This is a genomic window from Bacillus sp. FSL K6-2865, from assembly GCF_040311405.1.
GTDB lineage: Bacteria > Bacillota > Bacilli > Bacillales > Bacillaceae > Bacillus > Bacillus velezensis.
On the sequence record NZ_CP152036.1, the window covers coordinates 679820 to 737490 of the forward strand.

General features: G+C 46.2%; 53 protein-coding genes and 4 pseudogenes (2 of these 57 running past the window's edge). 40 read left to right on the forward strand and 17 right to left on the reverse strand.

Annotation, left to right across the window (positions count from 1 at the left end; genetic code table 11):
* The 3 genes in view from purN to purD are tightly spaced (at most 15 nt apart) and all read left to right on the forward strand, a layout consistent with a single transcriptional unit that may run on beyond the window.
* Positions 1–302, forward strand: partial view of a phosphoribosylglycinamide formyltransferase gene (purN, locus tag NYE42_RS03390; protein ID WP_012116999.1) — the 3' portion only. 286 nt of this gene lie to the left of the window's left edge; 302 of the gene's 588 nt are visible here — the last part of the coding sequence; its start codon lies off the left edge, out of view; the stop codon is at positions 300–302.
* Complete coding sequence (gene purH, locus NYE42_RS03395; RefSeq protein WP_032871757.1) at positions 299–1837, forward strand: bifunctional phosphoribosylaminoimidazolecarboxamide formyltransferase/IMP cyclohydrolase; 1539 nt, start codon at positions 299–301, stop codon at positions 1835–1837. The genes purN and purH overlap by 4 nt, the downstream gene beginning before the upstream one ends.
* A 15-nt stretch (positions 1838–1852) precedes the next feature.
* Positions 1853–3121, forward strand: coding sequence for a phosphoribosylamine--glycine ligase (gene purD, locus NYE42_RS03400; RefSeq protein WP_032871756.1), 1269 nt, complete (start codon positions 1853–1855; stop codon positions 3119–3121).
* A 16-nt stretch (positions 3122–3137) separates the two neighbouring features.
* On the opposite strand, the pseudogene NYE42_RS03405 reads toward purD, so the two are convergent.
* A pseudogene (locus tag NYE42_RS03405) lies at positions 3138–3263 on the reverse strand (Lrp/AsnC family transcriptional regulator); the annotation flags it as partial.
* 27 nt (positions 3264–3290) lie between these two features.
* Positions 3291–3521: a DUF2892 domain-containing protein gene (locus tag NYE42_RS03410; protein ID WP_017419030.1), complete on the reverse strand. Its 231-nt coding sequence runs from the start codon at positions 3519–3521 to the stop codon at positions 3291–3293.
* Between the two features lie 121 nt (positions 3522–3642).
* On the opposite strand from NYE42_RS03410, the gene NYE42_RS03415 reads away from it, so the two are divergent.
* Genes NYE42_RS03415 through NYE42_RS03425 form a run of 3 tightly spaced genes read left to right on the forward strand, consistent with a single transcriptional unit; the run spans position 3643 to position 6719 of the window.
* Complete coding sequence (locus tag NYE42_RS03415) at positions 3643–5385, forward strand: adenine deaminase (RefSeq protein WP_327943856.1); 1743 nt, start codon at positions 3643–3645, stop codon at positions 5383–5385.
* Positions 5386–5409: 24 nt separating this feature from the next.
* Entirely contained in the window at positions 5410–6405 is a 996-nt protein-coding gene (locus tag NYE42_RS03420; protein ID WP_017419031.1) for a DUF3048 domain-containing protein, read from the forward strand.
* A 2-nt stretch (positions 6406–6407) separates the two neighbouring features.
* Positions 6408–6719, forward strand: a complete 312-nt coding sequence (locus NYE42_RS03425) for a YerC/YecD family TrpR-related protein (protein ID WP_003155745.1) — start codon at positions 6408–6410, stop codon at positions 6717–6719.
* A 34-nt stretch (positions 6720–6753) separates the two neighbouring features.
* Here NYE42_RS03425 and NYE42_RS03430 read toward each other — a convergent pair whose 3' ends face one another.
* Entirely contained in the window at positions 6754–8328 is a 1575-nt protein-coding gene (locus NYE42_RS03430; RefSeq protein ID WP_015239320.1) for an FMN-binding glutamate synthase family protein, read from the reverse strand.
* A 195-nt stretch (positions 8329–8523) separates the two neighbouring features.
* Here NYE42_RS03430 and NYE42_RS03435 point away from each other — a divergent pair, with 195 nt between their 5' ends.
* The 5 genes from NYE42_RS03435 to NYE42_RS03455 all read left to right on the forward strand — a co-directional run bounded on the left by NYE42_RS03435 (position 8524) and on the right by NYE42_RS03455 (position 15966).
* Positions 8524–9213 carry a heptaprenylglyceryl phosphate synthase gene (locus NYE42_RS03435; protein WP_003155740.1) on the forward strand — a complete coding sequence of 230 codons (690 nt, stop codon included), beginning with the start codon at positions 8524–8526 and terminating at the stop codon, positions 9211–9213.
* Between the two features lie 57 nt (positions 9214–9270).
* Positions 9271–11490, forward strand: coding sequence for a DNA helicase PcrA (gene pcrA, locus NYE42_RS03440; RefSeq protein ID WP_020955453.1), 2220 nt, complete (start codon positions 9271–9273; stop codon positions 11488–11490).
* Between the two features lie 24 nt (positions 11491–11514).
* Complete coding sequence (ligA, locus tag NYE42_RS03445; protein ID WP_144664922.1) at positions 11515–13521, forward strand: NAD-dependent DNA ligase LigA; 2007 nt, start codon at positions 11515–11517, stop codon at positions 13519–13521.
* Between the two features lie 15 nt (positions 13522–13536).
* Positions 13537–14733 carry a CamS family sex pheromone protein gene (locus NYE42_RS03450; protein WP_015416980.1) on the forward strand — a complete coding sequence of 399 codons (1197 nt, stop codon included), beginning with the start codon at positions 13537–13539 and terminating at the stop codon, positions 14731–14733.
* Between the two features lie 237 nt (positions 14734–14970).
* On the forward strand, positions 14971–15966 hold the full coding sequence (locus NYE42_RS03455; protein ID WP_342497238.1) for a phosphotransferase enzyme family protein: 996 nt from the start codon (positions 14971–14973) through the stop codon (positions 15964–15966).
* A gap of 39 nt (positions 15967–16005) precedes the next feature.
* Here the strand turns inward: NYE42_RS03455 and NYE42_RS03460 are convergent, their stop codons facing one another.
* Both NYE42_RS03460 and putP read right to left on the reverse strand, forming a co-directional pair.
* Complete coding sequence (locus tag NYE42_RS03460) at positions 16006–16698, reverse strand: MgtC/SapB family protein (protein WP_059366735.1); 693 nt, start codon at positions 16696–16698, stop codon at positions 16006–16008.
* Between the two features lie 120 nt (positions 16699–16818).
* Entirely contained in the window at positions 16819–18297 is a 1479-nt protein-coding gene (putP, locus tag NYE42_RS03465; RefSeq protein WP_003155733.1) for a sodium/proline symporter PutP, read from the reverse strand.
* Positions 18298–18718: 421 nt separating this feature from the next.
* Between putP and gatC the strand changes: the two genes are divergently transcribed.
* Genes gatC through gatB form a run of 3 tightly spaced genes read left to right on the forward strand, consistent with a single transcriptional unit; the run spans position 18719 to position 21925 of the window.
* The gene (gene gatC / locus NYE42_RS03470; protein WP_003155732.1) at positions 18719–19009 is read left to right on the forward strand and encodes an Asp-tRNA(Asn)/Glu-tRNA(Gln) amidotransferase subunit GatC; all 291 of its coding nucleotides are present in this window, start codon (positions 18719–18721) and stop codon (positions 19007–19009) included.
* 14 nt (positions 19010–19023) lie between these two features.
* Positions 19024–20481: an Asp-tRNA(Asn)/Glu-tRNA(Gln) amidotransferase subunit GatA gene (gene gatA / locus NYE42_RS03475; protein WP_007408915.1), complete on the forward strand. Its 1458-nt coding sequence runs from the start codon at positions 19024–19026 to the stop codon at positions 20479–20481.
* 13 nt (positions 20482–20494) lie between these two features.
* Positions 20495–21925, forward strand: a complete 1431-nt coding sequence (gene gatB, locus NYE42_RS03480; protein ID WP_003155730.1) for an Asp-tRNA(Asn)/Glu-tRNA(Gln) amidotransferase subunit GatB — start codon at positions 20495–20497, stop codon at positions 21923–21925.
* Positions 21926–21989: 64 nt separating this feature from the next.
* On the opposite strand, the gene NYE42_RS03485 is transcribed toward gatB, so the two are convergent.
* A complete protein-coding gene (locus NYE42_RS03485) occupies positions 21990–22838 on the reverse strand; it encodes a TetR/AcrR family transcriptional regulator (protein WP_007408916.1) in 849 nt (282 codons plus the stop codon).
* A 128-nt stretch (positions 22839–22966) separates the two neighbouring features.
* On the opposite strand from NYE42_RS03485, the gene NYE42_RS03490 reads away from it, so the two are divergent.
* The 3 genes from NYE42_RS03490 to rlmD all read left to right on the forward strand — a co-directional run bounded on the left by NYE42_RS03490 (position 22967) and on the right by rlmD (position 28707).
* Positions 22967–26110 carry an efflux RND transporter permease subunit gene (locus NYE42_RS03490; protein ID WP_326244815.1) on the forward strand — a complete coding sequence of 1048 codons (3144 nt, stop codon included), beginning with the start codon at positions 22967–22969 and terminating at the stop codon, positions 26108–26110.
* A gap of 152 nt (positions 26111–26262) precedes the next feature.
* Positions 26263–27174 carry a diacylglycerol kinase gene (locus NYE42_RS03495; protein WP_032867571.1) on the forward strand — a complete coding sequence of 304 codons (912 nt, stop codon included), beginning with the start codon at positions 26263–26265 and terminating at the stop codon, positions 27172–27174.
* A 147-nt stretch (positions 27175–27321) separates the two neighbouring features.
* Positions 27322–28707, forward strand: a complete 1386-nt coding sequence (gene rlmD / locus NYE42_RS03500; RefSeq protein WP_047935417.1) for a 23S rRNA (uracil(1939)-C(5))-methyltransferase RlmD — start codon at positions 27322–27324, stop codon at positions 28705–28707.
* A gap of 189 nt (positions 28708–28896) precedes the next feature.
* On the opposite strand, the gene NYE42_RS03505 is transcribed toward rlmD, so the two are convergent.
* Entirely contained in the window at positions 28897–29364 is a 468-nt protein-coding gene (locus NYE42_RS03505) for a hypothetical protein (RefSeq protein ID WP_042634937.1), read from the reverse strand.
* A gap of 338 nt (positions 29365–29702) precedes the next feature.
* Between NYE42_RS03505 and NYE42_RS03510 the strand changes: the two genes are divergently transcribed.
* The gene (locus NYE42_RS03510; RefSeq protein WP_352426761.1) at positions 29703–30656 is read left to right on the forward strand and encodes an ATP-binding cassette domain-containing protein; all 954 of its coding nucleotides are present in this window, start codon (positions 29703–29705) and stop codon (positions 30654–30656) included.
* Positions 30657–31532, forward strand: a complete 876-nt coding sequence (locus NYE42_RS03515) for an ABC transporter permease (protein WP_222835728.1) — start codon at positions 30657–30659, stop codon at positions 31530–31532.
* Positions 31533–31619: 87 nt separating this feature from the next.
* Here NYE42_RS03515 and NYE42_RS03520 read toward each other — a convergent pair.
* The 6 genes and pseudogenes from NYE42_RS03520 to NYE42_RS03545 all read right to left on the reverse strand — a co-directional run.
* Positions 31620–31768: pseudogene (locus NYE42_RS03520) on the reverse strand (TIGR01741 family protein); the annotation flags it as partial.
* A 91-nt stretch (positions 31769–31859) separates the two neighbouring features.
* On the reverse strand, positions 31860–32330 hold the full coding sequence (locus NYE42_RS03525; protein ID WP_352426762.1) for an antitoxin YezG family protein: 471 nt from the start codon (positions 32328–32330) through the stop codon (positions 31860–31862).
* A gap of 44 nt (positions 32331–32374) precedes the next feature.
* A pseudogene (locus tag NYE42_RS03530) lies at positions 32375–32843 on the reverse strand (immunity protein YezG family protein).
* The gene (locus NYE42_RS03535; protein WP_032871739.1) at positions 32833–33306 is read right to left on the reverse strand and encodes an antitoxin YezG family protein; all 474 of its coding nucleotides are present in this window, start codon (positions 33304–33306) and stop codon (positions 32833–32835) included. Before NYE42_RS03535 ends, NYE42_RS03530 begins: the two are co-directional and overlap by 11 nt.
* A gap of 3 nt (positions 33307–33309) precedes the next feature.
* On the reverse strand, positions 33310–35316 hold the full coding sequence (locus NYE42_RS03540) for a T7SS effector LXG polymorphic toxin (protein WP_352426763.1): 2007 nt from the start codon (positions 35314–35316) through the stop codon (positions 33310–33312).
* Between the two features lie 102 nt (positions 35317–35418).
* A complete protein-coding gene (locus NYE42_RS03545; RefSeq protein WP_015416989.1) occupies positions 35419–35718 on the reverse strand; it encodes a contact-dependent growth inhibition system immunity protein in 300 nt (99 codons plus the stop codon).
* A 331-nt stretch (positions 35719–36049) separates the two neighbouring features.
* On the opposite strand from NYE42_RS03545, the gene NYE42_RS03550 reads away from it, so the two are divergent.
* The 8 genes and pseudogenes from NYE42_RS03550 (at position 36050) to NYE42_RS03585 (ending at position 40226) form a co-directional block, all read left to right on the forward strand.
* Positions 36050–36769, forward strand: coding sequence for a YebC/PmpR family DNA-binding transcriptional regulator (locus NYE42_RS03550; protein WP_003155709.1), 720 nt, complete (start codon positions 36050–36052; stop codon positions 36767–36769).
* A 361-nt stretch (positions 36770–37130) separates the two neighbouring features.
* Positions 37131–37220: pseudogene (locus tag NYE42_RS03555) on the forward strand (hypothetical protein); the annotation flags it as partial.
* Between the two features lie 192 nt (positions 37221–37412).
* Entirely contained in the window at positions 37413–37661 is a 249-nt protein-coding gene (gene cotJA, locus NYE42_RS03560; protein WP_144664914.1) for a spore coat-associated protein CotJA, read from the forward strand.
* Positions 37645–37908: a spore coat protein CotJB gene (cotJB, locus tag NYE42_RS03565; protein WP_007408934.1), complete on the forward strand. Its 264-nt coding sequence runs from the start codon at positions 37645–37647 to the stop codon at positions 37906–37908. Before cotJA ends, cotJB begins: the two co-directional genes overlap by 17 nt.
* Positions 37909–37922: 14 nt before the next feature.
* Positions 37923–38492 carry a spore coat protein CotJC gene (gene cotJC, locus NYE42_RS03570; RefSeq protein WP_003155700.1) on the forward strand — a complete coding sequence of 190 codons (570 nt, stop codon included), beginning with the start codon at positions 37923–37925 and terminating at the stop codon, positions 38490–38492.
* Between the two features lie 88 nt (positions 38493–38580).
* Positions 38581–39114, forward strand: a complete 534-nt coding sequence (locus tag NYE42_RS03575) for a GNAT family N-acetyltransferase (protein ID WP_007408935.1) — start codon at positions 38581–38583, stop codon at positions 39112–39114.
* Between the two features lie 30 nt (positions 39115–39144).
* The gene (locus NYE42_RS03580) at positions 39145–39423 is read left to right on the forward strand and encodes a YesK-like family protein (protein WP_007408936.1); all 279 of its coding nucleotides are present in this window, start codon (positions 39145–39147) and stop codon (positions 39421–39423) included.
* 113 nt (positions 39424–39536) lie between these two features.
* Positions 39537–40226: a DUF421 domain-containing protein gene (locus NYE42_RS03585; protein WP_015416992.1), complete on the forward strand. Its 690-nt coding sequence runs from the start codon at positions 39537–39539 to the stop codon at positions 40224–40226.
* A 32-nt stretch (positions 40227–40258) separates the two neighbouring features.
* Here NYE42_RS03585 and hmoA read toward each other — a convergent pair whose 3' ends face one another.
* A complete protein-coding gene (hmoA, locus tag NYE42_RS03590) occupies positions 40259–40585 on the reverse strand; it encodes a heme-degrading oxygenase HmoA (protein ID WP_003155696.1) in 327 nt (108 codons plus the stop codon).
* 84 nt (positions 40586–40669) lie between these two features.
* Positions 40670–41032 carry a VOC family protein gene (locus NYE42_RS03595; protein WP_007408938.1) on the reverse strand — a complete coding sequence of 121 codons (363 nt, stop codon included), beginning with the start codon at positions 41030–41032 and terminating at the stop codon, positions 40670–40672.
* Positions 41033–41192: 160 nt separating this feature from the next.
* Between NYE42_RS03595 and NYE42_RS03600 the strand changes: the two genes are divergently transcribed.
* From NYE42_RS03600 to NYE42_RS03615, 4 genes are all read left to right on the forward strand, one after another.
* Complete coding sequence (locus NYE42_RS03600) at positions 41193–42059, forward strand: STAS domain-containing protein (protein ID WP_199022406.1); 867 nt, start codon at positions 41193–41195, stop codon at positions 42057–42059.
* Between the two features lie 315 nt (positions 42060–42374).
* Complete coding sequence (locus NYE42_RS03605) at positions 42375–42548, forward strand: YezD family protein (protein ID WP_003155693.1); 174 nt, start codon at positions 42375–42377, stop codon at positions 42546–42548.
* 29 nt (positions 42549–42577) lie between these two features.
* Positions 42578–42880, forward strand: coding sequence for a hypothetical protein (locus NYE42_RS03610; protein WP_015416995.1), 303 nt, complete (start codon positions 42578–42580; stop codon positions 42878–42880).
* Between the two features lie 91 nt (positions 42881–42971).
* Positions 42972–43616, forward strand: a complete 645-nt coding sequence (locus NYE42_RS03615; RefSeq protein ID WP_012117028.1) for a Bax inhibitor-1/YccA family protein — start codon at positions 42972–42974, stop codon at positions 43614–43616.
* Positions 43617–43654: 38 nt separating this feature from the next.
* Here the strand turns inward: NYE42_RS03615 and NYE42_RS03620 are convergent, their stop codons facing one another.
* Positions 43655–44167 (reverse strand): MarR family transcriptional regulator, encoded by a 513-nt coding sequence (locus NYE42_RS03620; RefSeq protein WP_144664915.1) that lies wholly within the window; start codon positions 44165–44167, stop codon positions 43655–43657.
* Between the two features lie 150 nt (positions 44168–44317).
* Here NYE42_RS03620 and NYE42_RS03625 point away from each other — a divergent pair, with 150 nt between their 5' ends.
* Together NYE42_RS03625 and NYE42_RS03630 are read left to right on the forward strand one after the other, a co-directional pair.
* Positions 44318–45439, forward strand: a complete 1122-nt coding sequence (locus NYE42_RS03625) for an FAD-dependent oxidoreductase (protein WP_352427004.1) — start codon at positions 44318–44320, stop codon at positions 45437–45439.
* 115 nt (positions 45440–45554) lie between these two features.
* Positions 45555–46705, forward strand: a protein-coding gene (locus NYE42_RS03630; RefSeq protein ID WP_095352997.1) for an IS3 family transposase whose coding sequence is annotated in 2 segments (ribosomal slippage) — positions 45555–45828 and positions 45828–46705 — 1152 coding nt in all. Because the reading frame shifts where the segments join, the coding sequence is not laid out codon by codon here.
* A 59-nt stretch (positions 46706–46764) separates the two neighbouring features.
* Here NYE42_RS03630 and NYE42_RS03635 read toward each other — a convergent pair.
* Positions 46765–47835, reverse strand: coding sequence for a DUF3900 domain-containing protein (locus NYE42_RS03635; RefSeq protein ID WP_007609950.1), 1071 nt, complete (start codon positions 47833–47835; stop codon positions 46765–46767).
* Positions 47836–47999: 164 nt separating this feature from the next.
* Between NYE42_RS03635 and NYE42_RS03640 the strand changes: the two genes are divergently transcribed.
* From NYE42_RS03640 to NYE42_RS03670, 7 genes are all read left to right on the forward strand, one after another.
* Positions 48000–51182 carry a bifunctional cytochrome P450/NADPH--P450 reductase gene (locus tag NYE42_RS03640; RefSeq protein WP_352426764.1) on the forward strand — a complete coding sequence of 1061 codons (3183 nt, stop codon included), beginning with the start codon at positions 48000–48002 and terminating at the stop codon, positions 51180–51182.
* 292 nt (positions 51183–51474) lie between these two features.
* Positions 51475–52068 (forward strand): hypothetical protein, encoded by a 594-nt coding sequence (locus NYE42_RS03645; RefSeq protein ID WP_064108224.1) that lies wholly within the window; start codon positions 51475–51477, stop codon positions 52066–52068.
* A complete protein-coding gene (locus NYE42_RS03650) occupies positions 52061–52372 on the forward strand; it encodes a transcriptional regulator (RefSeq protein WP_014417146.1) in 312 nt (103 codons plus the stop codon). Before NYE42_RS03645 ends, NYE42_RS03650 begins: the two co-directional genes overlap by 8 nt.
* The gene (locus NYE42_RS03655) at positions 52373–53263 is read left to right on the forward strand and encodes an ABC transporter ATP-binding protein (protein WP_015239351.1); all 891 of its coding nucleotides are present in this window, start codon (positions 52373–52375) and stop codon (positions 53261–53263) included.
* A gap of 14 nt (positions 53264–53277) precedes the next feature.
* On the forward strand, positions 53278–54018 hold the full coding sequence (locus tag NYE42_RS03660) for an ABC transporter permease (protein WP_064108223.1): 741 nt from the start codon (positions 53278–53280) through the stop codon (positions 54016–54018).
* A 775-nt stretch (positions 54019–54793) separates the two neighbouring features.
* Positions 54794–56722 carry an LTA synthase family protein gene (locus NYE42_RS03665; protein WP_003155677.1) on the forward strand — a complete coding sequence of 643 codons (1929 nt, stop codon included), beginning with the start codon at positions 54794–54796 and terminating at the stop codon, positions 56720–56722.
* 216 nt (positions 56723–56938) lie between these two features.
* Positions 56939–57671 carry the 5' portion of a glucose-1-phosphate cytidylyltransferase gene (locus NYE42_RS03670; RefSeq protein WP_015417001.1) on the forward strand. 32 nt of this gene lie beyond the right edge of the window, so 733 of the gene's 765 nt are visible here — the first part of the coding sequence; it begins with the start codon at positions 56939–56941; the stop codon falls past the right edge of the window.

Consider the following 57671-nt stretch of genomic DNA (forward strand, 5'->3'; position numbering starts at 1 on the left):
CGCTGCTTGAAGCATACGGGGGCCGCATTATTAATATACATCCCTCGCTTCTTCCGGCATTCCCCGGGATTGACGCTGTCGGACAGGCGTATCGGGCCGGTGTGAAAGTGGCGGGCATTACCGTTCATTACGTCGACGAAGGCATGGACACCGGACCGATTATCGCGCAAAAAGCATTCGAAATACAGGAAAACGATACGCTTGAAAACATAGAGCATACAATACACGAGCTTGAGCACAAATGGTATCCGAGCGTTGTGAAACAGCTGCTGGGACTAAATAACAGAGGTGAAAAGGCATGACAATCAAACGCGCACTAATCAGTGTTTCTGATAAAACAAATCTCGTACCTTTCGTAAAGGAACTGACAGAGCTCGGCGTCGAAGTCATTTCGACCGGAGGAACAAAAAAACTTCTTCAGGAAAACGGTGTGGATGTCATCGGCATTTCAGAAGTGACCGGATTTCCTGAAATTATGGACGGACGGTTAAAAACGCTCCATCCTAATATTCACGGCGGACTGCTTGCCGTAAGAGACAATGAAGAGCATATGGCGCAGATCAATGAGCATGGCATTGCCCCCATTGACCTTGTGGTCGTCAACCTTTACCCGTTTAAAGAAACGATTTCGAAAGAAGACGTAACATACGATGAAGCGATAGAAAACATTGATATCGGCGGTCCCGGCATGCTGCGCGCCGCATCGAAAAACCATCAGGATGTGACGGTCATCACAGATCCGGCCGATTACAGCTCCGTGCTCAATGAGATTAAAGAACACGGCGGCGTTTCGCTTAAAAGAAAACGCGAGCTTGCGGCCAAAGTATTCCGCCATACCGCGGCATACGACGCATTAATCGCTGATTACTTAACACGCGAGGCCGGTGAGAAAGACCCTGAGCAATTCACCGTTACATTTGAGAAAAAACAATCGCTCCGCTATGGTGAAAACCCTCACCAAGAGGCTGTTTTCTATCAAAGCGCACTTCCCGTCTCCGGTTCCATCGCGGCGGCAAAACAGCTTCACGGCAAAGAGCTTTCTTACAACAATATTAAGGACGCAGATGCGGCCGTTCAAATCGTCCGGGAATTTACAGAACCCGCAGCTGTTGCCGTTAAACATATGAACCCGTGCGGAGTCGGTACGGGAGCTTCAATTGAGGAAGCATTCAATAAAGCGTATGAAGCTGATAAAACCTCCATTTTCGGCGGCATCATCGCGCTGAACCGTGAAGTTGATCAGGCAACGGCTGAAGCCCTTCACGGCATCTTTTTAGAAATCATTATCGCCCCTTCTTTCAGTGAAGAAGCGCTGAACGTACTGACGGCGAAGAAAAACCTTCGTCTGCTCACGCTTGACGTGTCCGCATCAGGGAAGAAAGAAAAACAGCTGACATCCGTACAGGGCGGCCTTTTGATTCAAGATTTAGACGTCCATGGATTTGATGACGCCGACATCAGCATTCCGACAAAAAGAGAGCCGAGCGAGCAGGAATGGGAAGATCTGAAGCTGGCCTGGAAAGTCGTCAAACACGTGAAATCCAACGCGATCGTTCTTGCAAAAGACCATATGACGGTCGGTGTGGGAGCGGGGCAGATGAATCGCGTCGGTTCAGCGAAAATCGCCATTGAGCAGGCCGGAGAAAAAGCAAAAGGCAGCGCGCTCGGATCAGACGCGTTTTTCCCGATGCCGGATACAGTCGAAGAAGCAGCAAAAGCCGGTGTCACGGCGATTATCCAGCCCGGCGGATCGGTCCGCGATGAAGATTCGATTAAAAAAGCGGATGAATACGGGATCGCCATGGTATTCACCGGCATCAGACATTTCAAACATTAAGAGGGGGAACGAAGCGTGAATGTATTGATTATCGGAAAAGGCGGCAGAGAGCATACATTGGCTTGGAAAGCGGCGCAAAGCCCGCTTGTTGACACGGTGTACGCCGCGCCCGGAAATGACGGTATGGCAGACTGCGCGACGCTGGTCAACATTGAAGAAAGCGATCATGCCGCACTCATTGCGTTTGCGAAAGAACATCATGTCGGGCTGACGATTATCGGCCCCGAAGTTCCTCTGATTGAAGGGATAGCGGACGAGTTTGAAAAAGCCGGACTGCTTGTTTTCGGACCGTCTGAAAAAGCGGCTATCATTGAAGGAAGCAAACAGTTTGCCAAGGATTTAATGAAAAAATACGGCATTCCGACGGCGGAGTATGAGACGTTTACTTCATTTGAAGAGGCGAAAGCATATGTGCAGCAAAAAGGTGCGCCGATTGTCATTAAAGCGGACGGGCTTGCCGCCGGAAAAGGTGTCACGGTCGCGATGACGGAAGAAGAAGCGATTGAATGCCTGCATGATTTTCTTGAGGATGAGAAATTCGGGGAGGCGAGCGCATCTGTGGTCATTGAAGAGTTCCTCGCCGGCGAAGAATTTTCTTTAATGGCGTTTGTAAAAGGGGAGACCGTCTATCCGATGGTAATCGCTCAAGATCATAAACGCGCCTTCGATGGGGATAAAGGGCCGAATACGGGCGGAATGGGAGCCTACTCACCAGTGCCGCACATTTCCGATGATATCGTCAGAAGCGCAGTCGAAACGATTGTGAAGCCGGCGGCAAAAGCAATGGTCAAAGAGGGGCGTTCCTTCACGGGCGTGCTGTACGCGGGGCTGATTCTGACGGAAAACGGATCAAAAGTCATTGAATTCAACGCGCGCTTCGGAGATCCGGAAACACAGGTCGTCGTGCCGAGAATGGAATCTGACCTCATTCAGGTGCTCTTAGATCTTCTGCATGAGAAGGATGTTGACCTAAGGTGGAAGGATACGGCCGCCGTCAGCGTTGTGCTGGCTTCTGAAGGCTATCCGGAAGGCTATGCGAAAGGGACGCCGATCGGCAGTTTGACGTCCGCTGAAGACGGGATCGCCGTTTTTCATGCCGGAACGAAAAAAGACGGCGGACAATTTGTTACAAACGGCGGCCGGGTCGCCAATGTCACGGCATTTGCTGAGACATTTGAAGCGGCAAGAGATAAAGTGTACAGCGCCGTTTCAGGGCTGACAAAACCCGGACTGTTTTACAGAAGCGACATCGGCGCCCGTGCGCTGAAAGCATCGCAGCGATAAAGAGGAAAACCCCGCGTTATATAAGATGCGGGTTTTCTTCTGAAAAGACGACTAAGACTGTCGGCTTGCCGTGTGACACGCAGTCATCGATGAAGTCCTCCGGCGTATAGACGGATTCTTCTCAGACTCGCGGGACAGGAGAAATTAAATAACAAGCCGAAACGGCTTGTTATTTTTCTTGCTGATGGCTGTCATCCTGATTCATTCCGGTTTGGAACATATATGTCACCGGACAGAAGCGGAGGATGCCGGACGCCGCTTTCATCGCGCCCATCATCATACAGAAGAGATGCATCTTGCACCAAGGTTTTCTCGTGTATTTCGCTGAAGCAGCAGACAAAATGGTGAGGCCGCAAGTGATGCGCATAACGGCATTTAATAAACTGATATTCGGTTTCATCATTTCAGCTCCCTTAGAAAAAGTTTTTTATTCATCTTCAATAATTTGTAACGTTTTAGCCGTGCGATAATTGTGCGGATGTGATACGATGGGTCTAATATAAGCGAAGGAGAGTATGTGAATGTCCGAACGTACCTTTAACTGGAAAAATAAAGACATCAGATCACAGGCGGATGTTGTAGACTCAAAGCTGCTTCCAACGCTACTTTTACGGGATGCTCTCGTATTAAATCCTTTTTTAAAACAATGGCTGAAAAAGAATGTCTGGATTTATGGAGACCGAATTGTATATGTTGGTCATGAGCTTCCTGATGCAGCAGAGCACATTCATACCATAAATTGTGAAGGAAAATACATTGTGCCAGGTTACATTGAACCGCATACACATCCTTTTCAAATATATAATCCCCAAACGCTCGCCGAATATGTGTCTCAATTCGGAACAACGACGTTTGTTAATGATAACTTGTTTTTTCTTTTGCACAGCGGTAAAAAGAAAGCGCTTACTATATTGGAGGAACTGAAAAAACAGCCGGTGCAATACTTCTGGTGGTCCAGATATGATCTGCAGACTGAAGTGCTGAATGAGGATCAGCTTCTTTCTTTTGATGTCCGCAAGCAATGGATGGAGCACCCGGATGTCATTCAAGGCGGAGAATTGACCGGATGGCCGCGCCTCATGGACGGCGATGACCTGATGCTTCATTGCATGCAGGCGACAAAGAAACTGCGCAAGCGGATAGAAGGGCATTTTCCCGGAGCCTCTGAAAAAACATTGACGAAGATGAAACTGTTCGGGGCTGATTCTGACCACGAGGCGATGAATGGCGGCGAGGTGATGAGACGGCTTGAATTGGGCTACTATGTTTCGCTCAGACATTCATCCATCCGCCCTGATTTGAGAACGATTTTGCAGGATCTCCATCAAAAAGGCTTCCGGCATTATGATCATTTCTTCTACACGACGGATGGAGCGACGCCGCATTTTTATAAAGGCGGCATGACGAATGAATTAATCAAAATCGCTTTGGAGGAAGGAGTTCCGGCGATCGATGCCTATAATATGGCCTCCTTTAATATCGCGAAGTATTATCAGATGGACGACTTTCTCGGTGTGGTCGGTCCGGGACGGCTTGCTTCATTGAACATTCTCGATGACCCGATGAATCCGGACCCGGTCACGGTGATCTCCAAAGGAATCCTGCTGAGGGAAGACGGCCGAAATATGAATGCGTTTACAGAAACGGATTGGAAAAAGGGCGGTCTTGTCCCTCTTGAGCTTTCATATGATATGACGATGGATGATTTACAGTTTTCAATGCCGATGGGTGTGACCATGCGCAACGCGGTCATTATGGAGCCGTATATGATTGCAATTGATAATTCTGTTGACCAGCTTTCTTTTGATCATGATGAATGCTATCTCACGCTTCTCGATAAGCATGGAAAATGGCGGGTCAATACAATGCTGAAAGGTTTTGCCGATCGGGTGCAGGGCTTTGTCAGTTCCTACACGACAACCGGAGATATTATCGCTGCCGGAAAAAATAAAGAAGATATCCTGCTCGCTTTCTCACGGATGAAAGAAATCGGCGGCGGAATCGTGCTTGCCGAAAACGGGAAGATTCTGCATGAGATTCCCCTCGCCTTAAACGGTTCTGCATCTGCGGAGAAGTATGAAGAAGTGCTTGAGAAAGAACAAAAACTGAGGATGTTGCTGGAGGAGCGGGGCTACCGATTCTGCGATCCGATCTATACGCTGCTCTTTTTGCAGAGCACACACCTGCCTTATATCCGCATTACGCCGAGAGGAATATTTGACGTGATGAAAAAAACTGTACTCTTTCCATCGATAATGCGTTAAAATATAAAAGCAGGGAGCCGACATATGAAAAGATGGAAAACCGTTTGTATGCTTTGTTTTGCGTTTTTGCTGCTTGCCGCCTGCCGGCAGAACAATGCCGATCAGGTGCAGCCGAAAGAAGCGGAAGCTCCTTTAACGGGGCTGAAAACTGAGCAGAAGCTTGCAGAACGCCGTCCGATTGCAGTCGCAGTGAACAATCATCCGAAGGCGAGGCCCCAATCCGGGCTGTCAAAGGCGGACGTTGTCATCGAAGCGCTCGCGGAGGGCCGGATTACGCGGTTTCTCGCGATTTTTCAAAGTGAGATGCCGGAAACGGTCGGGCCTGTGCGGAGCGCGAGGGAATATTTTGTCACGCTCAGCAGCGGGTTTAACAGCATATTTGTCCATCATGGCTGGAGTCCCGGCGCAAAAAAGCAGCTGGAGTCCGGAGCTTACGATTATATAAACGGTTTGGATTTTGACGGAAGCCTGTTTTGGAGAGCCGATTTCAGCAAGCCGCCCCACAATTCCTACACGTCGTATGACAATATCAGGAAGGCGGCGGAACAAAAAGGATACAAGCTGAACGGAAAAACAGAACCGCTCCCATTTCAGACATCAGATGCAAAACCAGGAAATGAAACCTACAATATTCGGATAGATTATGGAACACAAAACATTACAAATCTTGTCGAATACGATTATGATAAAAAAGCTGATGCTTATACAAGAAGCTCTGATGGTGTGAAAGCGACAGACCGGGAGACCGGAAAGCCTTTAGCCATGCACAACATTTTTATTGTTGAAGCCGGCCATCGCATGACAGACAAAGATGGAAGGCGGGCCATCGATATTCAGTCAGGGGGGAAGGGCCTCCTGCTTCAGCACGGCGATGTTATGGAGTCAGACTGGGAATATAAAGACGGCCGTATTCTGCCCGTAAAAGGCGGTGAGATTCTTCCGTTTGTGCCAGGAAAGACATGGATTAATATCGTGCCTGATCTCGATGCAGCTTCCATTAGTAAAGGAGAAGGTGTTTGACGATGCAAATCGATAAATTACGCGGAAAAGAACTGGACCAGTTATTTTTATCTATTTTATCGCTGAAAGATCTGGAGGAATGCTATCGTTTCTTTGACGATCTTTGTACGATTAATGAAATCCAATCGCTGGCGCAGCGTTTGGAAGTGGCGAGAATGCTCCGCGAAGGAAATACGTATCACAAAATAGAAAGCGAAACGGGTGCTTCCACAGCGACGATTTCCCGGGTGAAGAGATGCTTAAATTACGGTAACGACGCCTATGAAATGGCGCTTGACCGCGTAAACAAAGGAGAATCCTCCTCAGCTACGTAAAAAACCGCTCTGCCGATGACGGCAGGCGGTTTTTTTATGCGTGCTGATTCAAAAGGCCGGGAAGTTCCCTCAGGCTTCCGTCTTCCTCCCTGTATACGATGTGTTCAGCTGAGAAATGAATCGGCGAGCTGATGCCCGCCGCCGCGGCAAGGTGAAACAGCCCTTCACGCAACGAGAGCACGTAGTTGCAGACGCGGTGCTGTTTATCTTCGATACTGAGCGCGCGCTGAAGTTTTGGATCGGTTGTCGCCACTCCGACAGGACAATGATTGGTGTGGCATACTTGAGCGCGGATACAGCCGACTGAAAACATCATTCCCCGGGCAATATTGACAAAATCCGCGCCTAACGCGAGGGCAACGGCAATCTTATCCGGAGTGAGCAGCTTTCCGGATGCGAAAATTTTCAGCTTATCTCTTATCCCGTATGTCTTCAAAAGGCCGTCAACAAGGGGAAGGCCGGTCAGAATCGGCAGGCCGACGGAATCCGCCAGCTCATGGAAAGAAGCTCCCGTTCCCCCTTCACTGCCGTCAATCGTAATAAAGTCGGGAAGTTTGCCTGATGAACTCATACAGGAAATAAGGTCTTCAAGGTCTTTGCGGCTGCCCGGGACAATTTTGATGCCGACCGGTTTTTCACCGACAGTCCTTAATTTCTCAATGAAATCAAGCATGTCCGGAACATTTGAGAACTCGTTGAAGCGGTTTGGGCTGTCAATGGATTGTCCGGGCTGCACATTTCTGATGGCGGCAATTTCTTCGGTCACCTTTGAACCGTCAATATGCCCGCCTCTTGCTTTTGCCCCTTGCGCAAGCTTTAATTCAAAGGCTTTAATCTGCTCGAGGCGGCTTTTTTTCTTAAATTCTTCCCATGAAAATTCTCCATCTTCAGTGCGCACGCCGAACAGCCCGGGGCCGATTTGGCAGATAATATCCGCGCCGCCTTTCAAGTGATACTCAGACAGGCCGCCTTCGCCTGTATTCATCCATGTGCCGCCGGCCTGGTGCAGCCCTTTTGACAGGGCGGTGATTGCACGGTCGCCAAGTGAGCCGTAGCTCATCGCTGATTGTCCGATTAACCCTTTCACATAAAACGGCTTCTTGCATGTGTCGCGGCCGATCACTTGCACATCGTCCGGATGCAGGTAATAAGGGTCCGCTTTTGCTTTTTCGCGGTGTTCGCTGCGTTTCAGCAGGTTGTCTTTGTCAATCTTGTATACCATCGTGTCGATCTTCGGCGTCTGATCTGCGCGCAGCTCCTCCCTTTGTTTCGGGAAGAGGGCGTTACGGATATAATAGCCCGGCTGATCGAAATCCCGTTCTGAGCCGAAGCCCATCATTCTGCTCTTATACTTTCCGGACATGACCGTCTGTTCATATTCTCTCCGGGAAAACGGCTGTTCTTCGTTATCATTGCTGAATAAATACTGCCGCAGCTCAGGTCCGATTTTTTCAAATATATAGCGCAGTTTTCCCGCTACGGGATAATTGCGCAGCACTGAATGTTCTTCCTGCTTTTCGTCTCTTATGTATATCCAGAGAAACAATGCGGCGGGAACTAAAATAATAAAAATCAATATACAAATCAGTACGATAATGGCTTGTTCCATTGAGATCAGACTCCTTGTCTTTTTTCTCTTTGACATTCCACATATTGTCTGTTTTCAAACATAGCCGTTTCCCGTCCGGCGGAGCGCAATCTTTTTTTGTGAATCAGGTGAATGACGTCTTTTTCCGTTTTTCCGGGCCAAACGAATTTGTTATAATGTTTAAATGGCAAGAAACGAATGGAGGAACGAAAACGCATGTACGATGTTAACGAGTGGAAGCATGTTTTTAAACTCGATCCGAATAAAGATTTACCGGATGAACAGCTGGAACGGCTTTGTGAATCAGGGACTGACGCCATTGTGATCGGAGGAAGCGACAATATCACCGAGGACAATGTGCTGAGACTGATGTCAAAGGTGCGGCGGTTTTTAGTGCCGTGCGTACTTGAGGTGTCGACGATTGATTCCATTGTGCCCGGGTTTGATCTTTATTTCATTCCGAGTGTGCTCAACAGCAAAAAGGCGGACTGGATTGTCGGCATGCATCATCAGGCGATGAAAGAATACGGAGAGCTCATGTCAATGGAGGAAATCGTGACGGAGGGCTACTGCATCGTCAACCCTGATTGTAAGGCGGCCGCTTTGACGGAGGCGGATACACATATAGAAACAGAAGATATTCTCGCCTATGCGCGGGTCGCGGAACATTTGCTTCATCTCCCGATTTTTTATCTGGAATACAGCGGGATGCTGGCGGACATAGAAACGGTGGAGAAAACGAAGGCTGTGCTGGACAAGTCCGTCCTGTTTTACGGAGGCGGCATTAAAGACGCGGAAACGGCGGAACGGTTCGGCCGTCATGCCGATGTCATCGTTGTCGGAAATGCCGTATATGAAGATTTTGATCAGGCGCTTAAAACGGTGGCGGCTGTAAAGACAAAGTAGCCAAGCGGACGAAATTGATTTATGATAGAACATATGTTTGATAGGCGGTGAACGGATATGAATTACATTAGCAATCAATTATTAAGCGGATTAAATCCCGTTCAGCAGGAAGCGGTCAAGACGACGGACGGTCCGCTGCTTCTGATGGCGGGCGCGGGAAGCGGAAAAACACGTGTGCTGACGCACAGAATCGCATACTTAATGGCGGAAAAACACGTGGCGCCATGGAACATTCTGGCGATTACATTTACAAATAAAGCCGCCAGAGAAATGAAGGAGAGGGTAGAGAGCATTCTCGGACCTGGCGCGGATGAAATCTGGATTTCCACTTTCCACAGCATGTGCGTGCGGATTCTGCGCAGGGATATTGACAGAATCGGCATCAACCGAAATTTCTCCATTCTTGATACGGCTGATCAGCTTTCCGTTATTAAAGGGATTCTGAAAGAGCGGAATATCGATCCGAAAAAGTTTGATCCGAGAAGTATTTTAGGCTCCATCAGCAGCGCAAAAAACGAGCTGATCGAACCTGAGGAATTCGCAAAATCGGCCGGCGGCTACTACGATCAGGTCACGAGTGACGTGTATACCGATTATCAGAAAAAACTGCTGAAAAACCAATCGCTCGATTTTGATGATTTAATCATGACGACGATTAAGCTTTTCGAGCGTGTGCCGGAAGTGCTTGAGTTTTATCAGCGCAAATTCCAGTACATTCACGTAGACGAGTATCAGGATACGAACAGGGCGCAATACCTCCTTGTGAAGCAGCTTGCGGCCCGCCTTGAAAATATCTGCGTCGTCGGTGACTCCGACCAGTCCATTTACAGATGGCGCGGGGCGGATATCGCGAATATCCTTTCCTTTGAAAAAGATTATCCGAGCGCAAACGTGATTTTGCTCGAGCAAAACTACCGCTCAACAAAGCGGATTCTGCAGGCGGCTAACGAAGTGATCAAAAACAATTCAAACCGCAAGCCGAAAAACCTGTGGACGGAAAATGACGAAGGCATCAAGCTTTCTTATTACAGCGGCGACAATGAATTCGGCGAAGGCCAATTCGTCGCGGGCAAAATTTATGAGCTGCACAGCTCGGGCCGGCGGAAGCTTTCCGATATCGCGATTTTATACCGGACAAACGCCCAGTCGCGCGTCATTGAGGAAACCCTTTTAAAATCCGGACTGAACTACAATATCGTCGGCGGAACCAAGTTCTACGACAGGAAAGAAATTAAAGACATTCTCGCATACCTGCGCCTTGTGTCAAACCCGGACGACGACATCAGTTTTACGCGGATCGTCAATGTGCCGAAGCGGGGCGTCGGCGCAACTTCGCTAGAAAAAATCGCTTCATATGCGGCGATGAACGGAATGTCAATGTTCCAGGCGATCAAACAGGTTGATTTCATCGGCGTCAGCGCGAAAGCGGCAAACGCGCTTGACGGCTTTGGCGCGATGATTGAAAATCTGACGAACATGCAGGATTACCTGTCCATTACGGAACTCACGGAAGAAATTCTCGAGAAAACGGAATACAGAGAAATGCTGAAGGCCGAAAAATCAATCGAAGCCCAAAGCCGTCTTGAAAATATCGACGAGTTTCTTTCCGTGACGAAAAACTTCGAACAAAAAAGCGAAGACAAGTCTCTCGTCGCGTTTCTGACTGATTTGGCGCTGATTGCTGATATTGACCAGCTCGACCAGAAGGAAGAAGAATCAGGCGGAAAGGATGCCGTCACTTTAATGACACTGCACGCCGCTAAGGGGCTTGAATTTCCTGTCGTGTTCTTAATGGGCATGGAAGAAGGCGTGTTCCCGCACAGCCGCTCCCTGATGGAAGAAGCCGAGATGGAAGAAGAACGCAGGCTCGCATATGTAGGCATTACGAGGGCGGAAGAAGAACTGTATCTAACGAATGCCAAAATGCGCACCTTATTCGGCCGCACCAATATGAATCCGGAATCCCGCTTTATCAGGGAAATACCTGGCGATTTATTGGAGAACCTAAATGAGAAGAAAACACCTCGCATGCAGCCGGGAAGAAAAGTGCAGCCGAAACGCGGGCCCGTATCCCGTCCCGTTTCTTATGCGAACAAAACAGGCGGCGACTCGCTCAGCTGGGCGGTCGGCGATAAAGCGGGCCATAAAAAATGGGGCACCGGAACGGTTGTCAGCGTAAAAGGAGAAGGCGAAAGCACCGAGCTTGATATCGCATTCCCGAGCCCAGTCGGCGTGAAGCGTCTGCTTGCCGCTTTTGCGCCGATTGAAAAGCAGTAACCTGAAGAGGAAAGGAAGAACATGATGGACAAAGAAACAGCGAAACACCGGGCAGAAGAATTGCGCCGCACCATCAATCAGTACAGTTATGAATATTACACCTTAGATGAACCGAGCGTGCCGGATTCCGAGTACGACAGACTGATTCAGGAGCTGATTGCCATAGAGGAAGAGCACCCGGAACTCAGAACGCCTGATTCGCCCACACAGCGGGTCGGGGGAGCGGTGCTTGAATCGTTTCAAAAGGTGCAGCACGGCACGCCGATGCTCAGTCTCGGCAACGCATTTAACGATGATGATCTCCGCGATTTTGACCGCCGGGTCCGTCAGGCTGTCGGTGACGGCGTCGCTTATAATGTGGAGCTGAAAATAGACGGTCTTGCTGTTTCTCTCCGTTATGAAGACGGCTATTTCGTCAGAGGCGCGACAAGAGGAGACGGAACGACGGGCGAAGATATCACGGAAAACTTAAAAACGATCCGCAACATTCCGCTGAAAATGAAACGGAATCTTTCCATAGAAGTGCGCGGAGAGGCGTACATGCCGAAACAGTCATTTGAAGCGCTCAATGAAGAAAGGCTGAAACATGAAGAGGAGCCGTTCGCCAATCCCCGGAACGCGGCTGCGGGCTCACTCAGACAGCTCGATCCGAAAATTGCAGCGAAACGAAATCTTGACATCTTCGTCTACAGTATAGCGGAGCTTGACGAGATGGGTGTGGAAACACAGAGTCAGGGCCTGAATTTTCTGGATGAGCTCGGTTTTAAAACAAACCAGGAACGAAAAAAATGCGCCACGATAGATGAAGTCATTGAAATGATCGAAGAGCTGCAGGCGAAGCGGGCCGATCTCCCGTATGAAATTGACGGAATCGTCATCAAAGTCGATTCGCTCGACCAGCAGGAAGAGCTCGGGTATACGGCAAAAAGCCCGCGCTGGGCGATTGCTTATAAATTCCCGGCGGAAGAGGTCGTGACAAAACTGCTCGATATCGAACTGAATGTCGGAAGAACGGGCGTCATTACGCCGACCGCCGTTCTGGAACCGGTAAAAGTCGCGGGAACGACGGTCTCAAGAGCATCCCTTCATAACGAAGATTTAATTAAAGAGAAGGATATCCGCATTCTCGATAAAGTGGTCGTCAAAAAAGCGGGCGACATCATCCCTGAGGTCGTCAATGTCTTAATCGAACAGCGGACCGGGGAAGAAAAAGAATTCAATATGCCGACCAGCTGCCCTGAGTGCGAAAGCGAGCTAGTGCGCATTGAAGGAGAAGTCGCGCTGCGCTGCATCAATCCGGAATGTCCGGCGCAGATCAGAGAAGGCCTGATTCACTTTGTCTCACGCAACGCGATGAATATTGACGGACTCGGAGAACGTGTCATCACACAGCTTTTCCGTGAACATCTCGTCCGTAATGTCGCTGATTTGTATAAGCTGACGAAAGAGCAGGTCATCCGGCTTGAGCGGATGGGGGAAAAATCAACTGACAATCTGATCAGCTCCATCCAAAAGTCGAAAGAGAATTCGCTGGAACGCCTGCTGTTCGGTCTCGGCATCCGTTTTATCGGCTCAAAAGCGGCCAAAACACTCGCCATGCATTTTGAAAGCCTGGAAAATCTGAAACAAGCTACGGAAGAAGAGCTGCTTGCGGTGGATGAAATCGGCGAAAAGATGGCCGATGCCGTTATCACCTATTTCCGCAAAGAAGAAATGCTTGAGCTATTGAATGAACTTGAGAAACTCGGTGTGAACACACTCTACAAAGGCCCGAAAAAAGTAAAAGCGGAGGACAGCGACTCTTATTTTGCCGGCAAAACCATCGTGTTAACCGGAAAGCTTGAAGAGCTGTCCAGAAATGAAGCCAAGGCGCAGATTGAAGCGCTCGGCGGAAAGCTGACGGGATCTGTCAGCAAAAAAACAGACTTGCTGATTGCCGGAGAAGCAGCCGGAAGCAAGCTGACAAAAGCGCAGGAATTAAACATTGAAGTATGGAATGAAGCACAGCTATTGGGAGAGCTAAAGAAATAAGAGGAGTGTTTTCTATTGAAAAAGATGTTGGCATTGGCGGCGACGGCAACGGCGGCAGTACTCATGCTGTCGGCCTGTTCGCCGAGTTTCGGGGGGAACAAAGAGGAAGAGATCACGCAGAAAACGGCAAAGTCTTCTGAAAAAGCGATCATACCGAAATATAATATCTCTGATTCCTACTATAAAATGGTGCTTCCGTTTAAGGCCGGAAAAGCGCGCGGCCTGACCGCGGACCGGCTGAACACGAGGCTGGACATCGATGAATTCGAGACGGGTCTGATGCGGCTCGCTCAAGACACGTTCCCGACGGATGACTATTTGTATCAGGAAGGCCAGTATTTAGATGAGGACACGGTACTCAGCTGGCTTGACCGCAAAAAAGAGGGCAGTGATCTGAAAAAGGCGAAAAAGGCAGACGCCAATTTCCAGAATCTCGGCTTAAATCCCGTGCTGCCAAGCTCGGGATCGGCAAAAGAGAAAAATGAAAACAGCCCGATTTACTTAGCGTCCATGCTTGAGCAGGATTACTTAGTAAGAAAAGATAAAAATTCCATCCAGCTTGGCGGTATCATGATCGGTCTCGCTCTCAACTCTGTATACTATTACCGTGAAAACACAGGTGATCCGCAGCAGGAAGTGGAGCTCAGTGACAAAACGATCCGCAGCCACGGTGAAGAAATCGCCCAGGAAGTCGTTAACCGCCTTCGGAAAATGGATAACCTGAAAAATGTGCCGATTACCGTCGCCCTTTATAAACAAGCGCCGAAAACATCAATCGTACCGGGGAATTACATTGCAAAAACAGAAGTCAAGGCCGGCTCATCCACCATTTCAAACTGGGATGATGTCAAAGAAAAGTACGTCTTCTATCCGGCGGATACAGACACGGCAAAAAAATACCCTGATGATTCCGAAGTATTTAAACGCTTCAAAAACGCCATCGACAGCTACTTCCCGAATTACACCGGAGTCGTCGGAACGGCAATGTACGAAAACGATGAAATGAGAAAAATGAAGATTGAAATCCCGATGCAATTTTACGGGAAAAGCGAAGTCATCGCCTTCACCCAATACTTAACAGGTGAGCTGATGGATTATTATTCAAAAGGCTCAGTTGATGTCGAAATTAACATTACCTCGTCTGACGGGCAGGAAGCGCTGATCGTCCGCAATGCGGGTGACAAAGAACCGACCGTCCATATTTACGATTAACCAAGATGCCCTTGTTCATTTCTGTATGAGCAAGGGTTTTTTTATTGTGAATATCGTTGGAGCGAGGAATGAGGTATGTTAAGATATTTGTATAATCAGGAATTAACAGGAAAACACATTTCATTTCTAAGCGGATGTTACTAATCTGCTGTGAAAAAAGAAGGGCAGGAATGTTGATGAATGACATTTGCTGAGTACACACACCGCCTACAAACGTTATGAAAAGGGTGAATCAGCATGCATAAAGATATTAAAGCGATTTTTGAGGAAGATAAGGTGCTGGCTGAGGCCGGTGAAATATATGGATTTACCAAGTTTCAATTTATTGCGGACGCAGAGAACTACGTATATGAAATTGTGAAAGATAACGAACCGTATATCTTAAAAATTACGCATACGATCAGAAGAACACCGGAATATATTCTCGGAGAAATGGAATGGCTTCATCATCTGGCAAGGGGAGGGCTTTCAGCAGCAAAGCCGATTCCTTCATTAAGTGGCAAAGATGTCGAAGAAGTCCCGGATGGAAAAGGCGGAGCGTTTTTAGTAAGAGTCTATGAAAAAGCGCCCGGACGCAAAGTGGAGGAACCAGACTGGAACGGAACCCTGTTTTACGAGCTTGGAAAGTACACGGGGAACATGCACCGGCTGACGAAAAGCTACCGTCTGAGCGATCCGACATATAAAAGGCAGGAATGGGATGAAGAGGAGCAGCTGAAGCTGAGAAAATACGTACCCGCAGATCAGCATCTCGTATTTGAGCGGGCGGATGCTCTAATGGAAAAACTGCGCCGTTTGCCGAAGAACCCTGAAAACTACGGCCTTGTGCACGCCGATCTGCACCACGGCAATTTCAATTGGGACAACGGAAAAATCACTGCATTTGATTTTGATGATATCGGCTACAATTGGTTTGTGAATGATATCAGTATTCTGCTGTACAACATGTTGTGGTATCCGGTCATCCCGTATGAAGACAAGGCCGCGTTTACGGGTGAATTCATGACTCACTTTATGAAAGGCTACAGGGAAGAAAATGACCTTGACCCCGCCTGGCTTGAACACATCCCGGATTTTCTCCGGCTGCGCCATATGCTGATCTACGGATTATTGCATCAGGCGTTTGACCTCAATTCACTCGGGGACGAGGAACTTGAGATGCTGAAAACCTTCAGGCGTGATATCGAAAATGAAACCCCGATTACGGAGTATAACTTTTCTGCATTCATATAAATAGAAAAACGCCGGCTGAATCCAGCCCGGCGTTTTTTTTTATAGCGTATCACACTTCACTCCGACGACACCCTGAATTTCTTTAATATCATAATAGACGTCAGTGGTGTAGCGGTTTTTATGAACACTGACTTTCACTTCCATAATCGGAAATTCTTTTTCGCGCAGATCATCAATCCGGACGGAGTGAATGCGGAGCTGTTTGCTTTTCATTTCCTTTAAAATCTCGGTCATTTTGTCTTTATCGGAAAGAGACATTCTCACGCGGATATCTTTTTCCTTCAAGCGGTTGGGACCGATTTTTCTGATCAGCCACGGAAGAAATTCGACACTGATCAGGATAAACAAGAGGCTTGCGAACGCCTCTTTATAAAAGCCGGCGCCTGTAGCCAGACCGAGCCCGGCTGCGCCCCAGATGATAGCCGATGTCGTCAGGCCGGATATGACGTCATTGCTTTTACGCAGGATCACGCCCGCGCCGATAAAACCGACGCCGGAAATGATTTGGGCGGGAAGGCGGAGCGGATCCATCATGATACGGTAATATTTTGGGAAATGATATGCCGCATTAATGCTGACGATCGTCAGCATACAGGAGCTGACGGCGATGACGATACAGGTTTTCAGTCCGAGCGGTTTGTTTTTCAGCTCGCGTTCAAGACCGATGATCATGCCGATCAGCGTGGCAATGCCCAGCTTTAATAAAATGTCTGGTTCGATAGGCCAGCTCAATTTGCACAGCACCTCCGCAATTTTTCTTATAATAAATTGATATGATTTTCTCACAGTATTTATAGCAGGACAAGTGCGGAAGAAAAAAGCCGTCAGGGATAAAATCTGACGGCTTTTTGTCTATTTCTTGTTTTTCAAAAGAGCTTCCATCCGGCTGAACAGCTGATAAGAAGCATCGGCCGGTTTTTTGGTCAGCAGGCTGACGGCAATACCGGCAATCAGACTGAGGAAGAACCCCGGAATGATTTCGTATACGCCGGTTGAAGCGGCAAGCCCTGTCGTGATCCAGATTAAAACGGCCGCGGCCCCGGTAATCATCGCCGCAAGCGCTCCCCATTCATTCATCCGTTTCCAGTACAGACTGAGCAAGAGCGCCGGGCCGATAGCCGAACCGAAGCCTGCCCACGCATATCCGACCAGATCAAGAATGGTGCTGTTCGGATTCATGGAAAGCAAAATGGCGATAACGGCCACGATCAATACCGACAGGCGTCCGGTCATGACCAATTCTTTATCGCTCGCTTCCCGTCTGAAAAAGGCGCGGTATAAATCTTCCGTAATGGCGCTTGCCGTTACGAGAAGCTGTGAGGAAATGGAACTCATGATCGCCGCTAAAATCGCGGACAGCAAGAAGCCCGTAATCAGCGGATGGAACAAGATTTTAGAAAAAATAATGAAAATCGTTTCCGGATCTTTTACGGAGACTCCGAAGTGATGAGAATACGCAACGCCGATAATCCCGGTCAGCAATGAGCCGACAACTGAAATAAACATCCAGCTCATCCCGATTCTGCGGGCGGGTTTTAAATCTTTCACTTCTTTAATCGCCATAAATCGTACGATGATATGAGGCTGGCCGTAATAGCCGAGTCCCCATGCCAAATAAGAAATAATGCTAATGACGCTCGCGCCTTTAAAGATATCCAATAGTTTCGGGTTAACGGCGTTGATCGAATCAATCGTCGTTGAAACGCTCCCGAGCTGGGTAAAAGCAACGATCGGCACAAGCACTAATGCCGCAAACATGATCGCTCCCTGTACAAAGTCAGTCAGACTGACAGCGAGAAAACCGCCAAACAGCGTGTAAAGCACAACAACACCGGCCGTTAAAAACAAACCGAATTTGTAGTCGGCGCCGAATGCCGATTCAAATAACCTGCCTCCGGATACCATCCCGGACGATGTGTACAGTGTGAAAAAGATCATAATAATCACGGCGGAAACAATTTTCAGCAATGATGACGAGTGGCGGAACCGTTTATCGAAAAAATCGGGAATCGTAATCGCATCATCCGCAACTTCCGTGTAAGCGCGCAGCCTCGGAGCAAGCAGCAGATAATTTGAATACGCGCCGATCGTCAAACCGAGCGCCAGCCATAAGGTCGATAACCCCGTTGCGAACATTGCGCCGGGAACTCCCATCAGCATCCATGCGCTCATATCGGCCGCACCTGCGGACAGCGCCGTTACGAACGGGCCGAGTCCTCTTCCGCCCAGCATGTAATCATTAATATTCGTTGTCTTCCTGAATGCGTACCAGCCGATTAACAGCATGGCAGCAAAGTAAATGCCAAGAGATATAATTAATTCAATACTCACGTTTTTGGACCCTCTCTTCTTTCATGTAAATGTTGCATCACCTCTGCAGATTAGTAGTGCCGGAATATGTGCCGGCGATCCAGCCTTTAGTCATCATTCCATGCGGATCGCATGATTTAGTGCTGGCTATGGTTACTAAACCTAACAAAGTATCCCCGATCAATCAACTCTCGAAACCTGGCCCGCTCAAGGAAAAAATCCCCGCCAACATAGAACAGCTTAGAGATGAAAACGCTACCAATAAATTATAAAAGTAAAAATTTTCTGACATATAATTCGTTTCTCTTTCTCCCCGATTTAGGATAAAATAGAGAGGGTTTCATCATGCCTCAGAAGGCGGCGTTTTGTTGCTTTAGAGGGCTCGTTTTTGATATGATCAGTATTATATGACGAAACGGAGAATTATGCGGAGGTGGATCTTATGTCACGAATTTCTATAGAAGAAGTAAAGCATGTCGCTCATTTGGCGAGACTCGCCATTACGGATGAAGAAGCTGAAATGTTTACAGAACAGCTTGACAGTATCATCTCGTTTGCCGAGGAGCTTAATGAAGTGGACACGGATAACGTGGAACCGACAACACACGTGCTGAAAATGAAAAACGTAATGAGAGAAGATGAAGCGGGTAAAGGCCTTCCGGTCGAGGATGTCATGAAAAATGCTCCCGATCATAAAGACGGCTATGTCCGTGTGCCATCTATTCTGGATTAAAGGAGGGAGACAGTATGTCATTATTTGATCACAAAATCACAGAACTGAAACAAATGATACATAAAAAAGAAATCAAGATTTCCGATCTTGTTGATGAATCTTACAAACGGATCGCATCCGTGGATGATAAGGTGCAGGCGTTTTTACAGCTTGATGAAGAAAGAGCCCGCGCTTACGCGAAAGAACTTGACGAAGCGGTTGACGGACGGTCTGAACACGGTCTTCTCTTCGGAATGCCGATCGGCGTCAAAGACAACATCGTGACCAAAGGGCTTCGCACCACATGCTCAAGCAAAATCCTCGAAAACTTCGATCCGATTTACGATGCGACGGTTGTGGAGCGCCTTCAAGCCGCTGAAGCCGTAACGATCGGAAAGCTGAATATGGACGAGTTCGCGATGGGTTCTTCTACTGAAAACTCCGCGTACAAAGCGACGAAAAACCCTTGGAATCTCGATACGGTTCCCGGCGGATCAAGCGGCGGTTCCGCAGCTGCGGTTGCCGCGGGCGAAGTCCCGTTTTCACTCGGATCTGATACGGGCGGCTCCATCCGCCAGCCGGCTTCTTTCTGCGGCGTCGTCGGATTAAAGCCTACATACGGACGTGTGTCGCGTTACGGTTTGGTCGCTTTTGCGTCTTCACTGGACCAGATCGGGCCGATCACAAGAACCGTAGAAGATAACGCATTCCTTCTTCAGGCGATTTCAGGCCCGGACAAAATGGACTCTACGAGCGCCAATGTCGAAGTGCCGGACTTTCTTTCTTCATTAACTGGCGATATTAAAGGCTTGAAAATCGCCGTACCGAAAGAATATCTCGGAGAAGGCGTCGGCAAAGAAGCGAAAGAATCGGTTTTAGCCGCTTTAAAAGTGCTTGAAGACCTCGGAGCGACATGGGAAGAAGTATCTCTGCCGCACAGCAAATACGCGCTTGCGACGTATTATCTGCTGTCTTCTTCCGAAGCGTCTGCAAACCTTGCGCGCTTTGACGGCATCCGCTACGGCTACCGCTCAGACAATGCGGACAACCTGATCGACCTTTATAAACAGACACGCTCTGAAGGCTTCGGCAACGAAGTGAAGCGCCGCATCATGCTCGGCACCTTCGCGCTCAGCTCCGGCTACTATGACGCGTATTACAAAAAAGCGCAAAAAGTGCGCACGCTTATTAAAAAAGATTTTGAAGACGTATTTGAGAAATACGATGTCATCGTCGGACCGACAACGCCGACACCGGCATTCAAAATCGGCGAAAAAACCAGCGATCCGCTCACAATGTACGCCAACGATATTTTAACGATCCCTGTCAACCTCGCGGGTGTGCCGGGAATCAGCGTGCCGTGCGGATTTGCGGACGGACTGCCGCTCGGACTGCAAATCATCGGAAAACACTTCGATGAAGGCACTGTATACCGCGTCGCTCATGCTTTTGAACAGGCAACAGATCATCATAAAGCGAAACCTGAACTGTAAGGGGTGAAATGAAGTGAACTTTGAAACGGTAATCGGACTTGAAGTCCATGTGGAATTAAAAACAAAATCTAAAATTTTCTCAAGCTCACCGACGCCATTCGGCGCGGAAGCGAATACCCAAACGAGCGTCATCGACCTCGGCTATCCCGGCGTGCTGCCCGTTTTGAACAAAGAAGCGGTCGAATTCGCGATGAAAGCCGCAATGGCTTTGAACTGCGAAATCGCAACGGATACGAAGTTTGACCGGAAAAACTATTTCTATCCGGACAACCCGAAGGCATATCAAATTTCTCAATTTGACAAGCCAATCGGCGAAAACGGCTGGATCGAAATCGAAGTCGGCGGAAAAACGAAAAAAATCGGCATCACCCGTCTTCACCTTGAAGAAGATGCGGGAAAACTGACGCATACGGGCGACGGCTATTCCCTCGTTGACTTCAACCGCCAGGGCACGCCGCTTGTCGAGATTGTATCTGAGCCGGATATCCGCACACCGGAGGAAGCTTACGCATATCTCGAAAAGCTGAAATCAATTATCCAATACACAGGTGTTTCCGACTGTAAAATGGAAGAAGGTTCACTGCGCTGTGACGCCAACATTTCCCTCCGTCCGATCGGCCAGGAGAAATTCGGCACAAAAACGGAGCTGAAAAACCTCAACTCTTTCGCATTCGTGCAAAAAGGCCTTGAGCATGAAGAAAAACGCCAAGAGCAGGTGCTTCTGTCAGGCGGAGTCATTCAGCAGGAGACGCGCCGCTACGATGAAGCGACGAAAAAAACCATTTTGATGCGTGTCAAAGAAGGTTCGGACGACTATCGTTATTTCCCTGAGCCTGACCTTGTCGAGCTCTACATTGATGACGAATGGAAAGAACGCGTAAGAGCAACCATTCCTGAGCTTCCGGATGAGCGCCGCAAGCGTTATATCGAAGAGCTCGGCCTGCCGGCTTATGACGCAATGGTTCTGACGCTGACGAAAGAAATGGCTGACTTCTTCGAAGAAACGGTCAATAAAGGCGCAGAAGCCAAGCAGGCATCAAACTGGCTGATGGGTGAAGTCTCAGCTTACCTGAACGCCGAACAAAAAGAGCTTGAGGATGTCGCACTGACTCCTGAAGGCCTTGCCGGCATGATTAAGCTGATTGAAAAAGGAACCATCTCGTCCAAAATCGCGAAGAAAGTCTTTAAAGAATTAATTGAAAAAGGCGGCGACGCAGAAAAAATCGTCAAAGAAAAAGGCCTTGTGCAGATTTCTGACGAAAGCGTGCTTCTGAAGCTGGTAACAGATGCGCTTGACAGCAACCCGCAGTCAATTGAAGACTTCAAAAACGGAAAAGACCGCGCGATCGGCTTCCTTGTCGGGCAGATTATGAAAGCCTCAAAAGGACAGGCCAACCCGCCGATGGTCAACAAGATCTTACTTGAAGAAATCAAAAAACGATAAAAAAAAGCAGCCGCCTGTAAGGGCGCTGCTGACATGGAGACCGGTAAGCGCCGGTCTCTTTTTTTTATAAGCTGAAATAGGTTTCAATGGAAGCCCGCAGCATTTCAATCTGCTCATTTCCGCTGCCTGCCAAGTTGGACAGCATTCCTTTAATAATCGGTTTTCGCGGCTCTTCCTTTGCGCATTCCTCTTCAATGACTTCAAGCGATACGAGGACGTCCTCAGGCAGCTCCTGCTGTGCTTTTATCTTTTGAATATCCGCAAGCAGTCTTTCTCTGTCCGCCGCGGGCTGAGTGAAGATATCCTCAGGCAGCAGCGGATCGGGATTGTCTCTTATCAGCCCCGTAATCAGATCATCGATTCTGGCAATCAGAAAGGCCGCCACGTTTTCCGTCCGGAATGCCGTATGTTCATTAAAAATCAAGAAATGAATATAGGAGCTCACAATTCCTTGCGCCATAACGGACGCATCCGCTAAAAACGGTGTGACGGCATCTCCGTAAACGGAGAGCAACGCATCCCGATACAGCATGTTAAATTGAATATTGGCCTCATGAAAATACTGTTTGACCTTTTGATTTTCAGGAATGACCTTTTCGCTCAGCAAGAGGATGATAAAGTCCTTGTGTTCCATAAATTCCTGGAATTGATATGCGATTTGTTTTCGGAATACGTCCTTAGGCGGTTTATGTTGATGTTCTGTTTTGATTTTCTTTATTTCTTCCATAGACATGCCGATGTAATACTCACATGCTGACAGCAAAAGGTCTTCTTTTGATTTGAAATGGAGATAGAAGGCTCCTTTTGAAATTCCGCATTCGCCGGCGATTTCCTGAATGGTTGTTGAAGAAAACCCTTTTTTGGCAAATAAATGGATGCCTGTTTTTATGATTTTCTCTTTTTTTTCGTTCATGACGTGCTTCCCCTTAATCCTGAAAAATTTAGAAAAATTTACTGCCTTATTAGTTGACGATGTTGAGTTATACCGTTTAGTATTATATAGAATGACCAGTCAGTCAATAAAAATTAACGGAGGACATGATGAACCACATTATTAACTTTGTACTGAAGAACAAATTCGCAGTTTGGCTGATGACGATTATCGTTACTGTAGCAGGGCTGTATGCCGGTCTGAATATGAAGCAGGAATCCATACCGGACGTCAACATGCCTTATCTCTCAGTAAATACGACTTATCCCGGAGCTGCTCCGAGTCAAGTTGCGGATGACGTGACAAAACCGATCGAGCAGGCGGTGCAGAATTTAGAAGGAGTGAGCGTTGTAACGTCCACATCCTCTGAAAACGTCTCATCGGTTATGATTGAATATGATTACAACAAGGATATGGACAAGGCGAAAACCGAAGTCGCTGAAGCGCTGGACAGTGTCAGCCTTCCTGACGACGCGAAAAAACCTGACATTTCCCGTTACAGCCTCAACTCTTTCCCGATTTTGACGCTCAGTGTGACAAGCGGCAAAACCTCGCTTGAAGATCTGACCAAAAATGTGGAAAACACTCTCGTTCCTAAGCTTGAAGGCATTCAGGGCGTTGCGTCCGTGCAAGTTTCCGGACAGCAGGAAGAGCAGGTGGAATTCTCTTTCAAAGACAAAAAAATGAAAGAGTACGGACTTGATGAAGATACCGTCAAGAAAGTGATCCAAGGCTCTGACGTCAATACGCCGCTTGGATTGTACACGTTCGGCAACAAAGAAAAATCAGTTGTCGTTAACGGAGATATTACGTCAATTAAAGATCTGAAAGATATGAGAATTCCGGTCACATCTTCTTCTGCCGCTCAAGGTCAAACGGGCGGAGCCGGTGCGGCATCTGCGGCGGACGCTCAGGCTATGCAGCAGGCACAGCAAAGCGCGGCAGCAGGGGTGCCGACAGTCAAGCTTTCTGACATTGCCGACATTAAAGATGTGAAAAAAGCTGAATCCATTTCCCGCACGAACGGAAAGGACAGCATCGGAATTAATATCGTAAAAGCCAATGACGCCAACACGGTAGAAGTGGCCGATGCGATTAAAGATGAACTGAATCAATACAAAAAAGACCATAAAGGGTTCAAGTACAGCTCGACTCTTGATATGGCAGAGCCGATTACAGAGTCGGTGGATACGATGTTAAGCAAAGCGATTTTCGGCGCGATTTTTGCGGTCGTGATCATTCTCTTATTCTTAAGAGATATTAAATCAACGATGATTTCTATCGTTTCCATCCCGCTGTCACTGCTGATTGCGCTTCTTGTGCTGAATCAGCTTGATGTCACATTGAACATAATGACGCTCGGTGCGATGACGGTCGCCATCGGACGGGTAGTCGATGATTCGATTGTCGTAATCGAAAACATTTACCGCCGCATGAGGCTGAAAGATGAACCTTTACGCGGGAAGCAATTGGTGCGTGAAGCGACGAAAGAAATGTTTAAACCGATCATGTCATCAACGATCGTAACCATTGCCGTATTCCTGCCGCTTGCCATGGTCGGCGGACAGATCGGCGAACTGTTTATGCCGTTTGCATTAACAATCGTCTTCGCGCTTGCCGCATCGCTGTTGATTTCGATCACACTGGTGCCGATGCTTGCGCACAGCTTATTCAAAAAATCGCTCACAGGCGCGCCTGTTAAAGCGAAAGAGCATAAGCCGGGCAGATTGGCCAATTTCTATAAAAAAGTGCTGCATTGGTCATTAAGACATAAATGGATTACATCTATCATCGCGGTTCTGATGCTTGTCGGCAGTTTGTTCCTCGTACCTCTGATCGGCGCGAGCTACCTGCCTGCGCAAGCGGACAAAACGATGCAGCTCACATACACGCCTGAACCGGGCGAAACGAAAAGCGAAGCTGAAAAAGCTGCGCAAAAAGCGGAAGACATGCTGCTTAAACGCAAACATGTCGATACCGTTCAGTATTCATTAGGCTCGCAAAGTCCGCTCGGCGGAAGCTCAAACGGCGCATTGTTCTACGTGAAATACGAGGATGACACGCCTGATTTTGATAAAGAAAAAGACAATGTCTTAAAAGAAATCAAAAAAACATCCAGCCGCGGCGAATGGAAATCACAAAATTTCAGTTCGTCAGGCAACAACAACGAATTAACGTACTATGTGTACGGAGATTCAGAGTCTGATATTAAAGGCACGGTCAAAGACATCGAAGGCATCATGAAAAAGCAGAAGGATCTGAAAGACGTCAACTCAGGCCTTTCCAGCACATATGATGAGTACACGTTCGTCGCTGACCAGGAGAAACTCAGCAAGCAGGGCCTGACGGCTTCGCAAATCTCCCAAGCCCTGATGTCCCAAACGTCACAGTCTCCTTTGACAACGGTGAAAAAGGACGGCAAAGAGCTTGATGTGAACATCAAAACAGAAAAAGACCAGTATAAGAGTGTAAAAGAATTAGAGGATAAAACCATCACATCGCCTGCAGGCCAAGAAGTAAAAATCGGCGATGTGGCGAAAGTGAAAAACGGCACGACATCCGATACCATTTCCAAACGCGACGGCAAAGTGTACGCTGACGTAACGGCAACCGTCACTTCTGACAACGTCACGAAGGTGTCATCAGCCGTTCAAAAGAAAGTTGACAAACTGGATCACCCGGACAATGTATCGATTGATACCGGCGGTGTATCAGCGGATATTGCTGATTCCTTTACGAAACTCGGCTTAGCAATGCTTGCCGCAATCGCCATCGTATACCTCGTTCTTGTGATCACGTTCGGCGGAGCATTAGCGCCGTTTGCGATTCTGTTCTCGCTTCCGTTTACAGTCATCGGCGCATTAGCCGGACTGTATGTATCCGGAGAGACGATCAGTCTGAATGCCATGATCGGTATGCTGATGCTGATCGGAATCGTCGTCACAAATGCGATTGTCTTAATTGACCGCGTCATCCATAAAGAAGCGGAAGGCTTATCGACGAGAGAAGCGCTCCTGGAAGCCGGCTCTACGAGATTGCGTCCGATTCTGATGACGGCGATCGCGACAATCGGCGCCCTGCTTCCATTGGCATTGGGCTTCGAAGGCGGAAGCCAGGTCATTTCTAAAGGACTCGGTGTCACTGTTATCGGCGGTTTAATCAGTTCGACTCTGCTTACCCTTCTGATTGTGCCGATCGTATATGAAGTATTAGCGAAATTCCGTAAGAAAAAACCTGGAACGGAAGAAGAGTAAGACAGCGGGCCTTGGCTCCTTAAACGGAGCCGGGGCCTTTTTTCTTCTGGCAATTCCTGTACATATTGTTGCGATTTTCTCAAGTCATAGTATAATTAAAGGTTGTTAGTGTTAATAATGGATCGGATACTCTTAAGTAGGATGATGAGATAATGAAACGTGCACGCATAATATACAATCCGACTTCAGGACGGGAGCTTTTTAAGAAAAATCTTGCCCAGGTCCTGCAAAAATTTGAACAAGCCGGTTATGAAACCTCCACCCATGCCACCACATGCGCGGGGGATGCCACCAACGCCGCAAAAGAAGCCGCTTTGCGGGAGTTTGACCTGATTATCGCAGCCGGCGGAGACGGAACGATTAATGAAGTCGTCAACGGCCTTGCACCGTTAGACAAACGCCCGACACTCGGTATCATTCCGGTCGGCACGACAAATGACTTCGCCAGAGCGCTGGGCATTCCGAGAGAGAATGTACTGAATGCCGCTGATACCGTCATTAACGGCGTAGCCCGCCCGATCGACATCGGACAGGTGAACGGTCAGTATTTTATCAACATCGCCGGCGGAGGCCGTCTGACGGAGCTGACGTATGATGTGCCAAGCAAACTGAAAACGATGCTCGGCCAGCTTGCTTATTATTTAAAGGGAATGGAAATGCTGCCTTCACTTCGACCGACAGAAGTCGAGATTGAATATGACGGCAAGCTGTTTAAAGGCGAAATTATGCTGTTTTTAGTGACGCTGACCAACTCGGTCGGCGGATTCGAGAAACTGGCCCCTGATTCCAGCCTGAATGACGGCATGTTTGATTTGATTATTTTGAAAAAAGCCAATCTCGCGGAGTTTATCAGAGTCGCGAGCATGGCGCTCAGAGGCGATCATATTAACGATCAGCACATTATTTACACAAAAGCGAACCGTGTGAAAGTCAATGTATCAGAAAAGATGCAGCTGAACCTGGACGGCGAGTACGGCGGCATGCTGCCGGGCGAATTCGTGAACCTGTACCGGCATATTCACGTCATCATGCCGAAGGAGAAAGCGGAACAGCTGGATGATTAATACGCGGACAAAATCCTAAAACAGTATTCGTTTTAGGATTTTGTCATCTTTTCAGCGTGATCGGAAACCTTTGAAGGCTGACATTGAATTTGAAGGTTTGCCAGCACGCTGAAACAAGGCTATTGGTAAAACTAGAGGTGATTATAGATGAAAATGAAACCCCCGGTAGAAAAAAATGAATACTATGATGTGACATTTGAGGATTTGACGCACGAAGGAGCGGGCGTCGCAAAGGTTCAGGGATTCCCGATCTTCGTGCCGAACGCCCTGCCTGAGGAAAAAGCGCAAATCAAAGTGACACGCGTCAAAAAAGGCTTCGCTTTCGGCCGCTTGATTGAACTGAAGGAAGAAAGCCCGCACAGAACGGATGCCCCGTGCCCAATCTACAAACAATGCGGCGGCTGCCAGCTTCAGCACATGACCTATGAAGGCCAGCTCTTGTTTAAACAGAAACAAGTCAAAGACGTCTTAGAACGGATCGGCAAGCTGGCCCTGTCCAACGTCACCGTGCACCCGACACTCGGCATGGAAGACCCTTGGAACTACAGAAACAAAGCGCAGGTGCCGGTAGGAGAAAGAGAAGGCGGACTCGTCGCCGGATTCTATCAGCAAAGAAGCCATGACATCATTGACATGAGCGCCTGCATGATCCAGCAATCCAAAAACGACGAAGCCGTTCAAGCCGTCAAAGATATTTGCGCCTCATACGGCGTCAAAGCCTACAACGAAGAACGCCACAAAGGCTGGCTCCGTCACATCATGGTGAGATACGGCGTCGTCACGGGCGAAATGATGATCGTCTTCATCACAAGAACAAGCGATTTTCCGCACAAAGCGAAAATCATCGAAGACATCACGGAGCAATTCCCGCACGTCAAATCCATCGTGCAGAACATCAACCCAAATAAAACAAACGTCATCTTTGGGAACGAAACAAACGTCATCTGGGGCGAAGAGTACATCTACGACCTCATCGGAGACGTCAAATTCGCCATCTCCGCCAGATCGTTCTATCAGGTTAACCCGGAGCAAACAAAAGTGCTCTACGACAAAGCGCTTGAGTACGCGGAGCTGCAAGGAGAAGAAACCGTCATCGACGCCTACTGCGGCATCGGAACGATTTCTCTCTTCTTAGCGAAGCAGGCGAAGAAAGTATACGGCGTCGAAATCGTGCCGGAAGCCATTGAGGATGCAAAACGCAACGCTGAGCTGAACGGCATCACGAACGCAGAATTCGCAGTCGGAGAAGCGGAAACCGTCATTCCGAAATGGTATGAAGAAGGCATTACAGCCGACACCCTCGTCGTCGACCCGCCAAGAAAAGGCTGCGACGAAGCCCTCCTGCGGACAATCATCGACATGAAACCGAAGCGGGTGGTGTACGTATCCTGCAATCCAGGCACGCTTGCAAGAGACCTGCGGGTGCTTGAGGATGGCGGGTATCAGACGCTCGAAGTGCAGCCGGTGGATATGTTCCCGCATACGAATCATGTGGAGTGTGTGGCTGTGCTGGAATTAAGAGAAGGCAACTAACCCTTAGGGATGGTTGCCTTTTTTTAATCCGCATTTTTTTTGCATTCAGGACGAACTCGTGACATGAGAGGAGTACCAGAAGATGTTTGGCTAACGCCTATAATATAGCTTTCTATACATCTCTTTATGTAATAAAGGGTACCTTTTTAGGAACCCTTTATTAATATTCACTCTAGAGGGGCAGCTTTTTTAATACACTTTCATATCTTGTTTTTTCTCCTTACTAATCATTACTTTTTCTAAATAACTCTTAAGAAATACATTATCTATCCTATCCGGAATGTAACCCAGACGTTTATTTAGTATATTCTCTATGATATACATTTTCTTTGTGTAATATTGGTAACTATCCGTTGCGATTTGAACACTTTCTGATTCATTTCCCTTTTCTGATTCAAGTCGAGATTTATATAGCTGATCATACTTCTGTTTGCGTATTTTTCTTGAGAGCCGCAGTAAATGAAATAATTCAATTGTTGGCAGAGTCATTAGTTCTGGTGTCGACTTATCCAAATCTAATTCAGAAGTATGCTCACGATATTCTATGATTTCACGTTTGCCATCTCTCTGAACATTATGTATGTACATTAAGCAAAAACTACAGTAATACTGATTATCCTTTTGAATTGAAGTTGCACAATAAGGGCATGTTTCCATTACGTTCTCCTTTCTGAATATTCTAAGATAATATGTATTTCGGTTACAAACAAGAATTTTAAATAGTATTAGAGATTCTTAACAAAACCCTTTTTATGATAAAGGGTTTATTGATTACAGCATGTATAAGTTTCATGCAAAATCAATAAGTGATCCCTATGTATAGAAAATCCACCGAGCCTAAACCCAATAACAAAACGCGAAAATAATAAATTATATCATTATAATTATTTATAAAAAGATAATAAAGTTGGATAAAAACGAGAAAATCCTGGCGGGAATGACGATATAAAGTTAGTGAACAACGGTATAGAATCTTACTTTTCGAGGTGAACAGAATGGGAGAAGAACAAGACATTATAACAGTAACGGATCTGCGCAAAAAATATGGATCCTTTGAAGCAGTGAAAGGGGTATCCTTTTCTGTCAAACGCGGCGAGCTGTTTGCATTTCTGGGAACGAACGGTGCAGGGAAATCGACCACTATCGATATTCTCTGTACGCTGATTAAAAAGACATCCGGAAAAGTGGTAATAGACGGTTATACGCTTGGTGAGGGGAAAGAGAATAATCATATCCGCAAAAAGATTGGGGTTGTCTTTCAAGAGAGCATTTTGGATGAACGATTGACCGTTTATGAAAATATCATGAACCGCGGACAATATTATCATTTAAGCAAGGCACAAGTGCAAGAGAACTATCAGTTTGTAACAGACTATTTAAAATTGGATGATATTAAGGAGAAAAAATACAGCGATTTGTCAGGCGGTCAAAGAAGAAGAGCGGATATTGCCCGTGCCCTCATCCATAAACCGACTATATTATTTTTAGATGAGCCTACTACAGGTCTTGATCCGCAAACGAGAGTTTTTGTTTGGAATGCGATTAAAAGGCTGCAGGAAGAAACAAACATGACGATCTTTTTAACGACCCATTACATGGAGGAGGCCGCTGTGGCTGATAACGTTGTGGTCATCAAAGAAGGACGTCTGATCGCAGAGGGTACACCGAGTCAGCTGAAAGATCAATATGCGTTTGACAGTCTGCATATGATGTTTAAGCAAGGCGTTGATCCGACTGCGTGGTTTGAAAATAAACAACTGGATTTTACGGTTAAAAACTCTATTTATTCCCTTCGTGTAGAGTCCACTCTCCAAGCGTTTGACATTTTGAAAGGTCTTGAAGGAAAAATCGAATCTTTCGAGGTGATTAAAGGGAATATGGATGATGTGTTTATCCATATTATCGAAGAACAAGGAAGCAGTTTGCCAGTAAAGGGGAGCATTGCATAAATGAAGTCTTTATCCAGTTTAATCAGCAGAAATATAAAAATATACTTCCGTGATCGAACACTTTTGCTTCTTTCTTTGCTGTCAGTATTTATCGTCATTCTGTTATATGCCGTGTTCTTACAGCAGACACAGCTGGACGCCATTAAGGCCTTGGTCGGTTCGACAGATGATTCCAAAGCAATGGTGAACGAATGGATGGTGGCGGGATTGCTGTCCATTACAGCTGTGACAACGACTTTAGGCGCTTTCGGAATTATGGTGAAAGATAAAGAAAGCAAGAGAACGTATGACTTTTTAACAGCTCCTTTATCAAGGGCGACCATCCAATTGAGCTATGTCATTCATTCATTTGTCATCGGCTTGATCTTTTCATTCATCGCCTTTTTAGGCTGTGAAATTTTTCTCGTTTCAACAGGCAGCAAACTTTTAAGCGGAACAGATATACTTGAAGTATTGGGGATCATTATTCTTTCAGTTGCACTGTCAAGTTCCATAAATTTATTTTTAACGCTGTTTATTCATACACAAAATGCATTTTCGACGTTAAGTACGATTGTCGGAACAGCCATCGGTTTTTTATGCGGAGTATATGTGCCGATCGGCGGCGTACCGGTGTTTGTGCAGAAGATTATTATGTACTTCCCTATCAGCCACACCGCCGTTCTGTTCAGAAAAGCGTTTATGACAGACTCAGTTGATAAAGTATTTAAACATGCCTCTGCGGACCAAATACAGGAATATGAAAAGCATTACGGGATCGTCTACAAGTTAAACGGCCATTTTATCAGTACGGCAGCAAGCTTGTGGATCATTGTTCTTACAGCCATCATATTTACCGTCATATCTATTTTCATATTTAAAAAACAAAATAAATGACTTCTTCAGACGATACATAACGATGTAACAGGCAGCATCCGTTTACTGGATGCTGCCTGTTTTGTTTATCATTATTCTTTTTGTGGGCTCAATTCTTAATTCCTCAAAGAGTTCTCGGATTTCTCTTGAAAAAGTGTTGAAGATATCTTTACTTACACTGTATCGGGCATTTTTGTCCATTCACAAGGTATGATGTCATTTAATTTATCACAAATAAACTGGTACAGATCTTGCATTTTCTTATTTTCCAACCTTTTCACCTTCAATCGTCGAGAAATCCTAGTTATAAAAAATAGCCCAGCAAAGAAGTGCTGAGCCATTATTGATTTATAGACCGAAGTAGTTTATTACAAATTCTTTATCGCTCTCATCTTCAGGCAATATCCCTAAATTTTGATATTCCCATATCACTTGTCGTTGTGTTCCGTTTAAGTCTGAGGCGATGACATCGGTGTAATCGTAGTCAATTGAGAATTTACCGCTTCGTTCGAGATGTAAAGTGAGGTTTGTCCATAAGTCCTCGTTGTTTGTTTTAAATTCATCCCGTAACTCTTCAAAGTCATCATGCAATTCATATAGAAGTTCGTCATAAATATCTTCATCAACGTTAAAGTGTTCTGGAATATCATGTGAATATATATATTCTTGATCTTGAGGGGTAGAGAAGAAAAAGTAAACCTCTGTAGAGTCATCTAAAACTTCGGCATAAAGAGCAACCTCCTCCCACTCAGACGGTATGATTTCATTTATTTGCTCAGCGATTTTTTGATATAGTACTCCCATCTTTTCAGTTTCCACAATATCAGAATCCTTTTTAATTTTTTTAGCCGTTTGAAAGCTTATTATATGTTTAGATACTCTTCTATGAATTTTCTATCTTCCTCATCAGCTGGCAGTATGCCGAGATTTTGATATTTCCAAACATCGCGTCTTTGAAGGTCATCAAGTTCAGAGGATAAAACATCATCATAATTATAATCAATTGAAAACTTTCCGGTGTTTTCTAATTTTAAAGTGAGATTTGTCCAAATATCTTGATTGCCTAGTTTAAATTCTTCTTTTAGTTCTTCAAATAGCTCTTGAAGTTCAATCAGCAGTTGATCGTAAATCTCTTCGCTTACATCAAAGTGTTTAGGTATATAATGAGAAAATAAATAATTACTGTTATTTGGTGTTGTAAAATAAAAGTATATATCCGCTGAGTCATCAAGTATTGCAGCATATAAAACGATCTTTTCCCATTGAGATGGAATCATTTCATTTAGATGTTCAGCAATCTTTTGATAGTTCACCCATTTTTTCATTGTTCATTTAGATATTGTTCAAGGAACTTTCTGCTACTCTCGCTTATTGGCGTAATTCCCAAGTGCTTATATTCCCAAATGACTTGTCGCTCAGTATCAGTATATTTTGAAGCGAGTACATCTTCATAATCATAATCAATTGAGAATTCACCGTTTCTATCTAAATTTAGTGTGAGGTTAGTCCAAATATCTGAGGATTGCTTTTTAAATTCATCCCTTAATTCATCAAATAAATCTTGAAGGTCTAGTAGCATATTTTTGTAAATTCGATTACTTACTTGAAAATGTTCTGGAATATCGTGTGAATAAATATATTCTTCGTCTTCATGTGTGTTAAAGAAAAAATAAACTTCTCTGGAGTCATCTAAAATTTCGGCGTATAGAGTAACCCTCATCCATTCGGAGGGAATCATATCATTTATTTTTTCAGCAATCTTTTGATATAGTTGTTCCATTTTAGTAGTTTCCATTTTTCAGCCTCCAATTTGGTTTCTAATTGTTATGCTCTTTGTTCTTTCTTCTCCAATTTTATATGTTATATCAAATAAAGTGGGTCTTAACGAATCGCTCTCATACACATTTTCAATTGTGACCGTAACCTTTTTTGGAGGTTCTTCTTTAAGCGCCTGCGACCATGCTTGTTCTAACTTATACCATTTCCCGCCGCTCCTATTAATCTGAGAATTCATCGGCACGATGTTGTCGAATTGGCCTGAGCCTTTGAATTGGGTGGCGATTAGGTGGCCTCCGTCGTCATCTGTCAGACGGTCTGGTTTACCTGCTTTTGACTGTGCATATTGGTTGCGTTTTGCTTCTCCCAGCTGCAAGTCTGCTTTGACACTTGTAATTCTACCATAGTTATCAGTGGTGTATGTGTAGCCTTCTTTTGTTTTGTAGATGACATTCGGCTTCAATACTTTCTTTCTGGTCCATTTCGCAAAATGCTCGCCGTATTTGACCGTTACCGGCGGTACATGCGGTGCCGGTGTCCGTCTGCCGCTTGCGGAGGTTCCGTACGGTTTCGGCAGGATGACCTTGGCGAATTTCTGAAGTCCTTCTTTAAGTGTGACCCCATTGAATGCGTTATAAGGAACGCCCGCCGGCACTAAGTCGTAACGCGGATGATACGGGAGAATATCAGCCAGGGTGAGATCTCCCATTTGATTTAACTTGGTTTTGGCGCGTTTTTTTGATACTTCGATGCCTGTGTTTACTTTTTGTTTGATGTGATCAACGGTTTGTTTTGAGACCGTTATCGCTTTTTGTGCTGTGGCGGATTTGCTTGCTGCTGTTTTGACTTTGGTCGTCACTTTGGCGGCTGTGCCTGTTTTTGAGACGGCGCCGACGCCTTTTGTGCCAACGACTGATGTCACAACGGTGCCCACTGCATATGACACCCATCTTGCTCTGGAGTAGGTGTCGCCATTCACCATGTCTTTTTGGTACGATTCTTCGATTGCCGCTGAAATGGCTTCATACGTTTTGATCGGGTGAGCCACCGCTCCTGTAATGGCTTCAACCGTTCCGCCCGGATCTGTGACCATATCCCACAGGCCTGTGACCGCGTCTTTTCCGGAATCATAAAGGCCGACGGCAACGCCTTTGAAACCGTCTGTAAGTTCACGCGTGTTTTCAATTTGAGTGAAGTAGCGCTGCTGTTCTTTTGTCAGGTTTTTATAGCCGATTGTTTTGGCCATTGAGTAGAATTCATCGGCATTCGCATAATCGTAGTTTTTCAGTCTTTCTTTCAGTTTTTCAATCTCCCGCTCTTTCGCTTCTTCCTTTTTAATCGTCAAATAAGCATCCGAATGTCTTGCGATATCGCCTTTCTTCTTATGGATGTCGCTTTCACGGTACGCCTTGGCATTGTAGTGAAGCGGAGTGGCGTTTTTCCCTTTGCCCGTGGCGTTTTGAAGCTGTTGGAAGTCAGCTTGAATGAACTGTTCGTTCGCTTCGGTTTCTGCGTATTCTTTCGTTAGATCGTGATCAAGTTTGCCGAGTTTATGTATCGTTTCGCTTCTTTTTTTGTCAGCTGAAGAAAGCTTTTGTTCTGTGCTTTCGGTTGAAAACAATTCGAGCGAGATGATGTCTTCGATCTCTCTGAGGATGGAGCGCATGTCCTTTTTCTGCTCTTCCATAATCGCCTTTGATTTACTGAGGGCATGGGTGAGCTCGTGCTCCAGAAAAGATTCTTCTACATGAGATTCGGAAAGACCTGCGTCTTCGACTTTGCCGGAAAGGCTTGTGAGAAATGCGATTTTCATATCGATCAGATCAAGCCAGCTGTCTGTGACGCCGGCGTGGTCCTTAAAAAAAGCTTTGATGTTATTTGCGCCCCGGCCTGAGAAATCATTGTCACCAAGATCAGCCATACCTTGAAACGCTTTTTTTAGGTTGACCATCTGGCCGCGCAGTTCTTTGTATTCACTCGCACGCTGTTTGGCAGCTGTCAACAAGCTGTTTGCTTCGAAAACTTTCATGACCATATCCTTTCATTCGGGGTTATTTTTTCAGTTTATAGAGGGAAAGATTAAGAAACTTATCAGAGACTGTGCAAACATAGGAATAGGGTTTCCCTGAATCTATAAAGCCTCAATATTCTTTTCGATTTTTTGAATGATTTGTCCGAGCCATAGTATTGGGGATAGTCCGTAACTATTGATATCTACACCATCTGCAGTCTCTTCTATAAAATCATTTTTTTGTTCATCTGAGTAATCGCTTTTTATAAACGCTTTGAGTGCTACTACATCGTTTTCTTGTTCTTTTTTAGGTATTTCTTCTAAGTATTCTTCAAGTGCTGACTCAGGAGTGTCTATATCTTGGTGGAAAATACCTCCTAAAAATTGAAATACAGGTTCAGAAATATTTGTTTCAATCATTGACCTCACCTCTTGGGTAGGCTGTTTGCTTCGAAAACTTTCATGACCATATCCTTTCTTTTGTTCGATATCAAAATTTTACCACGTGAGTCAGGATATACAGTGTAGGAAATAGGTAATAAGAATAAAATGAATCTTTTGGCTTGCGACTTCCTTCCTGTATGAAGGGAGGCTTTTTATGTTTTGTATAATAACCCTCACATTCGGCTTACTGTTTTAAGCGTGCCTGTTTTTTCTAATGTCTTACACTCGAAACAACCCAACCGCTGAGGTATAATAGAAGCAGAGTATTTATCATACAGATTCAATTCGTGAAAGAGAGTGGAACAAAATGGGCCGTAAGTGGAACAATATTAAAGAAAAGAAAGCATCAAAGGACGCAAATACGAGCCGGATTTACGCGAAGTTCGGCCGTGAGATTTATGTGGCGGCAAAACAAGGCGAGCCAGATCCGGAATCGAACCAGGCGTTAAAAGTGGTGCTTGAGCGCGCGAAGACGTACAGCGTGCCGAAAAATATTATTGAGCGTGCGATTGAAAAGGCGAAAGGCGGCGCGGAGGAGAACTTTGACGAGCTGCGTTACGAAGGTTTCGGGCCGAACGGTTCAATGATCATCGTTGATGCGTTAACGAATAATGTAAACCGCACGGCGCCTGAAGTGCGCGCCGCATTCGGGAAAAACGGCGGAAATATGGGTGTGAGCGGGTCTGTCGCTTACATGTTCGATGCGACTGCCGTTATCGGCGTTGAAGGCAAGACGGCGGATGAAGCGCTGGAATTGCTGATGGAAGCTGATGTGGACGTGCGCGATATTTTAGAAGAGGATGACAGTGTGATCGTGTATGCCGAGCCTGACCAATTCCATGCCGTGCAGGAGGCATTCAAAAATGCCGGCGTTGAAGAGTTCACGGTTGCGGAGCTGACGATGCTTGCGCAAAATGAAGTCGAGCTTCCGGAAGATGCGAAAGCTCAATTTGAAAAGCTGATCGATGTGCTGGAAGACCTCGAAGACGTACAGCAGGTTTATCACAATGTAGATTTAGGCGAATAAAGACAAAAAGGCCGGGGCGGCATAAGTTCCGGCCTTTTTATTTTGCTTAAGCGGTCGGCCTGTATCGTATTTTTCTCCGTAAGCAATTATTGATTATTTCGCCAAAACTGGGCGGATGCCCATACGTTTCCTTCCGGATGTCATAAACTGGACTGTAACCTATGTGAAGGAGCGATAAATCATGAATGAAAGAAGACCGATTTACGGCGGCGGCTATGGCGGCTACGGAGGCTACCCGGGGTACGGTTTTGGCGGCTACGGAGGCTACGGAGGCTACCCGGGGTACGGTTTTGGCGGCTACGGAGGCTACGGAGGATATCCGGGATACGGTTTCGGCGGAGGCTACGGCTACCCGGGATACGGTTTTGGCGGTTACGGCGGTTTTGGCGGCTACGGAGGCTTCGGGGGATATCCGGGATACGGTTTTGGCGGCTATGGCGGAGGCTACGGCGGCTACCCGTTCCATCATCATCATCGGGACAGCCAATATATCTGACCATTCGGGAAAAAGCACTCTTGGAACAGCAAGAGTGTTTTTTTGTGACCGTTTCTAAGCGCTGGCTTTTTTATTATCTTACAGGGCATAAATGCCGATACGGATTCATACCTATTAAGGTCATGTGTTTAGGAAAGGAGGATCGTAATGAAAGAAAATCAGCCGTTTACACCGGTCAAATCCTATAAACCCTTCCACAGCCGGTTTGATCCCTGCCCGCCGATCGGGAGAAAATACTACAGAACGCCGCCGCATCTTTATATGCGGTTTCAGCCGTATCACTTGGAGCAGTTTTCTCCGATGGAGGCATTGAGAAAAGGGACCCTTTGGAAGGATCTTTACGATTTCTATGATAATCCTTATCGGGGGGGAATCGATTATGGCGAAAAAGATTGATGATGAATATTATCGGCTGCTGGAGCAAATCCAGGCGGCGGACTTTGTCTTGGTGGAGCTGACGCTTTATCTGGATACGCATCCCCATGACCGTCTCGCGCTTCAGCAGTTTCATGAATATTCCCGGTACTCAAGACAGCTGAGAAAGCGGTTTGAGCCTGAGTACGGACCGCTTCTGCAATTCGGCGTGAGTCAGGTCGGCGCTCAATGGGACTGGGGCCGCGGTCCTTGGCCATGGCAAGTATAAGGAGGGATCTGTAAATGTGGGTATATGAAAAAAAGCTGCAGTATCCGGTTAAAGTCAGTACATGCAACCCGATGCTGGCTAAGTTTCTCATTGAACAATACGGCGGGGCGGACGGCGAATTGGCCGCAGCGCTCCGGTACTTAAACCAGCGCTACACGATTCCTGACAAGGTGATCGGCCTGCTGACGGATATCGGCACGGAGGAGTTTGCGCATTTAGAAATGATTGCGACGATGATTTATAAGCTGACAAAAGATGCGACCCCGGAGCAGCTGCGTGATGCAGGGCTCAGTGATCATTACGTCAACCATGACAGCGCGCTGTTTTATCACAATGCGGCCGGAGTTCCGTTCACAGCGTCTTACATACAGGCGAAGGGAGATCCGATCGCTGATTTATATGAGGATATTGCGGCTGAAGAAAAGGCGAGAGCGACGTATCAATGGATTATTGATATTTCCGATGATCCTGACCTGAATGATTCACTCCGTTTTCTGCGTGAGCGTGAAATCGTCCACTCTATGCGTTTCAGGGAAGCGGTTGAGATTTTAAAAGAAGAACGTGATAAGAAGAAAATTTTTTAAACGGCCCTCAAACATGACGGCTGTTTTTTTCCTTTCTGCGTTTGGTCTATAATGAAGGTGTCGAATATTCTGATTACAGGAGGCTTTTATGACACCATTTACGATCACGGAGGAGAAGGCGGGGGCATTCCGGGTCACCTCCGCCCGGAAAGATGATGCAAAAGAGGTCATGGATCTGCTCGTGCAAGCGGCAGAATGGCTTCGAGATAAAGGGTCGAACCAGTGGAGCGGCCTTCTGCAAGGGGAAGATACCCACAATATGCGGGAGGCGATCGCCCAAGGGTATGTTTTTTTATTCAGGCAGAATGAAGAGCTGGCCGGCGTCGTCATGCTGCTTCCCGAAGCAAGCGGGTGGGACAGACGTCTTTGGGGCGATGAGGGACATGAGGAGTCCGTATATCTCCACCGGCTGGCGATTAACAGGCGGTTTGCAGGGGCGGGGCTCGGCCGGACAATCATGACTTGGGCGGAGACGGGTGTGTCTTGTCCGGGAAAAACGAAAATCCGGCTCGATTGCGTGTCCGAAAACAAGGCGCTTCAGTCGTTTTACAGCGGAATGGGGTACGAATCAAAAGGACCCGCGCCGGGTTATCATTTGTTTGAAAAAAAGGTGAGCAAATAAAAAGCTACTCATGACGGAGGTGCAAAAGACATGGGGTTTTTTTTTCTGATCTGTCTGGCCGCATTTTGTCTTAACTTTGCCGTATCGGCTGTGCTCCGCAAGAAATGGCCGAAAAAGATGTGGCCTGAGTGCCTTTTGGCGGTGCTGGGCCTGACTGCTTTCGGTACGGTTGTTTACAGCATTTTCGGTGTCGGCGGCTGGGAAGGAATGGGCTTGGGGCTTGCCGCGATGTTTGCGGGTTCCGGAGCGGCCGCCGGTTATGCCGCTGAGGTGTGCTTACGGGTCGTCAGATCGAATCAAAAACAGTAAGCAGAAGTGAAAAAACGCGGCCACGGCTGCGTTTTTTTGTGTGTTGCCGGCCGCTGTATAGAAAACAGGCGAATGTCCATAATGGTAATGACTTTTAAGAAGAAGGTGCGAATATGGGACATTTACTTACAGTGGCTTGGGAGTTAGTATGCGGTTTGGGTATTTTATTTGTGATTTTAAAATTGCTTGGAAAAACTCAATTCTCGCAAATTACGCCGTTTGATTTTATTTCCGCGCTCATCCTCGGCGAACTGGTCGGAAATGCGGTGTATGATAAAGGCGTCAGGATTTTTGAAATCATTTTTGCCTCTCTGTTATGGGGGGGTTTAATTTATCTCATCGAACTGATTACGCAGAAAGTAAAAAGCTCCAGAAAGCTGTTGGAAGGCGAGCCGAGTATTATCATCCATAAAGGAAAACTGAAATATGGTGTGCTGAAAAAGAATAAGCTGGACATTAATCAATTGCAAAGCCTTCTCAGACAGGCGAATTGCTTTTCCATACAGGAAGCGGAGTACGCGATTTTAGAAACAAACGGGATGGTCAGCGTCCTGCCGAAATTTCAATATGACACGACGAAAAACGGCGACATGCAAATAAAGCCGAAGCAGGTCTCTTTGCCGGTCACGCTGATTATTGACGGCGAAGTGCTGTATGAAAATCTGAAAGAAGCCGGGCTGGAAGAAAAGCAGCTGAATCAGGAGCTGAAAAAGCTGAACATCAAAAAAACGGAGGACGTGCTGTATGCGGAATGGAAGCCCGATAAACCGCTGTTTGTCCTGCCGTATGAGGAGAAAAAATAAAAAGAGCATTGCCCTGGGGCAAATGCTCTTTATTATTTTTCGTGTACGCCTGTTTTAACGGCTCTGACATGATACATACCGACATCCGTCCCAAGCATATAATCAGGTTTCGGCTTGCCTTGGTTTGCTTTGTGGGCCGCGATGTGGTCTTCGCTTTTTTCCCATTGTTTCCAATGGTCTTCTGACTCCCAGCGGATTAACACGACGACTTCTTCATCACCGCGGCGGACTTTTTTTTCCAGGACCGTTACGTCTATCAAACCTTCCTGCTTTTCAATCACGCCTTCTGAACTGAAGCGTTCGATTACTTTGTCGGCATGTCCTTCTTTTACGGTCATTTTTCTGATTTGCACGAACATCTGGCAACTCTCCAATCCTTTTCACGCTTTATCCAACATTTTAAATGAAAATGATTCTCAAAGTCAATTAAGATGCCTGACGGATTACGATTTCAGGAGAAAGACATGACCATCCTCATCTTTAAATTGCACGAAGCTGCCCCATTCCATTTGTTTCGGTTCATCTAAAAAGGTGATACCGTTCTTTTTCATCTGTTCGTATGCGGCAAAGACATCTTCACACTCAAATACGATAGAAGCCTTCATATGCTCGGCTCCTTTCATCATTGATTTCGGATAAATCACCAAATGAGTGGCGGCCCCTTTGGGCGCTACCTCAAGCCAGAAGGCGCCCGGGCCCATCGGATGCTCGGCGACAGTTTCAAACCCCGCTTTTTCCGTCCAGAATGTTTTCGCTTTTTGCTGATCATCAGTGTATACGGCGACTGTTGCGATTTTTTTGATCATCATACTGACCTCCTGTTTCATTTCTTTTATAGTGTATCCTCCTGCCGAAAAAAGCAATCAACAGCTTTAATGTGCAGGTTTTTTTAATTTCTCTAGTGCGATCGGCGATTCCGATTTATAATTTAGACAAAAGTACATATTCTTGAAAGAGGAGACGGCAGTGAACAAAGACCAATTACTTCATGATTATATTATTACACATTCGGCAGAGCTGACGGAAAAATGGCTCAAGCTGAGACGGAAGCTGAGAGGGCGTTTTTATTCTGCGGATCAATTAAGTGAGGAAATGAAACGGCTGCTGATCGAGCAGCATACCTTTACAAACACGGTCATCGCAAGCGCTTTTTTGGAGGATCCGGCCGTTTTTCAGCATAACAAAGAAAAATGGGCCGCACAGGTAGCGAAAAGCAGAGTGGAGCAAGACGCGGAGGTTCATGAGGTCGTTGAGGCGATCGGCAATTCAAGAACCGTCTTTTGGGAGGCGGTCACCCGTTTTATGGATGAGCATCAGGACATCGTAACAAACGAGGATGTCCGCCGCTGGAATCACCTTGTCAACGGCTCGTTTGATCAGCTGATGACGGATTTTACTGAACAGTTTCAGAAATTAATGATCGCGAGGCTGTCATCTCAGCAGGAGCTTATTTCCGAATTGAGCTGTCCCGTTATTTTAATCGCAGATACGATCGGCACTCTGCCGCTCATCGGCGCGATTGATACGAGACGGGCGCGCGTGATTTTGGAGTCGGTGCCGGAAAACTGTGTCGCCAAACGGATCACAAACCTTGTGATTGATCTGTCCGGTGTGCCCATTGTCGATACGATGGTGGCGCAACAATTGTATATGCTGTCGAAAACGTTATTTCTCCTCGGCATCAGAACCGTGTTTTCCGGCATTCGGCCTGATGTGGCACAGACTTCTATCCAATTGGGGCTTGATTTTTCAGAGTATCAAACTTACGGCTCCCTGGAGCAGGCGCTCGCCAGCATGGGTGTCACATGTGTGATCGAGGAAGCAAAAGCATAGAAAAAAGGGTGCTCCGTCCAGAGGCGGGGCGCTTTTTTTGTCAGCGGAAAACAATGTAAATATGTCGGAACGTGAAGATTGCGTTCTTAAAAACAGCTATATGACGCCTTGGGAGTCGATTTCGGGATGACACGGTTTATATCAAAGCGAAGGAAGTGAAAGTTTTCGCAAAGAAAACATATCCAAAAATTGTGTAAATGTTATTGATTTCTGAATGAAAACATAATAGTATAATTATATATTTCTTATCAGAATAGTATGAATTAAAACGCTCATTGTCAAAAGACGAACGGCCAGACATAAAGGGGGAGCATGATGACGTCCAAAGGAAACGTAGATCCGCATGTGATCGAAAAGATTATCAGCGCGCTGGAAACGCTCGATTTCGGGACAGTTCAGATTACGGTTCATAATTCCCAAGTGACACAAATTGATAAGGTGGAGAAATATCGATTTTCCCTGAAGAGCAAAGAAGTAAAACAATCTTAAAAAACAGCCAATGACAGGAGGCGGTACATATGAAGCATTCAACTGTTCCTTTCCGGGAGAGCCGGTATCTGCACCTGCCCGAAGTGCGCTTTCTGCATTGGTGCACGAAGCAATACGGCATTAACAAAGGCGTGCTCAATACAATTGACGGCTGGTTTTATGATGCGGGCGTCATTCCGATTCCCGTCAGGCGTCTTTATGTGCTGGCATTTCTCGATTTCGCGAAAACGCCGGGGCAGAAGGGGAAGATCCGATTCGGGCACGGCGGCTTGACGAAAAAACTGCATGATTTCATGGATATGCAGGAATGCGCAGCAAAACGTCAGGCCTGACATCCTTAAAATCTTCTTAAAATCATACAAATTTCTCCCATTTTATTTATAATAGACCTATCAAGATCATTTTTTTGGGAGGACTTTTGACATGCAAACTGCTGCTTATGAGAGCAAACAATCTATTATGCAGCGCATTATAACGGTATTTGTGTTTACACTGTTAGTTGCGACAATCGGCCTGTATACGGGTCAGTTCATTCCGCCGGCATTGATGCTGCCGCTGTCGATCTTAGAGGTTGTCATGATCATCGCCGCGTTTTGGCTGCGCCGAAAAAAAGCCGTCGGATATGTGTTTGTCTTTTCATTCGCTTTCATTTCCGGAATGACGCTGTTTCCGATTATCAGCCATTATGCGTCCGCAGCGGGGGCCTATGTCGTATTGGAGGCATTCGGTTCATCGTTTGTGATTTTTGCGGTGCTCGGCACGATCGGCGCTAAGACGAAAAAGGACTTGTCGTTTTTATGGTCCTTCTTGCTTGTCGCTGTCATCGCGCTTCTCGCAGTGGGGATCTTTAATATTTTCAGCCCGCTGAATTCCGCCGCCATGATGGCGTATTCCGTCATCGGAACGATTGTGTTTTCAATGTACATCTTATACGATCTGAACCAGATCAAGCACCGGGACATCACGGCTGACCTGATTCCTTTGATGGCATTGACGCTTTATATCGACTTTATTAACCTGTTTATCAACCTGCTACGGTTTTTCGGAATTTTAAACAGTGATGATTAACCGCGCGAAAAAGGCGCCCTGCTGAGAGGGGCGCCTTTTTATGTTCTGCCGCCGGAAAACAGCAGAAGCTTATCAAATAATACTTCAAGCATTTTTGTCAATTCCGCTTTTTGTTCAGCGGTGAAGCTTTCCATGACTCCTGAAATATTGGAGAAGTGGCCGGGAAGAAACAGCATCAGCTTTTCTTTTCCTTCTTTTGTGAGTTCGATGCTGATTTTTCGTCTGTCGCCGGTATGCCGGCTGCGGTTTACAAAGCCATCCCGTGCGAGTCCGTCGATCAATCCGGTGATGGTCGCTTTGGTGACATTGGATTTTTTCGCCATCTCCGTCGGACTCAGGCTGTGGCCGGGTGCGTCAAACAGAAACATTAAAATTTTGAATTTCCCTTCGGACAATCCGTGACTTGAGAAATAATGCTCCATGACCTGATTCATTTTTTTAGACATATCAAATAACGTCAAAAATGTTTTCAATGATTCAGCATCCATATCGGCGTAAATCTCAGCGCGTTCGGCAATCTGCGAGTAATCCGGCAAATGTCTCAACTCCATTTTTGTAAGCCTCCGTACCATTTTAGTGATTCAAAGTATAAGCTTGCCGGATTCAAAAGGCAACCTATAAAGATTGACAGTTTTTCAGCCTATATAGTAAGGTGGCTAATAGTTAATGAATAATAAATAAATAGAGAAGGCGGTATCGTGATGAACCATGAAGTGAAAAAGATCATCATAGCGGGCGGAGGGATCGGCGGCCTGTCCGCAGCGATTTCTCTCGGCAGAGCGGGTTTTGAAGTGACCCTTTGCGAGGCGGCGTCCGGCATGCGAAAAAGCGGAGCGGGCATTCTCCAGCCTCAAAATGCGCTGCGGGTGCTGCGGGAAATCGGTGTGTATGATGAATGCTGCCAACACGGCTTTCAAACGGAATGGCTGAAGCACCATGATGAAAACGGAACGCTGCAGTTTAAAGTGAGTGAGGCGTTTTTAGATGATTCATTGCCGGGGCGGAATAATATATTGCGGCAAACGTTAAACGATATCCTCAAAAAGCATGCTGAAGCGGCGGGGGTCAAGATTCTGCTCGGTAAAAAAGTCGTGTCTTACGAAGAAACGGCAGATGAAATAACGGTGCATTGTGCAGACGGAACCATGATGACGGCTGACATTCTCGCCGGCTTTGACGGCATCCGCTCCGCTGTCCGCAATCAAATGCTGCAAAGAGAAGTGAAAACAGAGTATCTCGGCATGGGAGCGCACAGATTTTACATTTCTTTTCCCGAGCCGGTTTTTCATGATTCGACACTGATGTATAAAAAAGGGCAGACGCAGGTCGGAGTCGTGCCGCTCTCTGAAAAAACAGGATACGTATTTATCATCCGGCCGTATGACGCTGACTTCAGGGATGACGAGGACACGCGTTTTGAACGGGTGAAAGACTTGCTGCGCGGAATTCCGGGAGTAAAGTTTGTGACAGAGAATATGTCAAAGGAATATCCCGTTTTGTTTCATAAGATTGAGCAGATGGCGGTCAAAGAACCGTGGCACAGAGGCCGCGTCGTTCTGGGCGGGGATGCCGTCCATGCAGGAGCGCCGACATTGGCGCAAGGAGCGGCGATGGCGGTTGAAGACGCGATTGTGCTTAGTGAAGAACTGCAAAAGCACGAAAACCATGAAACTGCATGTCAAGCATACTTCGAAAGACGGGCGGAGCGGGCATTACAGGTGCAGAATCTCTCATCTGAAATCGTCCGCCGCGAGATAAAGGGAACGCCCGGCGTCCAAGACATCATCGGTGCATGCTATCGATTGCTCAAAGAGCCTTATTAAATAAAGAAAGTCCAGAACATGGGGACTGACCCCATAATATGAGACAAACAAAAAACACCTTCAAGTTTGAAAACGGATCGTTGTTATCCGAAATTAGACTTGGAGGTGTTTTTCTATGAGGGCAAGAGTGAGTTATCCGGTTGAAGTCAAACAGAAGGCTGTAGAAATGAGATTGGCGGGCGTGCCTGTGAAGGAGATCATGCAGGAATTGAATATAAAGAATAAGACGCAGGTGCAGACATGGGTCAGGTGGTATAAAGCTGGGGACACACATCGATTCGAACAACCTGTCGGAAAGCAATATTCTTATGGAAAAGGTCCAGAGTATTCTTCCGAATTAGAGAAACTGCAGGCAGAAAATCGTTATCTGAGACAACAGAATGAAGTGTTAAAAAAGTACAACGAATTGGAAAGGAAGCTGATAGCGAAACGCCAGTCGAGCTTGTAGAAGCATTGCGCGGCACAATGACCATACAGGATATCTGTATTCATTTAGGTATCTCACGAGCATCTTATTATCGTTGGAAGAAGAATCTGATGAAAGATAACCCTAAATACCATTTAGAAAAACAAATCGGCACGTTGTGCCGAGAACACAAGTATCGATATGGCTATCGGAAAATCACAGCCATATTAAAAAAGGGAATGCGTATTAATCATAAAACGGTTCAGCGCATTATGCAGAAAAATCAGTGGCAATGCCGGGTTAAGGTGAAAAAGCGCAAGAAGAATGGGCAGCCATATGCCGTGGCCGAGAATATATTAGATCGGAACTTTCAGTCTGATCGCCCTCTGGAAAAGCTAGTAACGGATATCACATATTTGCCTTATGGGCAGAAACAATTGTATCTTTCCAGTATATTGGATTTATACAATGGAGAAGTGATTGCTTTTACGATTGGCGATAGACAGGACACAGATTTTGTCTTACACACACTTGATCAGCTGCCCGTACTCCCAGAGAACTGCGTGTTACATAGTGACCAAGGTTCTGTTTATACATCTTATGAGTATCAGAAAGCTGTTAAAACAAAAGGCATTACCATGAGCATGTCCCGTAAAGGGACACCCGCTGATAATGCCTCCATCGAATCGTTTCATTCCTCACTAAAGTCTGAAACGTTCTACCTCGACAGGTTGGAAAGCACTACGACGACCATCGTAGAGCAAACTGTCGAAACCTATATATACTATTATAACAACATTCGTATTCAAACGAAACTAAACAACCAGCCGCCGGTCACATACCGACAGCTGGCTGCTTAAAGGTGTTTTGATCCCTGTCTCAAAAACGGGGGTCAGTCCCCATGGCGTCTGGACTTTTGTCAGTCTTGTTCAGATTTATTCCGTATCCGTTCAATCACCTCATGCAGCCCCTCAGGCTTGTGAAACTCCACCGGCGAACTGCCTTTTTCAAACGAGATCGTCTCCGCCTCAATGAGCGCGACATAGCGCCCGTTCACTTTTGCGAGATGGATGGATTCGCCGAAATCAGCCAGTAATCCTTTAATCTCTGTTTCTCCGACTTTCATTTTCAGCTCGGCTTCCGGCGTGTGTTCAATGATCTGCGCGGATGCCTCGATGACTTGATGGGTGTCGAGGCGCTCCTGAATTTCCCGCTTTTCACTCGCTTCCCAAATTTCAATGTCGTGCTCAAACTGCTGAAGCTCTTCGCTGTTTTCTTCAAAAGTTTCATACACGTGTTCCTGCACCATGTTCATGACTTGGCTTTTCATGATTTCCGGCATCGATTCGCCGTATTCGACAAATTTGAGAAAATCTTCAAAATAACGGGCGTGCGAGGCCTGATGGATTTTCAGCTCATGCTCTTCCGTCATGCCTTCTTCCGGCATATACGGATATTGAATGCTTTTCATGTTTTTTGTCGTGATGGCCATTTCGACCTTTTTAATGAGAGACGAGGCGTCTGAGATGCGGGCGACCTTCGGCTCGAAATCGCATTTCATCATAAAGACGAATTTGTCTTCAAAATACTTGCGCGGAACGGCCGATGCCACGATAAAAACACCGCCGCGCACGGCGCTCGTGTCAAGGTAAGTGCGGACGAACTGCTCGCTTGCTTCGATAAATGCTTCCTTCGTATCCGCAAGTCTGGCACGGTTGAAAAGGTTGTAATTCGGATTTGAATCAAGCTCATGGCCCGGCTCCGTGATAAAATGGCCGATTTTTGTTGGGACTTGCTCGGATTGCGGATGCCGTTCGGCTTTCCGTTTGACGATTTTCTTCAATTCCCCGTCAAGAAAATCCTTCAGCTCGCTTTCTTCAAATTCTTCCGTGTCAAGGGTCTGGAAATGTTTGAACTGTTTGTTTGCCTGTTCATCTTTTCCTTCCACTTGAATGACATAAAACGATAAAAACTTGATTTCAAAATCCATATGTGAACTCACCTTATTTCTGTATTTAACAAGCCTCTCCAGTATAGAAAAAACCGTTATCGATCGTCAATCCGATGATTGATCCGTGACGGCGGATAATCGGCCGGTGAAAAGGGCAATGTAGTTGGAAGGAACGCATCAACGTGTTAGAAAGGGTGTTATTCATGAAGGAAACAGGTCCGATTCCGCAGCCGAAGACATTCGGCCCGCTCGGCAATCTTCCTTTGCTTGATAAAGACAAGCCTACAATGTCGCTAATCAAACTGGCAAACGAGCAGGGGCCTATTTTTCAGCTGCATACCCCGGCGGGCGCCATTATCGTCGTGTCCGGCCATGAACTGGTGAAAGAGGTTTGTGATGAAGAACGGTTCGATAAAAGCATTGAAGGAGCTTTGGAGAAAGTCCGGGCGTTTTCCGGTGACGGGCTGTTTACAAGCTGGACGCATGAGCCTAACTGGCGAAAGGCGCATCATATTCTGATGCCGACCTTCAGCCAGCGCGCGATGAAAGATTATCATTCGATGATGACTGATATCGCGGTGCAGCTGATTCAAAAATGGGCTAGGCTGAACCCGGATGAGGCCGTTGATGTGCCTGCTGATATGACCCGCCTGACGCTCGATACGATCGGGCTTTGCGGCTTTAACTATCGGTTTAACAGCTATTACAGGGAAACGCCTCATCCGTTTATCAACAGCATGGTGCGCGCCCTTGATGAAGCGATGCACCAAATGCAGCGCCTTGATGTTCAGGATAAGCTTATGATCAGGACGAAGCGCCAATTTCATCATGACATTCAGGCGATGTTTTCGTTAGTAGACAGTATTATCGCAGAGCGCCGGTCAGGCGGCCGGGATGAAAAGGATCTGCTGGCCAGAATGCTGAATGTGGAAGACCCGGAAACGGGCGAAAAACTTGATGATGAAAATATCCGGTTTCAAATCATCACGTTTTTAATTGCCGGCCATGAAACGACAAGCGGCCTGCTTTCCTTTGCCATCTACTTTTTGCTGAAACATCCCCGTGTTTTGGAAAAAGCCTATGAAGAAGCCGATCGGGTTTTGACCGATCCCGTTCCTTCATATAAACAAGTGCTGGATCTTACTTATATCCGAATGATTTTGCAGGAGTCATTGCGCTTATGGCCGACCGCGCCTGCGTTCAGCCTTTATGCGAAAGAGGATACGGTGATCGGCGGGAAATATCCGATCACGCCGAAAGACAGAATTTCCGTCTTAATTCCCCAGCTTCACCGTGATAAAGACGCGTGGGGAGACAATGCGGAGGAATTTTATCCGGAGCGGTTTGAACATCCTGATCAAGTGCCTCACCATGCGTATAAGCCCTTCGGAAACGGTCAGAGGGCGTGTATCGGTATGCAGTTCGCCCTGCATGAAGCAACTCTTGTTCTGGGGATGATTCTGCAGCATTTTACCTTTATCGATCACACCGATTATGAGCTCGATATTAAACAGACACTGACGATCAAGCCCGGCGACTTTCATATCCGGGTGCGGCCGAGAAATAAAGAAGCCGTTGCGGCAGCTCTCCCGGCGGCTGAAAAAACGGCGGGAGACGTCGAAAAAGAAAAACGGGAAACAAAAGGCGCATCCATTATCGGGCTTGATAACCGACCGCTTCTGATTCTGTACGGCTCAGATACGGGAACCGCAGAAGGCGTGGCGCGGGAGCTTGCCGATACTGCCGGGATGCACGGCGTCCGGACTGAAACGGCGCCTTTGAATGACCGGATCGGAAAACTGCCGAAAGAAGGAGCTCTCTTGATCATTACGTCCTCTTATAACGGAAAGCCTCCGAGCAACGCGGGACAATTCGTTCAATGGCTTGAAGAAGTCAAACCCGGGGAGCTGGAAGGCGTCCGATATGCCGTCTTCGGCTGCGGTGATCATAACTGGGCGGCGACATATCAGGCTGTGCCGAGACTGATTGATGAGAAGCTTGCCGAAAAAGGGGCGGAACGCTTTTCCTCCCGAGGCGAGGGGGACGTCAGCGGCGATTTTGAAGGAAAGCTTGATGAATGGAAAAAAAGCATGTGGACGGACGCCATGAAGGCATTCGGTCTCAAGCTGAATGAAAATGCCGAAAAAGAGCGAAGTGCGCTGGGCCTTCAATTTGTCAGCGGGCTTGGCGGGTCTCCTTTGGCACAGACGTATGAAGCGGTTTACGCATCCGTTGCGGAAAACAGGGAACTTCAGGCGCCGGAAAGCGGCCGGAGCACAAGGCATATCGAAATCACTCTGCCGAAAGAGGCTGCCTATCATGAAGGGGATCATCTCGGCGTGCTGCCGGTAAACAGCAAAGAGCAGGTCAGCCGTGTTCTCCGCCGGTACAATCTGAACGGGAACGATCAAGTGCTGCTGACGGCCAGCGGACAGAGCGCGGCTCATCTCCCGCTCGATCGGCCGGTCAGGCTGCATGATCTTCTGAGCAGCTGTGTCGAATTGCAGGAAGCGGCATCAAGGGCTCAAATCCGGGAAATGGCTGCTTATACGGTCTGCCCGCCGCACAAACGGGAATTGGAAGATTTTCTTGAGGAGGGGTTCTATCAGGAGCAAATCTTAACATCGCGCGTCTCGATGCTCGATCTCCTTGAAAAATATGAAGCGTGTGAACTTCCGTTTGAGCGATTTCTGGAGCTTTTGCGCCCGTTGAAGCCGCGGTATTATTCGATTTCAAGTTCGCCCCGGAAACATCCCGGGCAGGCTTCAATTACCGTCGGCGTCGTTCGCGACCCCGCCCGGAGCGGTTTGGGGGAGTATCGCGGTGTCGCTTCGAATTATTTAGCGGACCGCGGCCCTGAAGATGGAATCGTGATGTTTGTCCGCACTCCGGAAACACGATTCCGGCTGCCGGAAGATCCGGAAAAACCGATTATTATGGTCGGTCCCGGCACAGGAGTCGCCCCGTTCCGCGGATTTCTGCAAGCTCGGGCAGCGTTAAAAAAAGAAGGAAAAGAGCTGGGGGAGGCTCATCTGTATTTCGGATGCAGAAACGATTATGATTTTATTTACCGTGATGAGCTTGAAGCTTATGAAAAAGACGGAATCGTGACGCTTCATACGGCTTTCTCCCGCAAAGAAGGCGTACCGAAAACGTATGTGCAGCACTTAATGGCGAAAGACGCCGGTGCTTTAATTTCCATCCTCGGCCGGGGAGGGCACCTCTACGTATGCGGCGACGGCAGCAAAATGGCGCCCGATGTAGAGGCAACGCTGCAAAAAGCGTATCAGTCGGTCCACGAAACAGACGAACGGCAAGCGCAAGAATGGCTTTTGGACCTCCAGACAAAAGGCATTTACGCAAAAGATGTTTGGGCGGGGATTTGACCGATTTGATGAAAAGGACTGGATGACTCCAGTCCTTTTTCCTTCAAGAAAATGAATTGCTTTCCAATCGATATACATTCGGTTTGTCAGCAATCTGAAGGCTTTGTTGTGAGATCTTATAACAAGATAAGGATGTCTCACAGTGGTGGAAGGATATCAGCGCCAAGAGTCCCATCTGCTGTTTCCAAGACTAAATAGTTGCGCCTATTTTGGATAAAACCTCTTTACAAATATATGGAATTAGAATATACTCTGTTTCACAAAGTACTTTGTAAAAAGAGGAGCCTGTCTTATGTCAAATCAGAATTTTCGAGAATCAGAGATAGCTGAAAACTTATCTCATATCAAGGTCTTGACGAACTACAAGACTGAGTACTCAAGGCAAACCAGTCCATATTTCATTATTTGGGGCTGTATATGGATTATTGCGTACTCCGTTTCTTTATGTAAGGTACCTTCTGTAGTCCTTGCTTGTGTCTGGTTAATACTGGCAGTACTAGGATGGATACTGACTTTGAAGACATATCTTAAGCAGAAACAATTTGATCCCATGCCCACTTTCTTAAAGAATCAATTAAAATATGCATGGATTGGATTCATATTAGTGATATGCATTTTTGTTTTTCTGATTTTAATGGGGTTATTGCCGCGAACAGGAGAATTTCTATCGTTTTTGATCGTTTTAATGGTGTCTATTATGTACATATTCTTAGGCATCGTGTTAACAAAAGAGATTTTTATTATGGGATTTTGGCTGAGCATACTCGGTATGCTTACATTCTGTTTATTTCCTGAGGCAATGAATATTGTTTTTGCATTTATTGGCGGAGGCAGCCTATTACTTACAGGAATGATTTTGAAAAGAAAAGGGCAAGGAAATGAGTAATGTTAACAATATCAATGATTTAATACATGCCAAAGTACGGTTGGGAATTATGAGTTTATTGATGACTTATGATCAATGTGATTTTACTTTCCTGAAAAAGTCATTAGACATCACAGATGGGAATTTAGGTTCGCATCTGAAAAAGTTAGAAGATGCAGCTTATATAGAACTAACCAAGAAGTTCGTATCCAAAAAGCCGAAGACTATTGTTCAGATTACGAAAGAAGGGAAAGCAGCCTACAAGGAGTACATTAATACAATTGAATCCATATTTAAGATGAATAACAGCGGGGGAATGGTGTAAATGCTGCAAGTTGAACATATAAGTAAGCGCTATGGCACGACTCTGGCTTTGGACAATGTGGCTTTAACAATTCCGAAAGGAGTCTGTTATGGACTTGTTGGACCGAACGGATCCGGCAAATCTACCTTAATTAAGATCATCTCGCGCATCATCCGGGAATATGACGGTAAGGTTGAATTTGTCGGTAATGAAAATGGCAGACTGGGTTATGTTCCACAGGATATCAGCCTTGAAGAAAAATTAACCGCAAAGACCAACATGGAATTTTTCGGAAAGGTGCATGGACTGAATGGCTTAAAACTAAAGCAAACAACAAAAAAACTGTTAGAAGATATCGGGTTGTCAGAAAGGACAAACGACGTTGTGGAGAACTTTTCCGGAGGAATGAAGCGCCGTTTAAATATCGGGTGTGCACTAATGCACGATCCAGACTTAATTATTCTAGATGAGCCGACGGTAGGCGTGGATCCGCAATCACGCCGCTACATTTTTAACATCGTAAATCGACTCAAAAAAGCCGGTAAAACCATTATTTATGTGAGCCATTACATGGAAGAGATTGAAACTCTTTGTGACTATGTAGCTTTTATCGACAGAGGGCAGATTATCGATGAAGGAGAAATAAATGAACTGCTTAAACGACATGAAGAATCATCTATTATGTTTAACTCCTCATTGTCTCATGAATTAATAAAGAGCCATGGTTTTGAGTTTTCAGTCGTTAATTCAGGGCTGATAATAAAAACCAAAAAACCTTTAGAAACCATGGAGCGCTTAATTAGCGTCAGTAAGGAAAACAATATTGTGCCTCATCAGTTGTTTTTATATAAGCCAAAATTAGAAGATGTATTCTTTAAACTTACCGGCACTGATTTGCGTGATGAAGAATAAAGGGGGAATTTATCATGTTACCGCTCGCTCAAATTGAAACGCTAAAACAGTTAAAGGATAAGTCTCTGTTTTTTTGGACTATTATATTACCCATTGTGTCCATCATATTGCTGATTGAGCTATTTACGACAGACAGTACAAACAAAACTTTAGTAGCTTCACAATCTGTAACCGGTATGAGCGTATTCTTTTCTACATTCATTATTATCTCCATCGTTATAAGTTTTGTAAAGGATCGGGAAAAAGGAATTGTATCAAGACTGGCAAGTACCCCTTTAAAGCCTTATAACTTCTTCTTAGGAAAAAGTACCCCTTTTTTAGTCATAACTTTTATGCAAATTCTTCTCCTTTCTGTTTTAGGAATATTTCTGTATGATATTGAAATTAATAATTTTCCGGCGTATCTGTGGGTTGTTGTGTTGATATCTTTACTGGTTACATCCTGGGGAGTTGCCATTTCAGTCTTTGCAAAGACTGAAAATACCGGTTTGGTCATGACAAATGTGATTGCATTAGGTACCGCTGTTGTATGCGGTTTATGGACCCCTTATGATCAATTACCAAGCTATCTTCAAACTATTGGAATGCTCTTTCCTCAGTACTGGGCGCATCAAGGGTTAATTCAATCGGTCTCGACGATATCGGGAGGAGAAAGTCTAATATGGGTAACCCTTGTTGTACTGAGCTATATAATACTGGGATTTATAGTTTCTCTAATTGGATATCGGCATTACATTAAAATGGCAAGAAACTAGACCGCTGAAGAATGGGTCATTAAAACGCAGCTGGGACTAAAAGGAGAGCGGGAAAAGATAAGTGAAAAACTAAAACTGTATGTCGAGGGTCTATTTAAAAAGTACGAAAGAAATTCGTTACTGAGCAGAAAAAAACGGAGCTAATTCCTTTATTGGCGGGTTTGATGAAACCAGTTCACAATTTTTTTCGCTAATGAAAAACAGAAATTTGCAAGACGCGTTAAGGACCAGTGTTGGAGAACAGTTTAAGCAGTCACAAATGCCAGCTCTGCTGCATGGTTGGATTATAAAAAACAAAAGGTAAACGTGAAGAAAGCATTTTTGTATATCTTTAGGGTCTAAGCGATAATTTGACAGGTAAAGGACTGGATGACTCCAGTCCTTTTTTTACATCAGCAAAAAAAACCTTCAAGTTTTTCAGCCCCTTTGCATACAATAACTTCAGCCCGCCTGTTGGGCGGCTGTCTTTGATATTCATTTTTCGTTTTTAGAAGTTTGTGTTATTCTTATATTTGGTATCTCCTATTTTCAGACCGGGTCTGATACGGTACCTTTTAATGCCAGAAAAAAAATGTGAAACGAAGAACGGATATCCTGCGTCTAATGGCTGGCGGGATAAGATGTTCAATGGGCATGACACGAATGATAAATATATCGTTTTTTTTAAATGGTGTGTTTATGGGGCTGTGTGATGCTTTCGTTTTGCTCGGAAAGCAGGAATTGAAGCAAAAAGTAAGAATACAGATTTAAAGTGTTTAGGAAAGTAGAGGTTGCCATGAAGAAATTATTTTCTTACAGACTTAGTTTTTTTGTACTGGCTATTATTTTGTTTTGGGCCAAAACGTATTTAGCCTATCATGCTGAATTCAACCTTGGGGTGAAGGGTCCGACGCAGCAGTTTCTGCTTGTGATCAATCCGTTCTCAAGCGCCATTTTCTTTTTAGGACTGGCATTGTTTGCGAAAGGCCGCAAATCAGCGATTATCATGGTGATTATTGATTTCATCATGACGTTTATTTTGTATGCAAATATCCTATTCTATCGATTCTTCGATGATTTCTTGACATTCCCGAACTTAAAGCAATCCGGTAATGTGGGAAATATGGGAGACGGCATCTTCAGCATTATGTCCGGCCATGATATTTTATACTTTGTTGATATTATTATTTTAATCGCGCTTCTGGTGTGGAGACGTGAGCTGAAGGAATTCAAGCTGAAAAAACGGTATACGTCATTAATTATCGTGACGGGTATTGTTTTGTTCTTCGTGAACCTGGCGATTGCCGAAGAGGACCGCCCGGAGCTGCTGACAAGAACGTTTGACCGCAATTACATTGTAAAATACTTAGGCCTTTATAATTACACGATTTATGACGGCGTACAGACGGCGCAGACGGAATCCCAGCGGGCATATGCCAGCAGCGATGACCTGACGAGCGTTGAAAACTACACATCGTCGCATTATGCGAAGCCGAACGCCGAGTATTTCGGCAAGGCCAAAGGCAAAAACATTATTAAGATTCACTTGGAAAGTTTCCAATCGTTTTTGATCAACTACAAACTTGACGGAAAAGAAGTCACGCCGTTCCTGAATAAACTCGCCCGCGGCGGAGAGGACATGACGTACTTTGATAACTTTTTCCACCAAACGGGCCAAGGTAAAACATCTGACGCCGAGCTGATGATGGATAACAGCCTGTTCGGACTGCCTGAAGGGTCAGCCTTCGTGACAAAAGGGGAAAACACGTATCAATCGCTTCCTGCCATCCTTGATCAAAGTGAGGGCTATACAAGCGCCGTTTTACACGGTGACTACAAATCATTCTGGAACCGTGACCAGATTTACAAACATATCGGCTACGATAAATTCTTTGACGCCAGCACATACGATATGTCTGATGACAACCTTGTCAATATGGGACTGAAGGATAAACCATTCTTCAAAGAATCCATTCCGAAGCTTCAATCGCTGAAACAGCCGTTCTACGCGCATTTGCTCACGCTGACGAACCATTATCCGTTTACGCTTGATGAAAAAGACGCAACGATCGAAAAAGCGAAAACGGGCGACGCGACTGTGGATGACTATTTCCAGACGGCGCGTTATCTCGACGAGGCGCTTGAACAGTTCTTTAAAGATCTGAAGTCATCCGGTTTATATGACAACTCGGTGATTATGCTTTACGGAGACCACTACGGAATCTCTGAAAACCATAACCGCGCGATGAAAGAAATTCTCGGCAAAGAAATTACGCCTTATCAAAACGCGCAGAATCAGCGTGTGCCGCTTATGCTTCGCATCCCTGGCAAAAAAGGCGGGGTGAACCATACGTACGGCGGTGAAATGGACGTTGTGCCGACGATCCTTCACTTGGAAGGCATCGATTCTAAGAAATATATTAATTTCGGCACCGATCTCTTCTCGAAAGACCATGATGATACGGTGACGTTCCGTAACGGAGATTACGTCACGCCGAAATATACTTCCATCTCCAATGTCGTATACGATACGAAGACAGGAAAAGAACTGAAAGGCAATCAGGAAACGAAAAACCTGAAAGCCAGAGTCACAGAGCAGCTGAAGCTGTCTGACAGCGTGATGTACAAAGACTTGCTCAGATTCCACAAATTGAGCGACTTTACGCCGGTTGATCCGTCTAAATATCATTACGGCAAAGAAAAGCTGAATCAGGATAATAAATAATAGAAAGAGCCTTACGGAATTTCCGTGAGGCTCTTTTTTTTGTGTGTATCTTCACCAATCTGAAAAAAGAGAGAGCTTTTGGTCACAAAGGGCGCCAATCTCTCATATCTTACAGTAGATTTTGAAACCGGTGATAGAGAATCGGACAAATTATCGGGTTGGTTTCTCTTATACGGGCGGTTTCGAATCCAATATTCACAGAGAAGAGGGGTAGAGATGAAAGCAGTCATTCTCTGCGGCGGAAAAGGAACGAGAATGAGCGAAATCACCAATGAACGTCCCAAACCGCTCGCCATGATAGGCGGCAAACCGATTCTATGGCATATTATGAAACTCTATCAATACTATGGCGTGAACGAATTTATCCTGCTTCTTGGTTTCAAAGGAGAGATGATTAAGGAATATTTCTTAGATTATGACTGGAAGAATCACAGCATGACGCTGGACAGCTCTACCGGAGAAGTACGGATATTGGGAAAATCCGAGCCGTGGAAAATCACTTTTTTAGACACGGGGGAACACACGCAGACAGCGGGGCGGCTTTTACAGGCAAAGGACATCATCGGTGATGAAACCTTTCTTATGACGTACGGGGACGGACTGGCCAACATCAACCTGTTTCATCTGATCAGCTATCATCAATCAAAAGGGGCAGCGGTGACCGTCACCGGTATAGAAAAGTCCTCGCAATTCGGAACGCTGACGGTTGAAGACGGCATGGCGAAAAGCTTTTCTGAAAAAACCTCGAGTGACGGCATCATCAACGGCGGATTTTTCGTACTCAGCCCGAAGGTATTTGATTATCTGCCGAAAGACAGGGATGTCATGTTTGAAGAAGAACCGCTGAAAGAGCTGGCGAAAGACGGCGAATTGGCGGTATACCGGCATTACGGTTTCTGGACGGCGATCGATACGTATAAAAACCTGCTGGAAATCAACAAGATGTGGG

Coding starts and splice junctions, on each gene's coding strand:
- purH (WP_032871757.1), top strand. CDS start 299: ATGACAATCAAACGCGCACTAATCAGTGTTTCTGATAAAACAAATCTC.
- NYE42_RS03410 (WP_017419030.1), bottom strand. CDS start 3,521: ATGAAACCGAATATCAGTTTATTAAATGCCGTTATGCGCATCACTTGC.
- NYE42_RS03415 (WP_327943856.1), top strand. CDS start 3,643: ATGTCCGAACGTACCTTTAACTGGAAAAATAAAGACATCAGATCACAG.
- NYE42_RS03420 (WP_017419031.1), top strand. CDS start 5,410: ATGAAAAGATGGAAAACCGTTTGTATGCTTTGTTTTGCGTTTTTGCTG.
- NYE42_RS03425 (WP_003155745.1), top strand. CDS start 6,408: ATGCAAATCGATAAATTACGCGGAAAAGAACTGGACCAGTTATTTTTA.
- NYE42_RS03430 (WP_015239320.1), bottom strand. CDS start 8,328: ATGGAACAAGCCATTATCGTACTGATTTGTATATTGATTTTTATTATT.
- NYE42_RS03435 (WP_003155740.1), top strand. CDS start 8,524: ATGTACGATGTTAACGAGTGGAAGCATGTTTTTAAACTCGATCCGAAT.
- pcrA (WP_020955453.1), top strand. CDS start 9,271: ATGAATTACATTAGCAATCAATTATTAAGCGGATTAAATCCCGTTCAG.
- ligA (WP_144664922.1), top strand. CDS start 11,515: ATGGACAAAGAAACAGCGAAACACCGGGCAGAAGAATTGCGCCGCACC.
- NYE42_RS03455 (WP_342497238.1), top strand. CDS start 14,971: ATGCATAAAGATATTAAAGCGATTTTTGAGGAAGATAAGGTGCTGGCT.
- gatC (WP_003155732.1), top strand. CDS start 18,719: ATGTCACGAATTTCTATAGAAGAAGTAAAGCATGTCGCTCATTTGGCG.
- gatA (WP_007408915.1), top strand. CDS start 19,024: ATGTCATTATTTGATCACAAAATCACAGAACTGAAACAAATGATACAT.
- NYE42_RS03485 (WP_007408916.1), bottom strand. CDS start 22,838: ATGAACGAAAAAAAAGAGAAAATCATAAAAACAGGCATCCATTTATTT.
- NYE42_RS03490 (WP_326244815.1), top strand. CDS start 22,967: ATGAACCACATTATTAACTTTGTACTGAAGAACAAATTCGCAGTTTGG.
- NYE42_RS03495 (WP_032867571.1), top strand. CDS start 26,263: ATGAAACGTGCACGCATAATATACAATCCGACTTCAGGACGGGAGCTT.
- rlmD (WP_047935417.1), top strand. CDS start 27,322: ATGAAAATGAAACCCCCGGTAGAAAAAAATGAATACTATGATGTGACA.
- NYE42_RS03505 (WP_042634937.1), bottom strand. CDS start 29,364: ATGGAAACATGCCCTTATTGTGCAACTTCAATTCAAAAGGATAATCAG.
- NYE42_RS03510 (WP_352426761.1), top strand. CDS start 29,703: ATGGGAGAAGAACAAGACATTATAACAGTAACGGATCTGCGCAAAAAA.
- NYE42_RS03515 (WP_222835728.1), top strand. CDS start 30,657: ATGAAGTCTTTATCCAGTTTAATCAGCAGAAATATAAAAATATACTTC.
- NYE42_RS03535 (WP_032871739.1), bottom strand. CDS start 33,306: ATGGAAACTACTAAAATGGAACAACTATATCAAAAGATTGCTGAAAAA.
- NYE42_RS03540 (WP_352426763.1), bottom strand. CDS start 35,316: ATGAAAGTTTTCGAAGCAAACAGCTTGTTGACAGCTGCCAAACAGCGT.
- NYE42_RS03545 (WP_015416989.1), bottom strand. CDS start 35,718: ATGATTGAAACAAATATTTCTGAACCTGTATTTCAATTTTTAGGAGGT.
- NYE42_RS03550 (WP_003155709.1), top strand. CDS start 36,050: ATGGGCCGTAAGTGGAACAATATTAAAGAAAAGAAAGCATCAAAGGAC.
- cotJA (WP_144664914.1), top strand. CDS start 37,413: ATGAAAGAAAATCAGCCGTTTACACCGGTCAAATCCTATAAACCCTTC.
- cotJB (WP_007408934.1), top strand. CDS start 37,645: ATGGCGAAAAAGATTGATGATGAATATTATCGGCTGCTGGAGCAAATC.
- cotJC (WP_003155700.1), top strand. CDS start 37,923: ATGTGGGTATATGAAAAAAAGCTGCAGTATCCGGTTAAAGTCAGTACA.
- NYE42_RS03575 (WP_007408935.1), top strand. CDS start 38,581: ATGACACCATTTACGATCACGGAGGAGAAGGCGGGGGCATTCCGGGTC.
- NYE42_RS03580 (WP_007408936.1), top strand. CDS start 39,145: ATGGGGTTTTTTTTTCTGATCTGTCTGGCCGCATTTTGTCTTAACTTT.
- NYE42_RS03585 (WP_015416992.1), top strand. CDS start 39,537: ATGGGACATTTACTTACAGTGGCTTGGGAGTTAGTATGCGGTTTGGGT.
- hmoA (WP_003155696.1), bottom strand. CDS start 40,585: ATGTTCGTGCAAATCAGAAAAATGACCGTAAAAGAAGGACATGCCGAC.
- NYE42_RS03595 (WP_007408938.1), bottom strand. CDS start 41,032: ATGATCAAAAAAATCGCAACAGTCGCCGTATACACTGATGATCAGCAA.
- NYE42_RS03605 (WP_003155693.1), top strand. CDS start 42,375: ATGACGTCCAAAGGAAACGTAGATCCGCATGTGATCGAAAAGATTATC.
- NYE42_RS03610 (WP_015416995.1), top strand. CDS start 42,578: ATGAAGCATTCAACTGTTCCTTTCCGGGAGAGCCGGTATCTGCACCTG.
- NYE42_RS03615 (WP_012117028.1), top strand. CDS start 42,972: ATGCAAACTGCTGCTTATGAGAGCAAACAATCTATTATGCAGCGCATT.
- NYE42_RS03620 (WP_144664915.1), bottom strand. CDS start 44,167: ATGGAGTTGAGACATTTGCCGGATTACTCGCAGATTGCCGAACGCGCT.
- NYE42_RS03625 (WP_352427004.1), top strand. CDS start 44,318: ATGAACCATGAAGTGAAAAAGATCATCATAGCGGGCGGAGGGATCGGC.
- NYE42_RS03635 (WP_007609950.1), bottom strand. CDS start 47,835: ATGGATTTTGAAATCAAGTTTTTATCGTTTTATGTCATTCAAGTGGAA.
- NYE42_RS03640 (WP_352426764.1), top strand. CDS start 48,000: ATGAAGGAAACAGGTCCGATTCCGCAGCCGAAGACATTCGGCCCGCTC.
- NYE42_RS03645 (WP_064108224.1), top strand. CDS start 51,475: ATGTCAAATCAGAATTTTCGAGAATCAGAGATAGCTGAAAACTTATCT.
- NYE42_RS03650 (WP_014417146.1), top strand. CDS start 52,061: ATGAGTAATGTTAACAATATCAATGATTTAATACATGCCAAAGTACGG.
- NYE42_RS03655 (WP_015239351.1), top strand. CDS start 52,373: ATGCTGCAAGTTGAACATATAAGTAAGCGCTATGGCACGACTCTGGCT.
- NYE42_RS03660 (WP_064108223.1), top strand. CDS start 53,278: ATGTTACCGCTCGCTCAAATTGAAACGCTAAAACAGTTAAAGGATAAG.
- NYE42_RS03665 (WP_003155677.1), top strand. CDS start 54,794: ATGAAGAAATTATTTTCTTACAGACTTAGTTTTTTTGTACTGGCTATT.